This is a genomic window from Paraburkholderia polaris, from assembly GCF_012927345.1.
Taxonomy (GTDB): Bacteria; Pseudomonadota; Gammaproteobacteria; order Burkholderiales; family Burkholderiaceae; genus Paraburkholderia; species Paraburkholderia polaris.
Genome location: NZ_JABBGJ010000036.1, coordinates 1 through 57,671, shown reverse-complemented (window position 1 = coordinate 57,671; position 57,671 = coordinate 1). Strand labels below are relative to the sequence as shown.

Genomic DNA, 57,671 nt, shown 5'->3' with positions numbered 1-57,671 from the left:
CAAGATCGCGAGCAGCGCGCCGAACAGCGCGAAAGGCACGGCCATCAACACGCCGAACGGCAGACTCCACTTCTCGTATTGCGCGGCGAGAATCAGGAACACCATGATCAGGCCGAAGACGAACACCAACCCCGAGGTGCCGCTGGCCTGCGTGGCCTCGTAGGCCTCACCGCTCCACCCGAGGTTGTAGCCGGAAGGCAGCACTTGCGTGCCGATCTCCCGAAGCGTGCTGATTACCTGCCCCGAGCTGTAGCCCGGTGCGGCGTTGACCGTGACCTTGACCGCCGGGAAATTATTGAAGCGCGTCATCAGATCCGGGCCGGTGACGTACTTCGAGGTCATCACCGCCTTGATCGGCACCATGTTGTTGGTCTTGCTGCGCACATAGATCTGATCGAGGTCCAGCGGCGTGAGCCGGTACGACGGTTCAGCCTGCAAGATCACCTGCCACAAACGGCTCGACCGGTTGAACTGCGACACGTACAGCGAGCCGAACATTGTCTGCATCGCGCTGTAAACCTCCTCGATCGGCACGCCGAGCGTCTCCGCATGGTCCCGGTCTACGTCGACCAGCAATTGCTGCGCGGCGGCGTTAAAGGTCGACGTCACGCGCGACAGTTCAGGTCGCGCCTTGGCTTTGGCGACAAAGTCATCCACCACGGCGGCCAGCTGCGGGGTCGTGGCATCGCCCTGCGCTTCGATCCATACCTCGGTGCCGCCAGTCGTGCCGAGGCCCGGAATGGACGGCGGATTGACCGGCAGGATGATCCCTTCTTTGACTTTGGACAGGGTTTCGTACGCGTCGATCAACACCGCGCGCGCGTTTTGGGTCCTGATGTTGGCGAATTTGTAGCGCTCATCGAAGCTCTTGAAACCGATAAAAAAGGTCCCTGCGTTGTTCTTGTTCTGGCTGTCGAGCAGGCTGTACCCGTCGATGGTCGTCACACTGCTTACGGCCGGCTGCTTGATGAAATAGTCAGTGACGTGCTGCGAGACGTCGCCGGTGCGATCGAGGCTTGCTGCGTCCGGCATGACCACCGCGCCGAGCAGGTAGCCCTGATCCTCAGGTGGCAAAAACGAACTCGGAATCGATTTCAACATGACGACGGCAAGCACGATGATGCCGGCAAACAGGAATAGCGCGACGCCGAAGCGCTTGATGACGAGCTTGACCACGTTGGTATAGCCGGTCGTCATCCGCGCGAATTTATTGTCGAACCACTTGAAAAAACCGCGCTTTTCATGGTGACCCGGTTTGAGCAGCACGCCCGCCAGTGCCGGCGACAGCGTCAGCGCAACCAGCCCTGAGAACACCACTGAGATGGCGATCGTGATGGCGAACTGCTTATACAATTGTCCGGTAATGCCGCCAAGGAAGGCCACCGGCACGAACACGGCACACAGAACCAGCACGATCGCGACGACCGGACCGGCCACCTCGTCCATCGCCCGTTTGGCCGCGTCCTTTGGACTCAGCTTATGGACGCTCATGTTGCGCTCGACGTTCTCGACCACCACGATCGCATCGTCCACCACAATGCCGATCGCCAACACCATCCCGAACAGCGTCAGCATGTTGATCGAAAAGCCGAGTGCCTGCATGCCCATGAACGTGCCGACGATCGATACCGGTACCGCCAACACCGGAATCAGTGTCGCGCGCAGGCTCTGCAGGAACACGAACACGACGATCACCACCAGCACCAGGGCTTCGAAGAAGGTGTGGATGACGTCCGAGATGGATGCACGGGTGAAGTCCGTCGTATCCATCGCAATGTCGTAGGTGATGCCTTCCGGAAACTGCTTCTTCATCTCGGCCAGCGTCGCGCGCACCTGCTTTGACACGTCGAGCGCGTTGGCGCCCGGTTGCTGGTAGACCGCGATGACGGTAGCGGGCTTGCCCTGGAATTTGCTGCGGATCGAGTAATCCTTCTGGCCGAGCTCGGCGCGGCCGATGTCCCTGAGGCGCACGATTGCGGAGTCGGCGGCTGACGTGCTGCCGCTTGCCGCGCGAATAATGATGTTGTCGAATTCGGCCGGATCAGTCAGGCGGCCGGTGGTCGTGACGGCAAACGACTGCTCGACCGGCGCCCCCGTCGGTGACTGACCCACGCGCCCCACCGCGAACTGCTGGTTCTGGGCCTTGACCGCGTTCTGCACGTCCCCGGCGGTGATGCCCAGTTGCGCCATGCGATCCGGCTTCAGCCAGATACGCATCGCGTAGTCGGGCGTGCCGAAGATAGACGATTGATTCGCACCCGGGATACGCTTGAGTGCATCGAGCACATAGATATTCGCGTAGTTGGCGATATAGGTGGCGTCGTAGCGCTCGCTCGGCGAATAGATGGCAATCACCATCATGAACGCAGATGATTTCTTCTGGACGTTGATGCCCTGCGACTGCACTGAAGACGGCAACTGGGGCAAAGCCAGGTTCACGCGGTTCTGCACATCGACCTGCGCCAGTTCAGGATTGGTGCCGATCTGGAAAAAGGCATTGAGGGTGTACGAGCCGGTCGAGGAACTGGACGAATACATGTAGATCATGTTGTCCGCGCCGTTGACCTGCTGCTCGATCGGCGCGGCCACATTGTTCGCCACCACGTCCGCCGTCGCGCCTGGGTAAGTGGCGGAAATGGTGATCTGCGGCGGCGTGATGTCCGGGTACTGCGCGATCGGCAGATTGAACATCGCCAGCGCGCCCCCGAGCGTGATGACGATCGAGATGACTGACGCGAAAATCGGCCGGTCGATGCAGTAGTGGGAGATGTTCATGTCGGTGGCCCGTCACTTCGACACGGTCTGGTCGGACTGCTGCGCGGCGAGGTGCACCGGCTCGTTTTGCGGCGCACTTTGCGGCACATTGGCGGCTGCGGGCTGGCTGGCTGGACTGGGCGCCCCGGTAATCTTGAGAGGCGTGTCCGCCACCACGCGAATCGCGCCATCCACGACGACCCGCTCGCCGGGTTTCAAGCCTTCGGTGATGAACCAGTCGTCACCATGCCATTCACCGGTTTCGACCACACGTTCATGCGCCTTGGAATCGCTATCCACCACCCAGACAAAATGACTTTTCGCGCCCTGCAGCACCGCGCGCTGCGGCACGAGGATCGCATTCGGACGGATGGCGCCGGAGACGCGCGCCTTCACAAATTGCCCTGGGCGCAGGCTGCCCGTCGGGTTGGCTAACGACGCGCGCACAAGGAAAGTGCCGGTCTGGGTGTTGAATGCCGGATTGGTAAAGTTGATGTGACCGGTCGAAGGAAACAGCGAGCCATCGGCCAGCACGACCGACACCTCGAAGTCGTTGTTCGCCGGAAACACCAGTTGCTTCTTGTCCACCTGCGCACGATAGCGGAGCAGCTCGTTCTCGGAGATGCTGAAGTTGACCCACATCGGATCGAGCTGGTAGACGTAGGTCAGCAGACCTGATGCCGAGGCAGTCACATAGCTGCCGTCCTGCTGGTGGGCGAAGCTCGACAGACCGTTGAGCGGCGATTTGATCGTCGTATAGCTGAGGTTCAGCTCGGCGGTCCGGACCTGCCCTTGCGCGGCGATCACTGCCGACTCCGCTTCCTTCTCATTGCCCGTCGCGTCGTCGAGATCCTTCTGACTCAACGCGTTCTGTTTCGCGAGCGGTATCACACGGGCAAGGTTGGCTTTGGTGATGTAAAGCCGCGCCTGCTGCTGCGCAAGCTGTCCTTTAGCCGTCTGCAGCGTCGCCTCGAACGGCTTGGGATCCATCAGGAAGAGCGTCTGGCCGGTATGAACCATTTGCCCTTCGGTATAGACCCGTTTGTCGAGAAAGCCGTCCACGCGCGCGCGGATTTCGACTTCACGTGAACTCTGGGTTTGCGCGGTGAATTCGAAATCGACGGGCGTGTCGCGCTGCGTGACCTGCATGACGGTCACTTCGGTCTCTCCGGCCGCTGGCAGCGTCGGCGCCTTGTGGCAGCCGGCGGTGCACAACACGAGTACGGCGAGCATCATGAGACCTCGTACGCTTGCCGTTGCGTCAACATATCCCGGCCCTGACCGTTGCGTGAACATTGCATGGCTTACAGGTTTCATCGATTCACCCGTTGCGGCTACGTAAGCGTGCAGGCGCCGAACAGCACCAGCGTGTCTTGATGGTTGACGAGCGTCACGGTCATCGAGCCCACCTGCTTGTCGAGCGCGATCGTCCACGCATAACCCAGTTCCACGCCTTGCATCAGGATCTGGTCGGGGCCGTTGTCCATGAAACGGATTGCGGTGGTGCGTTGTGGTCCGACGACGGTTTTCTTCGCGAAGTCGATGCGCAGGAACTGCGGTGCACCCAACTCGGACGGCAATGCGCGCAAGCAAAGTTCGCCGGCGTCGCAATCGTGCGCATCGATCGTGGCGCAGAGCAGCGGCACGCTGCCGTCGAACTGTGCCGCCGCTGCCGTCTCCGATAAGGCAACCGAAAAGAGCCCGCTCGTCAGCGCCAGGGTCCCAAGCGCGGCACGTATGCATTTCCTGTTCATGGATGCCTCTCTCCTGCTGCGCGTGAGTCCTACTGGACCGTGTAGCCTCGACCGGTCATGCATGCAGCCACCGCGCGGTTGTAGGTAGTCAACGCTTGCGAGATCTGCTGTTGGTTAGCCTGCGTTTGCGCGGCCGCGTTCTCTTGCGCGCGGCGCGCCCGCAAACCGCCGGCGGCCGTACCGGTGATTGCCCCGATCGCTGCGCCCTTGCCGGCGTCGCCCGCCACCGCGCCGACGGCGGCACCCAATGCGGCTCCGCCGGCTGCGCCCTTCAGGCGTTGCCCTTGCGGTTGGGGTGCACCGGATTGCGTCGCGCCTTGTTGGGCGAGCACGACCGGATCGACTCCGGTCGTCTGCTTCGCCCATAGTTGGCACTCCGCGGTATCGGTTTGCTGCCGGCTGACGCTTTGGCCTTTCGCCGGATAAATGATGGGCTGCTGCGCAGCCGCTGCACACGCCAGCGTCAGCACAAGCACACCCATCAGCCCTCGCACGATCGGTAGCATGGTCAGATTCCGTTCGATTTCTCTGGAGACGGGCCGTCGGCGCGCGCCTTGCTCGCGACTATCCGTGCGCCCAATCCCGAACTCAGGCGCCATCTTCGACCCTGATCAGTCGAGTCAATTATTGGATTTCGCGGCGTTCGATAGCAATTGGCCTTTGGTCCCATAGCGCGCGAATTCGCGGTACGGGCCTATGCAATTGCTCATCAGACAGGCGGTACACCGTCGAGCGCGGCACGCACCGTCTTCACGAACAGTTCGTCGTTGAAAGGCTTGCGCAGCCAGGCAACCGCACCGGCCGCGAGCGCATGCTCGCGTACGCCGATCTCGTCGTGCGCGGTAATGAAGATCACGGGCATGCCTTTGCCGGACAGGCGTCGCTGGACTTCGATTCCATTGAGCCCGGGCATCTGCACGTCGAGAATGACGCAGTCGGGTTGATACGACGGCATCGACGCGAGAATATCGAGGAACGCGTCGCCGCTGGCAAACGCTTCGGAGGCGATTCCGATGGAGCGCAGCAATCGTCGGATTGCCCGGCTCACCGATTCATCGTCATCGACGACGACAACGAATGGTTTGAGTTTTCCCATGGAGAGTAGTCCGGTGTCCGGGAATGCGCGAATCAACACACTCCCCCAGACGAAAGCCTACGAGGCAGAAAGGCTTACCGATATTGGACCTTGGTCTCGTGTGGACCGGGCACGGACAACCCTGCGGCCGCTCCTGAGACAGGTATGCCGGGACAGGCCCGGCGAATCGGGAACGCTGCCGCCGACCGGTCGCAATGACTTCAACGCGAAACGTGAGCTTCGCCCGAAACGCCGAGACCGACTTTGTCCGCGACGCGCACGAGCTGGGCCAGCGAACTGACCTCCATCTTCGCCATCACGCGCGCGCGATGCGCCTTGATGGTTTTTTCAACGGTGCCGAGCTCGCCTGCCACCTGCTTGTTCAGGCGGCCCGTAACCACGAGCGCCATGACTTCCTTTTCGCGCGGGGTGAGCGTGTCGAGCCGGCCACGGATCGCATCCAGTTCGCAGCGCACCGCGCGGGTCTGGGCAACCCGTTCGAACGCTGTTTCGATCGCACGAAGCAGATCGGTATCGTTCACAGGTTTTGCCAGAAAATCGGTGGCCCCCGCTTTCATCGCGTCCACCGTCATGGCGATATCGCCGTGCCCGGTGATGAAGATGATCGGCAGCACCGCTTTGAGTTCGCGCTGCAAAGCCAGCCCGTCCAGGTCAGGCAACTGCACGTCGAGAACCAGACAGGCCGGAGAATCGACCTCTCGCAGCCGTTCCAGAAATGCGCGGGCATTGCCGAATGCTTCGACACGGTAGCCCGCGGAGTGGATCAGACGCGCCAACGCACGGCGCACGGAATCGTCGTCGTCGACGACGAAGACAAGCGAATCGGATTCAGTCATGGCCTTTATCGCGACTTATCCTCCGGCGTCGCATCGCCGGACGGCAATGCCACGTAGAATGTCGCGCCTCGATCGTTGTTGTTTTCGGCCCATAGTCGCCCGCGGTGCATGTCGATGATGGAACGGCTGATCGACAATCCCAAACCGAGCCCTTGGGGTTTTGATGTAAAAAACGGCTTGAATATCTTGTCCAGCTTATCGGCGGTCAATCCATGGCCCCGATCGCGAACAGCGATCAATACCATGCCTCGGTCCGCCGGTTTCAACGTAACACACACCATACGGTCGACGGGTGGTACTTCGTTCATTGCGTCGAACGCATTCAGCAACAAATTCAGCATGACCTGCTGCAATTGAACCCGGTCGCCGCGCACGGGCGGCAATGCCGCGTCGATATCGAGTGTCACGCGCGTGCCGCGCACGATCGCATCGCTGTGCACCAGCGCCACCACATCGCGCACCACGCTGGCGAGGTCGAGAGGAATCACATCGAGATCGCCCTTCTTGACGACTGCGCGAATGCGACGGATCACCTCGCTGGCCCGGTAATCGTCCTGGACGATGTCGTTCAGAATGTCGCGCAATTCGGCCAGGTCGATCGGATCGGCAGTCATGAAACGCTGCGCAGCCTGCACGTTGCTGAGTATCGCGGTAAGCGGCTGATTCAACTCATGCGCCAGCGAGGAAGCCAGTTGCCCCATTGTCGATACGCGCGTCAGATGCGCAAGATCCTGACGCTGGCGCAGCAACTCATACCGCTCCGTTTTGTCGATGACGAATGCGAGCGTGACGTGTTCACCGTCGAAGCGAAATGCACTCAGGTCGACTTCAGCACGAAACTCCGTGCCGTCCTTACGGCGTGCGCGCAGATCATCCAGCGGCAAGAAGCCGCGCGCTTGCTGCATGGCTACGGGGTCGTCCCAACGCGGCGTGTGACTGTCGAAATGCAGCGCATGAACCAGCAGTTCCACCGGCTTGCCGATCAACTCCTCGTGCTCGTAGCCGAAGAGCCGTTGCGCTTGCGGATTGACCATTGCCATCACGCCGCGCTCGTCGAGTATTAGAATCGCCAGCGGCAATAATGCCAGTGCTTCACGAAAATAGCGCTCACCGCTCACCTGTTCGTGTTCGTCGGCATCCGTGGGTGAATCGTGTGCGAGCACCGCTCGCCCGGCGCCGTCGTACGTTTTCCTACGCGCGATTCTCGCGGACGCCATCGTGCGGAGCCGATCCGTAAAACGCCGTCTCACGCGCGCCGCCGGTAGACCGCTGTCTGGCGCGCCGGCAACCTTGGGAGGGGTGGAAAGATGCGCGGGACGCAGACGCTCCGCTTGACAAGGTTGATTTAAGGATTCTTGCAGACCCGCTTTATCCGCCAATTCGAGCAGTGCCGCATTCGCCGCGCGTCCACCAGACATCCCCCACTCGCGATAATTCGCTCGGCCAATTGGCGGATTAACACTGCTGAACAGCGCGGATACGCGGTGGCGCAATCGGAACACCAGCAATCCTAGAATGATCGCTGCTTGAAAAACGACAATAACAGGCATGACGATGCTCATGACCGAATGGCCTCTCAAGATTCGGCACCGCGAGATTGGCTGCCAAAAGTCGTACTGAACATCGGCGCGAGACTATGCCTCTTGAACAGCAGGCTCATCGTCTCATTAGAAAGTTAACGAACTAACGAAGACACGCTCTGCATGTGGATGCATCGAAACGAGCGCACCGGTAACGGTTACAGCCTGGAAGCGTTCCCAACCGGCAAAATGAATCGTAGTACGGACAGTTGAACATGTAAACTGGAATTCAGGCATTTCCTTTACACGTATTTCGGTTCACCAGCGAATGGGACCAAAGTCCAATTGTCCACGTGCTTCACTGACGATAAATTTGATTACCTGACGGTTTGCGTTTCTTGAGCATGCGTGACAGACGCGAGGCCCCGTGCGCAAACGCGCCGGACAGCATTCGGCAACAGCGCAATACCTCACACAACATTGCCGCGGCAACCGTCGGTTCTGGACGTTCTGCTGAGGTCGCCAGCACAATCGTTTATCCGATTGCGAGATGCTCATGCGCAAGGAACGCGAAGCGAACCATCCTGACACTCACTCGAGTTGGGGAAAATTCGACCACACCGTCATGGTCTTACAGGGCGGCGGCGCACTCGGCGCTTACCAGGCCGGTGTTTACGCCGGTCTCGCGGAAGCGGAAATTGCGCCCGACTGGATTGCCGGCGTGTCGATTGGCGCGATCAACGCCGCGCTGATCGCCGGGAATCCAGCGCAGCGACGTGTGGAGCGCCTGCGCGAGTTCTGGCAGCGCATATCGGCCCACGCCCCTTTCATGCCACCGCTATCGCTCGATCCCATGCGCCCGCTCCTGAACTTCATGAGCGCGGCATCCAGTGTTGCCTTTGGCGTGCCCGGTTTTTTTACACCACGCGCGACGGGGCCGTTTGCAGCGCCGCAGGCAAGTATCGAAACGCTCAGCCTGTATGACACGTATCCGCTCAGGCAGACGCTTAAAGAACTGGTCGACTTCGAATTGATCAACCAGCATGCAGTGCGCCTATCTCTCGGCGCGGTCAACGTGCAGAGCGGTAACTCAGTCTATTTCGACAATACTAAAACCGAGATTGGTCCCGAGCATGTCATGGCAAGCGGCGCGCTGCCCCCGGGTTTTCCCGCAGTGCAGATAGCCGGCCAATGGTATTGGGACGGCGGTATCGCGTGTAACTCCCCGCTTTGGTACGTGCTCGACGAAGACTTCAGAATGAGTGCATTGATTCTGCAGGTGGACGTATTTAGCGGCGCCGGGGCATTGCCTACCAACGTCAGCGACGTGCAGGAGCGTTGCAAGGACATTCAATATGCCAGCAAGACACGTTTCAATACCACGCGAATCAGTGAGATCGAGGCACTTCGCAATTCGCTGCGCCGCGTGCTTGACAAATTGCCCGATTCTTTCCAGACCGACCCTGACGTACAGAAGCTCGACGCGATCAGCACGCGGGGCGCGGTTGCTCTTGTCCATTTCATCAACCGGCATAACACACGTTCGTCGAACTTCAAGGACTACGAGTTCTCACGCGCCACTGTCATGGAACTGTGGGACTTCGGATACCGGGATGCACACAAGTCGCTCTCAGATCCACGCTGGCGGGAAGCGACGGATCTGGGCAATGGCGTTAACGTCTACGACCTGACCGGCTAGCGGGCGATCAGAAACAGGCTCAAACCTCTTCAATTGCAACCCTGACCATTGGCCGTGCGATAGCAGGTCTTTCCGCTCGGACTCTTATATACACCCTTACCGTTTTTGGTCTTGGCCTCTCCGCCTTTGCTCGTCGTTGTGGTCGTGACACCGTTCTGATTCTTTTGCGCCTTCCATGCGTTGCCGGTGTTCGGGTTGTAGCCGCCGGCCGCTTGCCCATTGTTGCATTCAGTCATACCTCGCGCGTTAGTGGTGCACTCTGCAAATACGCTGGAAGACAGCGCAAAGGCTATCAACACGAGCAACACTTTCATGGTCGTCTCCTGAGGCAGCAGGCACGGGCACGGCTGTGCGGGCCACATCTTCCAGATTAGCCGCATCCGCTCGCATGCCTATTGGACTTTAGTCCTATTGCGAGCAGTGGCATTTCAGCCGCCTCATGGAGACGGTTCCGCAGCGGGGGCGTTGGCTCAACGCTTGCGCGCCAGGCTCGCGACGTATCGCCGGGCACATCAGGTAACGAGTGAAGTGGACTTGACCGCAATGCCGCATGCATCGACCGATTCGAGCCGCACCGTCCCGCAGCCACGGCGCCGTCGACTCGCGTGGCTCGGCGCCGCGCTGCTGTATTCGATGTGCGCACCTCCGACTCAGGCGCAGGAGATGGAGCCACGCGCCTATTCTGCCGTGCCGGTGGGCACCAATTTCGTGGTGTTCGACTACGCGCGATCGAGCGGCGACGTGTCGTTCGATCCGTCGTTGCCGATCACCAACGTGCAGGCGCATATCAACGTCTTTACGCTCGGGTATTCGCACAGTTTCGGCGTCGCGGGACATACCGTGAGTGTCGCGGTATCGGCGCCCTATGCGAACGCGGATGTGAATGGCGACGTGAAGGGTATTTATCAGCAGCAATACCGCTCAGGTCTCGGCGATATGCACTTCAGGGTCGCGGCGAACCTGCTCGGCGATCCGGCGCTCTCCCCGGAAGAATTCGTGCGACGCACACCCAGCACGATCCTCGGCGTCAGCCTGAGCATGGTGGCGCCGACGGGCCAGTACGTGCCCGCCCGTCTCATCAATATCGGCGCCAACCGCTGGTCGTTCAAACCTGAGGTCGGGCTCTCCCAACCATTCGGCAACTGGTTCATGGACGCAGCGGCAGGCGTGTGGCTCTTTACCGACAACGACGATTTTTTCGGCGGTCATCGGCGCAGCCAGGATCCGATGCCGACCTTCCAATGGCACGGGGGCTACACCTGGCGCCCCGGACTATGGCTCGCCGCGGATGTGACGTACTTTACGGGCGGACGCACCCGCGTCAACGGTGTCGAGGATCAGGACTATCAACTCAGTGCGCGATACGGTGTCACGCTGTCCGTTCCACTGGCTGCGAAATGGTCCGCCAAGCTCGCATGGTCGCGTGGCCTGGTGACGCGTGTAGGCGGTAATTTCCAGACGATCTCGATCGCACTTCAATACCGCTGGTTCAATCGTTGAACCCTATCGGGCCATGCAGCCTGTGCAGCAGATTCGCGCGAAGCGCCGTGCTTAATGCCTAAAGCCTAATGACTAATTCCTAGGGCTTAGTACCTAATGCCTAATGCCTAATGCCCGAGAATATCGAGCGCCGCGCGCATCGGTGCGAAGGATATTTTGACTATTCCGCCGAGTGGCGTATTCATTTCCATGATCAGGAAGATCGCACCGGAAGTCGATAGCGCACACATCACGAGCGCTGTCATCGTCGTGCCGTTGCGGGGCGCGAACAGGCCGAACGTGCCGAAGAGGATCGCCAGCCACGACACCAGGACCACCAGCAACGGCACGGGAATCGAGCCGCTTTGCTGAAGAAGCGCGAGCCACCGCGTGGCGAGTACATCGTCGACGATTTGCAGGGCCCGCGCCTGCAATTGACGCTGGAGGTCGGTGTGCGGCGAGAGTTCCTCCACTTGACGCTGGAGTGCTTCGCCGCGGGCAACCGCTTCGGGGCTGCTCAGTTTGGCCAATTGAGCAGGATCGCCGGAAGACATCGCCGCGACCGAGGCCTCGGTTGTGCGTTTAAGCGTGCTGCGAATCTCCTGCGTCTCCGGACCATAGTGAGCCAACACGCGATCAAGGCGAACGATAGCGGCAGCACTATGCAAAAGCTCCGTATTCATGGTGTCGAAAGAGCCTTTTGCCGACGAAATCAGCAGGCCCAGCACCAGGGCGGCCATGGTTGCGACGAGACCGGTCGCCAGTTTGACGACACCGGTGGATTCATCGCTGAGATGGTGCTGTGGCAGCACACGGCGCAGATACGAACCGAGCAGCGCACTGCCGAAAACGCATGCGAATACGATTGCCGCGTCGAAGAGATGGTTCACCCTGCAGTCCTCCGTCTCTGGTCACGCACGTAGCGATTCGACATCTTGCTCGCCGCACTGCAGTGTGCAATTGGACCAAGGTCCAATTGCACACGCATCGCTGCGCACTTATGGTTTTAGCTGCCTTCGGTGGGCAAAAACAACCCAACAGGCAGAAGCCTGATCCGTGACTGCGATTTCGTTCTCCGTCCCCGGCTGCGATCGCACGGCGCAAGCGCCTTTGTCCGGCGAGGAGCAAAGCATGTCGACCTTCAAACCACACCTGCGAACGTTGACACTGGCGCTAGCGCTCACGTTAGCGGCGGCGCAAACAAACCACGCCGCCACACTCGACCCCGGCTGGCCACGTGAGCTTGTCCGCGACGATGCAACGCTCACCTATTACCAGCCTCAGATCGACGACTGGAAGGACTTCAGAGAGTTGACCGGTCGCATGGCGGTGAGCGTGACGCTGCGCGGCGGCAGGCCACAAGTGGGCGTGATCACAATGCAAGCGCACACCGATGTCGATATCGACAGCCGCAACGCCCGAATAAGCAATCCGCAAATCACGGGTACATCGTTCCCCGGTGCGGACGAGGCTACGGCCCAGAAGCTCGATCAGGTAGTCCGAAAATTTCTCAATCCTCAGGCGTCGCTGACGTTGTCGATGGATCGGCTGGTGGCCAGCATCGACAAGAAACAGGCGGCGCCGGCTGTCGCGATCAAAAGCGACCCGCCCGCCATTTTCGTCAGCTTTGGCCCGGGGCTGCTGCTGTTTGTAGATGGCGATCCCGTGCTGGCGCCAATCAAGGATTCGGACATCGCCTTCGTCGTCAATGCGAGCTGGCCGCTCTTCGTCGACAACGCCACCCATCAGTATTATCTGTTCACCGGCGGTTCGTGGATGACGTCGACGGACATGAAAACGGGCTGGGCAGAAATCAAAACGCTCCCCGCGAAGATGACGAAAGTGTCCGCCGATCCCACCTGGGCGGACCTGAAACCTTTTATCCCGGCGCCGGCAAAGCGAGCCGGGAAAGCCCCGGCGGTGTTCTATAGCAGCACGCCCGCCGAGCTGATCAGCTTCGACGGCCAACCGGTCTACAGCACGATTCCCGGAACCGCGCTGGTATTCGCGAAAAACACGGACAGCGATGTATTCGTCTATACGCCGACGAAGACTTATTACTATCTGACGGCCGGCCGCTGGTTTTCATCGCCCGCGCCCAGCGGTCCATGGACTTACGCGACCGACCAGCTGCCCGCCGATTTCGCCAGAATTCCCCGCGATAGCCCAGCCTCGCGTGTACTCGCTTCGGTACCAGGCACGCCCGAGGCGAACGACGCCGTGCTACTCGCGCAGATTCCGACGACCGTCGAGGTAAACCCTGTCGCAGCGGCGGCAGAAATCAAGGTGGCATACACCGGCGAGCCGCAGTTCGCACCGATCGAAGGCACGCCGCTCGCTTATGCGACCAATACCCCGGACAAGATCATCAAGGTCCAGAACCACTACTACCTCTGCTCACGCGGTGTATGGTTCGACTCGCCATCGCCCAGCGGACCGTGGGCCGCCAGCACTTCCGTGCCGCAAGTGATTTATACGATCCCGCCGGCCTCGCCTGTTTACAACGTGACTTACGTGACCCAACAGGTAGTGCCGGGCGGCACCGTTCAGGCGAGCTATACCGCCGGATATCTCGGCATGTTCATTGCGGGCGCCGCGATCGGTGCGATCGTCGCGCAAGGCAACGGCTATTACTATCCGCCGTACGTACGCATCGGCTACGGGCCGTATCCGGTTTACTATCCGCGTCCCGCGCCCTATGGTTATCCGGTCTATAACCCCTATACGGGTGCGAGCGGCGTACGCGGCGGCGTCTATGGTCCGGCTGGCAGCGCAAGATGGGGCGCTTCGTACAACCCTTATACGGGCACCTACGCACGCGGCGCGACGGCCTCAGGACGGTACGGCAGCGCGAGCGTCGCACAGGCCTACAACCCATATACCGGCGCCTATGCGGCAAGCCATCAGGGATCGAACGCGTACGGCCAATGGGGCAGTTCGGTCGTAACGAAGGGCAATCAGTGGGCTGCGACGCAACACACCACCACTGCGAATGGCACGGTTGGTAGCTATCAAAATTCCGCGGGCGGCAAAGCCGTCGCGGGCAGCACGGCCAACGGCCGCGCGGTTGCGGGCAAAACCGCCAACGGCGATCTGTATGCAGGGCGAGACGGGAACGTCTACAAGAACACCGGCGGCAGTTGGCAGAAATACGACAACGGCTCGTGGTCCACGGTGAACAAACCGACGTCTCAATCGGTGTCGCAGTCGGCTGCGCAAAAACCGGCCAGCACGCAAACGCGGCAAACGACCGGCACGGCGAACGCGGCTGCGGCTCAGCAGAGCGCCCGGAACACCCAGCCGACACGCGCCACAAACACTCAATCCACCAACACGGCGACCGCGGCGAAAAATAACCCGAACTATCAGCAGCCGCGCCCCGCTGCGCCCCAGCCCAATAACGTGCGGGCGCCACAGCAAACCACCCAGGCCACCCAGCAGGCACGTCCAACGGCGACGCCCAGCGCCCAACCTCAACGGGCCACCGGTGGAATCAACCGGGCCAGCGCGCAGCCCTCCTCCGCCGATCTTAATCAGGAAATGCAGAACCGGCAGCGAGGCGCAGCACAGAGCCAACGTTACGCCCAACCCGCAGGCGCCGGGCGCACCGCAGGCAACGGCATGGCCGCGCGGGGCGGCGGTGGAGGTGGAGGGTTCCGCCGCTAGCGGCGGCGCTCGCTATAAGCGCGCACGGCCTGCGGCAAACCAGGAGCAGTGATGAGATTGCGGCGGCGACATGATCGCACCGGAGCCTTGCGCATCGGCAGCATGGCGCTGCTCCTATGCCTGCTCGTGCTCGACGTGTTCGTCGTACCGTTCGCGGTTGCTCCGGACGACCTCTACGTGCGGACCGCGCGAGACGTACTGCTGTCGTTGATCCTGCTAAGCGGCATCGCGGCGGTATCGGACCATCGCAGGGCCTACATTGTCGTCGCGCTGGCCGCCGGCGTAGCCATCTCGATTCGCTGCACGTCATGGCTGTTCCCGCTGGACACGATACCCGGCCTGCTCGACGTCACGGCGCTTCTGTCGCTGGCCATTCTTGGCGTGGTTGTCGGCATCAAGGTATTCGGCACCGGCCGTGCGACCTTCGACCGGATCCTCGGAGCGGTCGCACTCTACATATTGATCGGCGTCGTGTGGGCCGAGGCCTACCAGCTCGTCAACAGCCACCTACCCGCCGCTTATGCAGGCATTGCGCGCGGGAACGCTCAAGGCGACCGCGCGACCTGGATCTACTTCAGCTTTGTGACACTCACGACGGTAGGCTATGGCGACATCACGCCAGTCGCTCACATTGCAAGATCTTTCGCGATTCTCGAGGCACTGATCGGACAGCTTTATCCCGCCATCGTGCTCGCGCGCCTCGTGTCGCTGCACGTCGCCGACGATGACTCCAGAACGTCATCGTCGTAAGTCTTCGCCGTTGCGTACGGGGACACCGCGAAACGATATTGGACCAAGGTCCAATTGTCTTTACGTGGCCGCACCACCACTATTTATTCCAATCAAAGCGTCCTGCAACCGGCAGGGTCAGCACGATCACAGTCTTTTCAAGCCGCGAACGATCCGACGCGCAAACCGCGTTCACACCGTGACGTCATTTCCCTGAATGGAGCACGAACATGTTCAAGTACCTTCGGCTTATCCTCGCTATTCCCATGCTGCTTGTGGCGGTTTCCTGTTCGACGCAACAGCAGGCTGGTGCAACGCCCGGAACCGACCCGGACCTCGAAGCGAAAGCACGCGCGTCGCTACAACAACTGGCCGGCAGCGCACCGCGGACCCAGCAGCTTATGCAAGCGGCTAAAGCCGTTCTGGTGTTCCCCGATATTCTGAAAGTCGGATTCATTGCCGGAGCGCAAGGTGGCAAGGGCGTGATGTTCGCGCCTGACGGATCGGTCATGGGGTACTACACCGCGCGCGCGGTCTCTTACGGGCTGCAGGCCGGCGGCCAGACGTTCTCGGAAGCGATGTTCCTGATGAGCGACTCAGCGATCGAATACCTCAATAGCAGCGACGGATGGTCGGTCGGCATGGGCCCGAGCGTAGTGGTCGTGGACGCGGGAATGGGCAAGTCGATGACCACCACGACCCTGAAATCCGACGTATATGCGTTCATCTACGGCCAGCAAGGATTGATGGCTGGTCTTGGCGTGCAAGGGCAAAAGATCTCCAAATACACGCCGTGATCCAGCGTGCGGCTCCCATCGCGCAAGTTGAACGTTGCGCGTGAGGAGCCTGGTTTCGTATTGCGGTCCTCGTTGAAAGGCCGCAACGTCAATGTAACGGAGCGAGGGCATTACCATGGCCAGGCGTCTTGGATGGTTGGCGATTGTTCTGGTAGCTTTGACCGCCACTGCGGCCATTGCACAATATCCGGTTCTCGACATGGTCGCAGGCAAAGTCGTTCAGAAGTACCAGGGATCGAGCTGTGAGCAGTTATGGCAGGAACGCGCGCATAAAAATGCTCAGCCCAAGTCCGAGCGGGAACAGCAAGCCGTGCAGTTGCTGCATGACGATCCCCAGATGCGTGCGGCGTTCATCGATAAAGTTGCCGCGCCGATCGCCAACAAGCTGTTCGAATGCGGCATGATCCCGTGATTGCCGCTGGACGCATTCTGTCACTAGTCAGACTCGGCGAGGCTCCGATGACCCACGCGAAACTGTTCAGGCGCATTGCGGTCATCGTGCTCGGCCTGGCGCTGACTGCGGGCGGCTATGCCCAACAAGCGCACCCTACATCGAAAGCAGCAGCGAAGCCGGTCGCGAAGAACGTTGCGCCCGCATTCAAGCCGGGCCTCGAGCCACACGCCGTCGATATTCTCAAGCAAGCGTGTGCCCGTCTCGCTGCCGCCCACTCGATGTCGTTCACCGCCGTCGTCTCGTATGAAAGCCCCAGTCGTCTCGGTCTCCCGCTCGTCTACTCCACCCGATCGGAGGTCACGATGCAGCGGCCCGACAAGCTCAAGGTCGTCACGCTCGGCGACGGGCCGCCTTCCGACTTCTACTACGACGGCAAGACCATGACGGCCTACGCGCCCGTGGAGAAACTCGTCGCCGTCGCCGATGCGCCGCCCACCATCGACGCTGCGCTGCAGGCCGCCTTCGTTTCCGGTGCGATCTATTTTCCGTTCAGCGATGTGATCGTCGCGGATCCGTACAAAGACATCGCCGACGGTTTGACGACCGCTTTCTACATCGGTCAATCGAATGTGGTTGCCGGCACGACCACGGACATGGTGGCGTACGTCACCAACGGTGTGTTCATCCAGATATGGATCGGCGCAGAAGACAAGCTGCCGCGCCGCATTTACGCCATCTACCTCAACGATCGGGCGCAACTGCGTCATGTGCTGGAATTGTCGAACTGGCAGTTGGATATCGCTGTGCCGGCTGACGCTTTTACCGCCGCGGATGCGAGCGGCGCGGCGCGCATCGCTTTTGCGCGTCCGGACGCCACGGATGCACCGGGCATGAAGCCGCCTCCGAAGGTCCTGCATCAAAAAACCCAGTGAGGAGACGCACATGAAAAACGACGTCATCCGTCTGGTGGCTCTGCTCATCCCGGCGCTCGTCCCGGCGCATGTCGGCGCGTGGTCGCATGCGAATGCCTACGGGGGCGGCACCTATCACGCTCCCGGCTCGGGGTCGACGACGCGCACCGACTATGCCGGCGGCAGCGAAACGCACACCTATGGACAGGGCACGACCGCGACGGGCCGCTATGGCGACACAGCCACCCATCAGGAAGGCTCGGGCCAGACAACCGCGACCAATCCGTACGGCGGGAGTGCGACCCACACGTACGGCCAGGGCACGTCTGCAAGTAATGGCTATGGCGGGAGCGCATACCATGCCACGGGATCCGGATACACGACCTACACCAGCGCCTCGGGGGCGACGGCTTACCACAGCGCCTACTATGGCGCGCAATACCCCGCCTACCATCCCCCGGTCACTGTGAACAATTACGGGTCCGGATGCTACAACTGCGGAGGTTGGTCCACTGCAGGCGCCGCCGCGGCGGGCGCAGTAGTCGGCGTCGCGGCCGGCGCTGCGATCGCCTCCGCCAACACAGCGGCGGCGACCTCGAATGCGTACAACGCCGGCGTGGCCGCCGGAGCGGCAGGCAGCGCGGGCAATGCAGGTTTCGCGATGGGGGCGATCTACGCAGTGCTGCCCGCAGGCTGTATCTCGCCGAGCGTTCACGGCGCGACCTACTATCTGTGCGGTAATACGTGGTTCCAACCCGCGTACGGCGCCAACGGGGTTTATTACCGCGTCGTGCCAGCGCCGTGACACTGCAGGGCGCTCAGCAGCCGCAAAGCGCCTCCCCCGTGTTCATGCTGAGTCGGCAAGCATCGAGTGACGACAGTCCGCCGCGGCGCACCGACACGCGTACTGCGCCCGAACGTTTTCATCCAGAGGATCGTCAGTAGCCAGCAAATATTCAATAAACAGTTCTTCACCGGCCTCGATAGGCCGGAGCGCGTGGATGAAAATGCGATCGCCGTCTTCAATGGTTTCGCAGTTTGGCGCGCATGCGTGGTTGAGCCACCGAGCGCTATTGCCGCCGCGGCTGCCGTCGATCACGCGCCCATCCGACAGGCCAAACAGGAACGTGTGTCCTGCCACGCCTTCACGCCGGTGTCGGCGAACGGCATCGCGCCACTCGGTGATTTCACCCTTGTATTCAAGCACGCGCTCGCCCGCTGCAAGCGGTCGCATCGCAAACACGCCCTTACCGTGAACTGAAGACCGCCGGACGATCACACGCCGCATGTTGTTCCCTCGACTGATATTCGCATCAGTATAGAAGCGTCAAATTTCCGCATCCACTGTTTCGTGCGTGAGCACCGTAGCCAGTTCGGCGCCGGGTCGCCGGGTTGCGGCCGATCCGCGCAGCGCGTGCGCCCGTCGAAAACGACCCGAAACCGATGAGCTGGACGGTGTCCCGCGCACGATTGTAATGTTTGCGTTAGAGGACAAGGTCCGGCACCTGCCGCTTCGCTTTGAGCGTCTGAGCCCGGTCTCTTACGCATTCAAGACCCTCGCCTACACGATGATCGACCTGCAACACCACTGCCGATGACCCGCGCTGGTTCGAACACCATCACGATGGCGCACCGCGCCATTAAGTATCACGGCCATTTAATCTGCAATCCGTACGATACATCGACAAAAACAGCGCTAGTGATCGCGCTTTTCAAAATTCCAGAACCGCTCCTGCGCGCCCGCGCTAACTCGCCTCTTCACATCCCGCTTGCGCCTGAGTGAAACCCGCAACCAGTTGCAGGTGCGGCTCGAATTGCCGACTTGTAAGTCGAGCCGGCATGGACATCGACGGCCTTACAAAGCTGCCATTTACATGACGTGTAACTTAAGTTGTGCTTTCCATATGCTTCACGTCGAAAACGTTTTGTTTTCTCATCATCCATTTCAACTTTCCCAGCGAAGAATCGGTAAACATCACGTAACGGAAAACCGATCCTACTCCCCTACAATCCGCACTCAACGTAGTCCGGGAGCGCCACATGTCATCGCCAGTCGCATTAGAGATTCATTCTCTGAACTCGTTTGAACTGACCGCGGACGGCCAATACCTGATGTTCAAAGGCAACCAGCCCGAAGTGATTGCCTTGCATTACTCGGTCATGCACGAACTCCTGGCAGCGCTTTCCAATGCTATCGGCTGGTCACAACGTGTTCGCCGGAAAAAGGACGACATGAAATTCGCCATGCCGTGCGAGGCATGGGCGATCGGCGGAGACAAAGACGAATCCACTCATCTGGTCCTGACATTTCGTCTGCCAGGTGGTGCCGAACTGTCGTTTCGAATGCATCGCTCTGAAGCGCGCCACATGACTGAAGTGCTTTCGCTCGTGACGGGGCTTACCAGAGTAAAGGACGCATCTTGCAGCAAACTTCAATAGTGCGTCTCGCACTTACACCCCGTTGACCCTCGCTGCGCAAGGCAGGCGTAAGCCCAAGATGCGTCTGCGCCCTCCCTTTTGTGCATCCCTCCTGTCTGTATGAACTTTGAAACGCTATTGACCCGCAGCGCCCGGGCGCTAACATTTACTGGCCTGAGCGTGACAGCAGCGTCGGGTTTCGCCGCAGACTCGTTCGTGGTGCGCGATATCCGGCTCGAAGGCTTGCAACGCATCGAGCCCAATACGGTTTTCTCGTATCTGCCCATCAAGCAGGGCGATACGTTCACCGCTCAGAAGGCGTCGGACGCAATCCGCGCGCTCTATGCCACGGGCTTCTTCAACGACGTCGAGATTTCGACCGAAGGCGACGTCGTCGTCGTGCAGTTGCAGGAGCGTCCGGCGGTCGGCACGATCGACTTCGCCGGCATCCACGAATTCGACAAGGACAACCTGACCAAGGCTTTGAACGCAGTGGGGCTGTCGCTGGGCCGCTACTATGACAAGGCGCTCGTCGATCGCGCGCAGCAGGAGCTCAAGCGGCAATACCTGACGCGCGGTTACTACGCGGCTGAAGTGACGACCACCGTCACGCCGATCGATCGCAATCGCGTGGGTCTTCTGTTCTCGGTCATCGAGGGTCCGAGCGCGAAGATCCGCCAGGTCAACTTTATCGGCAACAAGGTCTTTAGCGACCGCGAACTGCACGATGAAATGGAGTTGTCCACGCCAAACTGGTTCTCGTGGTACACGAAGAACGACCTGTATTCGAAAGACAAGCTCGCCGACGACCTCGAGAAGATCCGCTCGTACTACCTGGACCGCGGCTACCTCGAGTTCAACATCGAATCGACCCAGGTGTCGCTGTCGCCCGACAAGAAGGACATGTATCTGACGCTCGTGATTCACGAGGGCGAGCCTTACACGATCTCCGGCATCCGTCTGGCAGGTAACCTGCTGAATCGCGAGGCTGAGCTTTCGAAGCTCGTCAAGATCAAAGCAGGTGATCGTTTCTCGGCTCAAAAGCTGAAGGACGCCACCAAGGCCGTCGTCGACAAGCTCGGCGAGTACGGCTATGCGTTCGCCACCGTCAACGCGCAACCGCAGATCGATCAGGAACACCACACGGTCGACCTGACGCTGCAAGTGGACCCGAGCCGCCGCGTCTATGTGCGCTCGATCAACGTCACTGGCAACACACGCACGCGTGACGAAGTGATCCGCCGCGAAATGCGTCAGATGGAAAGCTCGTGGTTCGACTCGAACCGCCTTGCGCTGTCGAAGGACCGTATCAACCGGCTTGGCTACTTCACCGATGTCGACGTGACGACCGTGCCAGTTGAAGGCACACCAGACCAGGTCGACATCGACGTGAAGGTCACGGAAAAGCCGACTGGCACGATCTCGCTGGGTCTCGGTTACGGTTCCGGCGAAGGCCCGATCATTTCGGCGGGTGTGTCGCAAGACAACGTGTTCGGCTCGGGCACGAGCCTCGCGCTGAACGTGAATACCGCCACGACATTCCGTACGCTGACGGTCACGCAGGTCGACCCCTACTTCACGGTAGACGGCATCAAGCGCATTACCGACGTCTACTACCGGACAAGCGAGCCGCTGTATTACTCGAGCGCGACCGACACGAGCTTCCGTGTCATCACGATGGGCGCCGACCTGAAGTTCGGCATTCCGTTTTCCGAATCGGATATGGTGTACTTCGGCATGGGCATTGAACAGAACCGCCTGGACGTCGACGCGACCACGCCGAAAAGCTATATCGACTACGTCAACTCGTTCGGCCGTGTGTCGAATAACGTGCCGGTCACCGTGGGCTGGTCGCGCGATAACCGCGACAGCGCGCTGGTTCCGAGCCGCGGTTACTTCACGCAATTCAACGCCGAATACGGCACACCGCTCGCCCGGACCAACTACTACAAGACCGATGTGCAGGCCCAGTACTACTACTCCTTCGCGCGCGGTTTCGTGCTCGGCCTGAACTTCCAGGGCGGCTACGGTAATGGTCTCGGCGGCGATCCTTACCCGATCTTCAAGAACTACTATGCGGGCGGTATCGGGTCCGTGCGGGGCTATGAGCCGAGCTCGCTGGGTCCGCGCGATGCAACGACGGGCGACCCGATCGGCGGTTCGAAGATGATCGTCGGCAATCTGGAACTCACCTTCCCGCTGCCGGGCACGGGCTACGACCGCACGCTGCGCGTCTTCACTTTTGTCGATGGCGGTAACGTCTGGGGCACGGAAGGCAATAGCGTCGGCGCCAACGGCTTGCGCTACAGCTATGGTGCGGGTCTCGAATGGATTTCCCCGATTGGTCCGCTGAAGCTTGACCTGGGTCTGCCGATCGTGAAGCACGCCGGCGACCAGTACCAGAAATTCCAGTTCCAGATTGGGACTTCGTTCTAACGCCTGCAATCGCGCTGCCGATCATCGGGTGCAGCGGGAGTAAGCCCCGGTAGCAGACGTTGTAACTCAAGTAACGTGCGCTGAATCTAGACTGCATTCAATTCAGCGAGCGGTACTCGTTCATGACCTGGCAAGCGCTTCGCCAACCGTTGGAAGTGCGCCAATCGGATGCATCTATGTGGCAGGCAACCCAGCCAGTATCTCGTGTGGCCCTGATCCTTTCACCGGCAGTGGGTGACTCGCTGTTGATGATGACGGTTGCGCGAAATCTCCAGAAAAACGGTATCGCAACTACCGTGTTTGGCCAACATGCGCATGCTTTGCGCGGTTGGTTTCCAGGTATCGAAATACGGGCAGCGTTGCGCGAAGATCATCTTGCAGAGAAACTGCACTGCTTTGATACGGTCATCCAGATGCACGGCAATAGGCCGTTTGCCGGACTGGACCGTTTGCATCCTGGTGTGATCCTGCTCGATCACATCTGTCGCGCCCGTTCTTCAGAATCGATGGCAGACAGACTTGCACTATTCTGTCGCAATGAGCTCGGTCTGCTGAATGCCGGAAAAAGTAACGGCCTTACGCCGCCGCCAGGACTTCTGCATCGTAAATACCCGCTTCGCGTCGCCATTCACCCGACGGCAAGCACTGTGGACAAACGCTGGCTAGCGTCACGCTTCATTCAACTGGGCGTGGAGCTGCGCGACCAGGGTTTCAGCCCGCAATTTGTGGTTGCATCTCACGAGCGTGCGGACTGGAAGCACGTCGAGCGTTCAGGTATCTCACTGCCCGATCTGTCTTCGCTTGATCACGTCGCCGCGTGGCTTTTCGAGTGCGGGTGGTTCATCGGTAACGATTCAGGAATCGGCCATCTTGCGTCAAACCTGCAGATTCCGACCGTCTCATTGTTCATGCGCCGCGGCATCGCGCGTACGTGGCGCCCCGACTGGGGAACCGGACGGGTGTTGATTGGTGGCGCTTACCTGCCCACGGGACGTCTGAAGGAGCGCTACTGGAAATACCTGTTGTCCGTCGGCAAAGTGACCCAGGCATTCGAGCAACTACGCGCCAATCTCGCATGAATTCGCTACCCTTCCCCAGCATGACCGGAGACGGACCCAGACGTATTGCAGTGGTCATGTCGAACGCAATTGGCGACACCCTGGTGTTGATGGTGATCGTGCACAATCTTTTAAGAAACGGCATTGATGTCACGGTATTCGGGCGCCCAGCTCATGCATTGCGACACTGGTTCCCCGACGTCACGATTCAACCGTTGCCGGACGAGGCGGATACCCGGGCAAGGCTAGTGCCGTATCACACTGTTTTGCAGATGCATCGGAATCAGCCGATGCCACGCCTGACGGAAGCCCACCCTTGTGTCCTTGATCTGGATAAGGTCGTATTCGGGGACCGCTCGGGATGTATGGCCGAACGCTTCGCTGACTTTTGCCGTGACGAACTCGGGCTTTCGAATGTCGGTCTGTATAACGGAATGACGCCTCCGCCCACGCTACGACACCGCCAATACATTCGCCGGATCGCGATTCATCCCGAGGCCAGCACCGAAGACAAACGCTGGCTATCGCGACGCTTCGTGAAATTAGCCCACAATTTGCGTCGGCGCGGCTACGACGTGCACTTCGTGATTGCACCCCACGAACGCGAGCGCTGGCTCGAACTGGAAAGATGGGGCATCCCCGCGCCTGAATTTAACAACCCTCACGACCTGGCATGTTGGCTATACGAATCCGGCTGGTTTATCGGAAACGACTCCGGCGTCGGGCATCTCGCGTCAAGTCTCAGCATTCCGACGATCAGTCTGTTCCGGCGCCGCCGCGTATCTGAACGCTGGCGCCCGGCGTGGGGAACGGTCAACGTGGTTTTGCCCTGGCAATGGGTTCCCACCGCGCGGCTCAAGGAGAAATTCTGGCGTCAGACACTCACGTGCGCGCGAGTATTGTCGGCGTTTCAGCGCATGGTACGAGATGACGGCAACACAACGGAAAAACCCGGGTCAGGTCAGCTATAAAGCGATTCCCCGGCGCGAGGATTTGCAACCACTTACCGAAATTCAACTTACGTTACGCTCGATGACGCCAGAAACCAAAGCGGTGTTCTTGCATGCCGGATACAGAACGGCGGGCACGTGGCTATGGTCGTGCTTTCGCCACCTCAACGAAGTCACCGCCTACTATGAACCCTTGCACGAGATGTTGTCGACGATCGACTCGGTAAATCTGGCGACGAGTACGGCCGACAGTTGGCATTCGGGCCATCCGAAACTGGAGAAACCGTATTTCGCCGAATTCGCTCATCTGCTTGGACCTGGTGGACGGGGTATCCCCGGCTACGAGGAGCGCTTTTCAATCGATCGCTTCACGGGACAAACTCCGGACGGGGCTGACCGGCTTGAGGCCTATCTACGCGACCTGATCGGCGCGGCTCATGAGCAAGGCGGGGTGCCTGTCTTCAAGTTCTGTCGATCGCTAGGTCGACTGCAATGGTTCCGCAGCACCTTCCCGGACGCCGTACACATCGTGGTCGAGAAAAACCCGATTTCTCAGTGGCGCTCATGTTGGGATTTGCTCGCCAGGCACGGAAACCCGCATTTTGTGGCTGTGCCGTTTGCCGTTCTGGCATTGAACAAACATACGCCGATGGTTAGCAGGATGCTCGACGCACTACAGGTCGATCTGCCGGAGGTATCGCCGGGGCCTGGAGAAGAAACATTTGGACCAACCCTCGATTTTTTCAAGCAACATGCTGTGAATGTTGCGCCCGCCGCTGCGTATCGCGCTTTTCTTGGGCATTGGCTCCTTACGTTGCAGCATGCCGCAACCCACGCACATGCGATCTTTGATTGCGACCTCGCCGCCAGGTCGCCCGCTTATACGCAGGCCGCCGAACGCTGGGTAGCCGATCTAACGGGACTTGCGCCATCGTTCGCAAGCGCGCGTCAAGCGAGCGGGGACGATCGTCATTGTGGGTTCGACGCGTCGGAAGGATTGAAAATCCATCTTGAAGCCATGCATTTCGGCAAGGAGATGGTGCGCAGCGGCGCTGTCCATCCTGATACATTTTCGCTCTGGACTAGCAAACTCGCGCAGGCCACACAGGTATTGGCCTTCGGTGCACAGGCGAACTGGCCGCAGACGCAGGTTCCTCTTCATCGGGCTACACGTATCGTGGATGTCGCGCTGATCGACGGCGCGGGGTTTGACACAGTGCTGGCAGGCGAACTTGCGGCAACGCGGGCGGCTTTAGGAGAAGTGAGGCAACAACTTGCCCGGCTGCAGCGTTCGCCGTTCTGGCGCCTGACGGAGTCGGTACGTCGGTTGTGCTCGCCGAAACGTTCCGCGAATTCTGCCCACGACGGATGACGGGAGCGAGCACACCATGACCGGATCGCTCACCTACGACGGCTTCTGATCGGCGCGGCCAGACTGGCCGGGATGATCTGATCGCCCGGCAGTGTCCATTGCAACGCGGCACGCCAGAAAACTTGCAAAAGTCGACGATTGGCTCGACAACTATTGTTGGCGCACAAAAAAGTCCGTACCCGGAACTCAAGCGGGTGTGGACTTCTGAAGGTATTGTCAAGTTGTAGAACGCAACGCGCTCGAACGCACCGTATGTAAATATGCCTAATTTAAGCGGCGAGTCGCTCCAGCAACGGAGCGCCCGTCACGCTTTCCCACGCCTCGAAGGCCTGGGTGCGTAGCGTCCGCTTTTGCCCTGCGTCAGTGTGGTAACGGCAATGCATGAAGAGATTGGCAATCTGGTCGTGGACCGAAGCGAACGTTGCACGTGACGCGCTGATTTGCAGCGGCGCATCACCTTCTCGCGCACCCGTGTCGGCTGGTGCGAGTTTTCCGCCCGGTTGTTCAGCCCCTTGTGTTGGCGATGTTCGACATTGAGCCCCAGATCCCGGTTCGCCGCCGCGTAGCTCCTGAGCTTGTCGGTGACAAGTACACGCGGCGCGCACCCACGTTTCCTGAGCAGCTTGCGCATCAGGCGCCGGGCCGCGTGCCGGTCGCGCCGGCTTTGCACCAGCACGTCGAGCGCCGCGCCATGCTGGTCCATCGCACGCCACAGCCAGTGCTTCCTGCCATTGATCGAGACGACCATTTCATCGAGGTGCCACTTGTCGCCTCGCGCCAGAGCGGTGGACCGGATACGCCGGGCAATGCCCAGCCCGAACTTTACCGACCAGCGTCGCACTGTCTCGTAGGTCAGATCGATGCCACGGGCGCCCAGTAGTTCCTCGACCATGCGCAGGCTTAGCGGAAAACGGTAGTACAGCCAAACCGCGTAGCTGATCACATCGGGCGGAAACCGGTAGCCGGCGTAGGAAATGGTGTCGGTGGCCGGCGCTCGCTGCGGCAAAGTGGTTCGTTTCATGCCCGCAATTGTCGCCGCGTCTGCCTCAACCCGCCATCAACGTGACAATACCGAAATCGAAGCTGTGCGCGACATAGACCGAACCGTTGCGCAAGGCAACGCGCAGCGCGAAAAGTGTCGCCCATTCGTGATCTGCACTCAAATCACGGGGATGCCCAATCGCGCGACGAACGTTGCTCGCTATCCGCCGGTCAGCCCTCACTCGGGCTGCGGCGCACCGCCGCGGGGGCGCCGCAAAACCGGTTCAGGCAGTTTTCCAGGATTCGGGATATATCGTTGTCATAGCGGTTATGGGACAGACTGCCCAGAAAGCTGATGGACCCCACCGCGAACAGGCCTCCGCCATTGGGTGAGACACCGTAAATCATGTGCGCCCGCATACCTTCGTATTCGCGTGCCGGGTCGGCTGGCAGAAGCCACGTCAGAATTTCTTCGGGCGCTATCTTGAACGTTGGGCCGTGCGCCTCGGAGACGGCTATGATCGATACGTAGTCAGGCGTACCCAACTGAATCGATGCCTGATCCAGCTCAAATCCAGCCGCACCGCCGCCAGACAGTCCGAAATCGCCGAGCCGCTCACCTGGGCCGGCCGCCACGCCCTCGAATAGCCAGGCAAGGTCGTGGCGGAACGATGCCGGCGTGCGAGTGTAGTAGCTCCCTTCAAACGCGCCCTGCACGGTGAACCCTACGCCAGCGACGCTCTGTGGCGGGATGCCGTTACGCCGCCAGAGTCCGCCATATTCGCCATCGAGCTGGTTATAGTACTCGCCAGGTTCGCTGGCCCATGGGCGAAGGCCGCCTTCAGCGCGCCGGATTTCAATCGCGTGAGGTAGCTCAGGAGTGCGTGCAATCTTCCAGTAGAAACCGTTACCGCCCAAATACATTAAATTACCGCCCGCGGCCCGGTAGCTCAGTACCGCCTCAAGCATGCGGCGGGTGTAATACTCCGGATGCGAACCAGTCAGAACGACGTCATAACCGGCGAGCGCCGCCACACCTTGATCATCGAGATCCTCGTCGGTGATGACGTCGAAAGCGTATCCTTTTTCATGCAGCCAGTCAGTCAGGTGCGAATCGGCCGGAAAATGGCGCATGCCCGACCCGCGCTCGTCGCAGAAGGTCATGAATCCAGGGCGCATGGTCAGAATTGGACGCAGGCGCGAGGAGATGCTGATGCCGGAGCCATCGGGGTGACGGTTATAGGTGGATGCGCCATAGGCGGTGAAGACGTCGGGGTGGTTGGGGTAAGCGTTCCACTGTTCGACGCGGTCCGCCAACGCCCCGGCGAAGTTGCCGCGGACATAATTGGCGTAGGCCACGTATGTCAGCGTCGGGGCCAGAAACAGAATCCGTGCGCGCGGCCCGGCAGGGCCAGGTGTTACATAAAAGGGGATGGTATCGGCGCCGATACCGTTACGCACCGTCAGCCCGTATACGCCGGATGGCGTCCCTTCCGGAATACGTAGCTCGACGCTGGTTTTCCATTCGCAGTCGAGCAGGTCATCGGCGTGAAAATAGATGGCGGCGTATTCGTCGGGAGCTGTTTTCCAGTCCATATGAAGGCCCGTCCACTTTGACGAGCGCACCCCACGCCCTGGCAAATTGACCAACGCCAGCCGTCGTGAATTGTCCACGCTGTCAGGTACCCATTGCTGATCGATGAACTGGGAGAAATCCCAGCGCGCGATTGCGCGCAGCGCAGCAGTGCAGCCGCCGGAAGATTCGTCATCCGCCACGAACAAAGCCGGTGCTTCGAGCAGGCCATTGAAGGCGTGTTCTGGATGACCCCGCCAAATCGCGGCCAGGCATATACGGTCGACGGAGGCATCCGTTGCGCAGTTGTGCATGGCAACCCGCAGTTGTGCAGTGCGCGGAGCTTCACGAAGGCCGGCCTGACTGGCCTCTATCGACGCGTTCTGCTGTTCGTCCAGTACGATGCGCAACCGAGTCCAGCGCCGCAAAGGTATGTCGAGGCCGGTTGCGATGTCCACGCCTATTGACTGGCTAGCGAGACCCTGGAAGATGAGTTGTCCACCGCGCAGCCCGATGGCCAATCCCCGCGACCCGCTTTCGTTCTGCAAAGACAGCAGGGTTTGCATCTGATCACTTATCAGGGTCGGCTGCACAATCAACTCGACTACGAGTTGTTGCACCCCATCGAGCGACGGCAATGGACCCACAGCGCAGGAGCCCGAAAATACCGGCTGTTCGGAGCCCGCATAGTGGGCTTGCAGTGCGAAATCCACTGGCACGAGCTTCATTCGGGGCCCTTCCGGATTCGGATCGCAACAGTCGATACGCGCGACGGCGGCACTGAAGTCGCGGTCGCCCTGCGAGCTGATCTTGAAGGACAAAGTGTCCCCAGGCCTCCCGCTAAAAGGCGTGACGTAGCCGATAATAGCGGGCAAATTATTCAGATTCGAGTCCATGCCTTACTCATTGACCATGTTTGCAGGGACGGTGTAAGGCTCGGTAGATGGCATGCGCTCGCGCCTTAGCACGTGGCCCGGCCGTGCTCCGCTTGGGCCGCCGTCACGCCACACAACGACGCCGTTGACAAGCACTATATGAATGCCTTTGGCCGGCGCAATCGGTTTGGCAAATGACGCTGCATCATCAACCGTTTCTGGATTAAAAATGGTCAGGTCAGCGAAGGCGCCCTCCTGCACCACACCACGGCCTGCGAGCCCAAAATTCCTGGCTGTCAGTCCGGTCATCTTATGGATGGCGGTCTCAAGGGAAAACAGGCCCAATGACCGTCCGTAGTGTCCGAGAACACGCGGAAAACTTCCCCAAAGACGCGGGTGCGGAGACTCGTCGTGCGGCAAACCATCGGAGCCGATCATGGTCTGGTCGAACGCCAGAATGCGCTGCACATCCCGCTCGTCCATCATGTGGTAAACCGCGCCGGCTGGCAGCAGACGGTCGATCACTTCCTCCTGCGTACCACCGAGCTCCGCAACGATGTCCGTCAGATCCGTGCCGGCGTATTGGGGCAGACTTTTAGACCATGTGACGGTCACTCGGGTCGCGTTGCGTGCGCGATGTGCGGACAAAATGGTCGAAGACGCCGGATATGGATAGCAATCCAGACAAATTTCCTGCTTTTCCATGTTCTCGGCAATTAGCTTCAGTGTTTCAGCGGAGCGCCCGTAATTTTTGATACCGACCACCTTATGATGCGAGATAACGACTGGTACCCCAACTTCGCGGCCGATGCGAAAAGTTTCAAGCAGTGACTCCATGACCTGATCCCCCTCGTTCCGCATGTGCGTGCAATACACCCCGCCGTACTCGCGCAGCGGCTGGCATATTTCAATCACCTCTTCCGTGGGTGACGCTATCGAAGGTTCGTAGAACAATCCTGTTGACACGCCAATCGCGCCGGCGCGCATGGCTTCGTCGACCAGCGCGCGCATGGAAGCAATTTCATCTGGATTTGCCGGTATGGAGAGATCGTCCATGGTAGCGACACGCAAGGTCGAGTGACCGACCAGCATGGCGCAATTCGTCGCAGCGGGCTGAGCACGCAACGCATCCAGATATTCAGCAAAGCTGGCGAACCGAAACCACGATCCGCTTTCATCAAGCAGGTTAAGCGGCGGCGTGACCGGATCGGGAATCGGCCGCGGCATCGGTGCCAGCGAAACGCCGCAATTGCCGCCCACCACGGTAGTGATGCCCTGGCTGACTTTTGGCACCATATCGCCCCCGGATAGCATCAGGCGGTCATCGTGCGTATGCGCATCGATAAAGCCTGGTGCAACCGCAAGGCCCGACGCGTCGATCTCTGTTGTTGCGCTGGCCCCATGCAAATTGCCGATGCGCACAATACGATCGCCTCTGATACCCACATCACCGTCATAGCGGGCGGCGCCCGTCCCGTCGACAATGACCCCATTGCGGATCACGACATCGTAACAATCACTCATCAGGATTCCTTTGTATTGAATTTATCAATCGGTCTATACAGTGGGCATGCCGCAATGCCTGTCTTCATGAACGCGTGACGACGATCGGTCAAGCCGCCGCCGGGCAGAAGTTCTGGAAATCCCACTTGCGTCCCGGTGCGGCGTCGATGAGCGCGCGAGTGTATTCGTGTTGCGGATCGCTCAGAACCGAGACCGCATCGCCGGCTTCGACCACTTCGCCGCGCCGCATGACGACGATGGTGTTGCAGATCTGGGCCGCCACGCGCAAGTCATGGGTGATGAACAGGATCGCCACCCCGGTGCGCTGCCGGATATCCTCGAGCAATGTCAATACCTGGGCCTGCACCGAAACGTCCAGTGCAGAAACCGCTTCGTCGGCAACCAGCACATCGGGCTCCATCACCACGGCCCGCGCAATGCACAGGCGCTGGCGCTGCCCGCCCGAGAATTGGTGCGGGTAGCGCTGCATCACGTCCGCAGTGAGCCCCACCAGGCTCAGGGCATGGGCCGCGGTCTCCAACGCCTTGGCGCGCGGCGTACCGAAATTGACCAGTCCTTCAATCAGCGAATCACCCACGCTACGGCGAGGGTTGAGCGAGCGGTAGGGGTCCTGAAACACGAACTGCACGCGTTGGCGCAGCGGCCGCATCCGGCTGGCGGGTACGCGGGTCAGGTCGATCCCATTGAGCAGCACGGCGCCATCGCTGGGTTCGATTAGCTTAACCACGCACCGCGCCACCGTGGACTTGCCGGAACCGGATTCACCGACCACCCCCAGCACTTCGCCGCGCCGCAGCGCGAAAGTAACGCCTTTGACGGCAGTCACTTTACGAGACGCGCCCAGCAGGCGCTTTTCCTCATAGACCTTTCCCAGACTAACCACTTCTAGCATGTTCTCGGCATTCGGTAGTGCGCGGTGTCGGGGGATCAGGCTGGGGACCGAGGACACCAGCATGCGCGTGTACTCGTGACCTGGATTGACTAATATGCGCTCGCGGCTGCCGGTTTCCACCAGCGCGCCACGATTCAACACCACGATGCGGTCGGCGATGTCCGAAACCACCCCGAAGTCATGGGTGATGAACACCACGGCCGTTTTCTGGTATTGCTGCAGCTCGCGAATCAGGGCGAGAATCTGCTTTTGCGTGGTGACGTCCAGCGCGGTGGTCGGTTCGTCGCAGATCAAGAGGCGCGGTTTGAGGATAAGCGCCATGGCGATTACGATGCGCTGGCGCTGTCCGCCGGACAACTGGTGAGGGAAGCAATCGTAGATGCGCTCGATGTCGGGCAGGTGCACGGACTTCAGCATGGCCAGCACCTGAACCCGGCGCTCGCTGGGCGAGGCGCGCGTGTGCAGGCGCAGCACGTCATCGATCTGGTGTCCCACGCGCTGAACCGGGTTGAGCGCGGTCATTGGCTCCTGGAATACCATGGCCACACGCGAGGCACGTAGCTCGCGCATGCGCGCCTCACCGGCGCTCAGTACGTCCTCGCCATCAATCAGAATGTGGCCGGCCGTCGGTGTCAGGACCCCCTTGGGCAAAAGGCCCATGATTGCAAAGGAGGTGACCGATTTGCCGGAACCGGATTCGCCAACGACGCACACGGTCTCGCCCTCCTCCACGTCAAACGAGATATCGCGAACCACGGGCAACCGCGCGGCACCCTGGCCAGCGTGGATAGTCAGTTTCTGTACTGAGAGCACCGGACGGACACCTTTCGCATGTGCTGCGCTGGATGACCCAAGTGGCAATGGAGCAGGAGACGTCGTCATTGATTTATGAGTGGTCGGTGGTGATCAGATGCGGCGCGCCATGCGCGGGTCCAGCGCGTCGCGCAGTGCATCGCCCAACACGTTGATGCTCAGGACTGTGAGGGAAACCAGGATCCCGGGATACAGGATCAGGCCCGGCAGCATCATGAAGTAGCCCCGGTTCTCGGCCATCACATTGCCCCAGGATGGAATTTCAGGCGGAATGCCGGCACCCAGGAAACTCAGGACGGCTTCGGTCAGAATCGCGGACGCAAAGATATAAGTGCCCTGGACGATGAGCGGCGCCAGTGTCGATGGCATCATGTGACGCCACATCAGTGCCGGCACGCGGGTGCCGAGGATTAGGGCGGCCTCGACGTAGGGCTCATGGCGCACGCCCAGGATGACGCTGCGGACCATGCGCGCCACGCGTGGGATCTCGGGAATACTGATCGCGACCAGCACAGTGAACAGGCTGGCACCCGAGAGCGTAACCAGCGCGATGGCGAGCAAAATGCCTGGAATGGCCATCATGCCGTCCATCACGCGCATGACGATGGCATCGGCTGGGCGGAAGTAGCCTGCCATAACGCCGATGAGTAACCCGATGCCCACGCTAATGGCCACCGTGCCGAGACCGACCGCTAGTGAAACGCGCGTCCCATAGATGACGCGAGAGTAAACATCGCGGCCAAAGCCATCGGTGCCCAACAAGTGCGCCGCTGAGATTGGCTTGAGGCGCTGCGCCGAGTCCAGCAACGATGGGTCGGTCGTGCCCAGCCAGGGGGCGAATACAGCAAGGGCCACCAGGAAAAGCAGCACGACTAGGGCGACCATGACGGGCCCGCTGCTCAAGGTGCATTTTATCTGCGCTAGCCAGGGTGAGGCAGCGCCCGTGTCAGGTACGGCGGCGGGCTGGGCGGTGGAGGTGCGCACGGGACGGTGTCAGGTAAGGTTAGTAGCGGATGCGGGGATCGAGCAGCGAATACAGCACATCGATGACGAGATTGATGAGCACGTAGAGCATCGAGAAGAGCAGGATCAGCGCCTGGATGATCGGATAATCGCGCGCCAGCACGGCCTCCAGCACCAGGCGTCCCAGGCCGGGGACGTTGAACACCGATTCCGTTACCACCACACCGCCGATCAGCATGGCGATGCTCACGCCAATGATGGTGACGATGGGCACCGCCGCATTGCCCAGCGCTTGACGGATCAGCACGGCAGCTTCCGTCATGCCTTTGGCGCGGGCCGTGCGGATGAAGTCTTCACCCATCACCTCGATCACGCTGGTGCGCACAATACGCGCGATCAACGCGATGTAGGCGGTGCTCAATGTCAGCGTCGGCAGAATCAGCCGCTCGATGAATGGCCACAGGGCCGCCGATATCGGTTGGTAGCCCTGAACGGGCAGCCATCCGAGCCAACGGGCAAACAGCAAGATCAACACATAGCCGATGATGAAGCCCGGCACCGAAAAGCCCACCACAGAGGCAGCCATCACTAGACGGTCCAGCAATTTTCCTTGCTGCCAGGCGGCCAGAATTCCAACTGGAATGGCAAGCGCGACGGCAATCACGATGGTGCCGATACACAGCGCCAGCGTCGGACCGAAGCGATCGGCGATCATGCCTGCTACTGGCAGGCCAGAAATCAGCGACGTACCCAGATCACCTCGCAGCAAATGACCTATCCAAACGATGAACTGCACCATGACCGGCTTGTCCAGTCCCATGCTTGCGCGTATGGCATTGAGCTGTTCCGGTGTGGCGCCATCCCCGGCGAGAATGATGGCCGGGTCACCGGGAGACAGCCGCAACAGCGCAAAGACAATGACCGCCACCATGGCCAGCACGGGGATGGCGGCCAGCAGACGCCGTAACAGAAAAATAGGCATGGTTGAGGACGCAGTGAAAGATTGGAACGTAACGACCGGTGCCTGTCGACCCGTACCAGGCACCCCGGCCAACAATTACTCGCCGGTCTTGGTCATGTTCCAGAACACCGGGACCGAAGCCGCCACCTGATTACTCACGTTCTTGCGCTTGGCGGTCACGACCGAGCGCTCGCCCAGGGGTATGACGACCACGTCGTCAATGACCAAATGCTGGATTTGCGTTGCAATCTTCTTTTGTTCGGCTAAGTCGCTGGTACGAGCCAGCTTGAGGCGCAGGGTTTCAATAGCTGGCACGTCAGGCCACCCGAACCAGGCCGCCGGACCGTTGGCCGCCACGGATTGGGAGCCCACCGGGTCGGCCACCGAGGACAGCGGTGTGAAGGTGCTGAAGATTCCCCAACCACCCTTGGAGGCGGGCTCCCTGGACGCGCGGCGCACCGTGACGGTCTGCCAGTCCATCGCCTGCAACTGCACTTTGAAGCCGGCCTTGCGCAGCGCCTGGGCAATCACGGGGGGCATGGCCGCCAGCGCCGGTACATCTGTCGGGTCCAGGAGCACAACCGGCGTGCCGTCATACCTGGCTTGTTTGAGCAGTTCGGCGGCCTTGGCGGAATTGCCCTTGCCTGGTGTGTCGTCATCCACGTCGGTGGCTAGCAGGCTACCGCAGCCGAACACTGACGGACAGGTCCGATAGTACTTCGGGTTACCACCCTGTGCCTGCAGGACGTCCTTCTGGTCAATGGCGAGCAAGGCAGCTTGGCGGATGAGCTTGTTGCTGAATGGCGGCTGCGTGAAGTTGAGCCTGGCGAGGTTCTGTTCGCCCTGCTCCTTGTATTCGGTCAGCGTGACGTCCGGGCTGTGTTCGAGCATCGGCATCAAGTCCGCTGGCACGTCCTCGATGAAGTCAACCTCGTTGCTCATGATCGCGTTCATGGCCGTCATCGGGTCAGGCATCGTGACCCATTTCACACGATCGACCTTGACGACCTTGCCTCCGGCCAGCCCGCTGGCCGGTTCGCGCCGCGGAACATAGTCCTTGAACTTCTCGAACACCGCCTGCACACCCGGACGGTATTCGCTTGCAACGAAGCGGAACGGGCCTGAGCCGATGGTCTCCGTGATGGGCTCGCCTGGCGGCGTTTGCGCGACGCGCTTGGGCATCATGAAAGGCGCGAGATTGCTCGGCCTGGACAGGGCGCGCAGCGCGATGTCCGTTGGTTCCTTGAAGGTCATGCTGAAACTCTTCGCGTCAACCACCTTCATGCTGGCCATAAGGCTGTTCATCACCTGGCCAAGCTTGTCCTGACTGGCCCAGCGCTGGATCGAGGCCACGCAATCGTCCGCGGTGACAGGCGTCCCGTCATGCCACTTAAGACCGTCACGTAGCGTGAACGTGTAGGTCTTGCCGTCAGGCGAGACAGTCCATTTCTCCGCCATTTGAGGCTGCACCTTGTGGTTCGCATCGAGCGCCAGCAAGGTGTCGTAAACCATGTAACCGTAGTCACGGACGATATCAGCAGTGCTAATGACCGGGTCCAGTGAGCGCAGGCTCGCCTGCATGACAGCCGTAATCGTCTGGGCCTTCGCTGTGGCGCTGCCCAAGGTCAAGGCCATGACCGTGATGACGGCGCAGGCGGTACGGCGGATGTTTGATGTTGGCTGAAGCACGGTCTCGCTCCTTATTGGTTCGACCCCGGAGAAATATATGTGCAAATTGCAACAGTTGAAATCTCCGCTAGAATCCATTTGCACGAAACGTGCCATCGTGGTGAAAACCCCATAAACAAGGGCGAATCGGGTACTTTCAAGTGGAAGTGAACACGCTGCCATGTACATAAAGTGGGCAGATTCGCACAAGGAATGTGCATCACGTACAGAAAAATCGGCGGTGCACCGCCTCTGGGCGAAACACTGACGTTAGGCGGGCGAAAGGTCATTGCTGGATATTTTTCGATCCCGTTCACGTCCTGTTGCCAGCGTGAGACATAACAAAATTTTCTTCACCTAACCGTTTCAGCTTGCGCTATTTTTCTGAACTTCGATTTGGCCGCGACAGCGTATCCGGTCGAAAGCGTCAGCGTCTTGAGGCGCACAGGAATGGCGAGAACAGCGTTTGGTCCGTTCTTGCTCGTAGCCGGTTGGCCGGGGTAAGTATTTTACATAGCATTACTTACGATACTTGCATCGAACAATCGAAATCAACGGGGTCACGCTCACCACGGGAGCGATAGATCCTTACTCAAATAAAGTGAAAAACAGATGAAACTGAAAAAAACCTCGGTGGCCTTCCTCGCGCTTAGCGCGCTCGGTAGTGCCGCGCACGCGCAAAGCAGCGTGACCCTGTATGGCATCGTCGACGCAGGTATCCTTATCAACAATAACGTCAAAGGTTCTCACGAGTACGCGCTCTCTCAAGCGTCGTCGTCGCGCTGGGGCATTAAGGGCACGGAAGACCTGGGCGGTGGTCTGTCGGCGATCTTCGACCTCGAGAACGGATACACCACCGGCACCGGCGCGCTTAGCCAGGGTGGCCTCCTGTTCGGCCGCAAGGCTTTCGTCGGATTGAGCAGCCAGGAATGGGGCACGGTAACGGCCGGTCGCCAATACTCGGTGAGCAATGATTTGACCTCCACGTTCGCGTCTGGTGCTGACTGGGCGGCTTCCGGCCTCGGCTACGGCACGCGCGCGAGCGATGTCGACAACGTAGATACCTCGAACCGCATCCAGAACTCGATCAAGTACGTGAGCCCGAACTACAGGGGCTTGCAAGCGGGCGTGCTGTACAGCCTGGGCGGCCAGGCAGGCAATTTCTCGCAGAACTCGGTAGTGGACGCAGCGGTCTCTTATTCGAACGGCCCGCTCAACCTCGGCGCCGGCTATACGTTCGTCAAGGATCCGTATTACGCGACTTTCGGCAATCAGGGAAATTCGTCGACGCCGTCGTCTTCCGCCGCGGGCGCGAACGACAATATCAACAATAAAATCTTCGGCGGCTACGCGTCAGCTGGTTCGCAACAGATCATCGTGGCGGGCGGTTCGTATGCACTCGGTCCGGCGACCATCGGCCTGGTGTACTCAAACACGCAATTCCAGAACCTGGGTTCGGTCAACGCCGTCGGCGCGATCGCCGGCCCGAAGTACACGGGCGGCACCGCGACCTTCAACTCGGGCGAAGTCAACCTCAAGTACCAGGTGAACCCGGCCCTGCAACTGGCGGGAGCGTACATCTACACGCACAACAGCGGCGCGGACGGCTTGGGCAGCGCGAAGTACAACCAGTTCAACCTGGGCGCGACCTACACGCTGTCAAAGCGCACTTCGCTCTACGCGATCGGCTTCTACGAGACGGCTTCGGGTATTGATTCAACCGGCAAGCAGGCCGTTGCCGATCTCTACAGCAGCGCCTACTCGGCCAACAACCACCAACTCGCCGGTATCTTCGGGATCACCCACCGGTTCTAATCAGGAGACCGGTCGCTCTTGAGCGACCGGTGTCTCGGGCAGGCCTGCCGCCGACTACGCGCGCTGGGTATCGGCCGCGAGATTGCGAATACGCATACCCTCGATCATCCGCTGACGTAGAAGAGTCATGGCAGGACTCCTTCCGGGATGAACAGGTGCGGTGAATTGCACTGTCATCGTCGCACCCGGAAAGGAATGCCTGCGGCGCCGGCCACGACGGGGTTTGTATCGCCGGCATTCTATCTTCCATCTATTACTGCGACACAATCGATAAAAAATTCTATCTTTTGACTATACCAATGGATAGTGTTTCCGATCGTCAATGTCTAGCACACTCAGTTGCAAGCGGCGATGCTCTGAAACGCGGCCCGCCGTCCACGAGAAGTGCTGAAATGTGCGAGGAATCGCTGCGTCGGGGCCGCGCCGGCAAGGTCATGCGCGCGATTAGCATCCTCGACACCGTCCTCCGGGATCTCAATACGCGCACGCATCGCTTGTCTTGCCGCTTCACAAGTATCTGAGTGCGGTCGAACTCGATGCCGTGCCCGCGTACGCGAACGGCGGGTATTACCTGGAGGGCAAGACGCCGCAGATGCTCGGCGACGAATAGCGAGCTATGTCGAAATGGGGTTCAAGGCGGTCAAGATGAAGGCTGGACGCTTGTCGCCATCCGAACACGAGGCCTGCGTGCGCGCCGCGCGCGAGGTGATCGGCCCGGACTCCGCTGATGATCGACATCGATAACGGCTAACGCGACGTGACCGAGGCGCTTCAATACGAGCGCCGCTTCGAGCAGTACACCCGTACTTCATCGAGGAGCCGCTTTCGCCCGACGACATGGATAACCACGCGCGTCTCGCGAAGCTCTCGCCCGTGTCCATCGCAACGGGCGCAGCGATTCGTATGGTCTGCAAAGCGACCTCAGCGGCGCTACGCGGATTGATGCCGAAGGTTTGGCCGCGGCACAGCAAAACAAATTCATGGAGACAAATATGCAGCCTGGAAAATATCGCTATGTAGTGGCCGGCCTTTTATTTACAGCCGGCGCGATCAACTACATGGACCGCGCAGCGCTAGGTATCGTCGCACCGATCGTCGGCAAGTCGCTTCATCTGTCGCCCTCGCAGCTCGGCATCGTCTTCAGCACTTTCTTCGTCGGCTACTCTGTTTTTTCGTTTCTCGGTGGCTACTTTTCGGACAAGTGGGGCACCTTGCGCGTCTTCACGTGGGCGATGACTGTCTGGTCGCTGTTCTGCGGGCTGACCGCAGCGGCTACCGGTTTTGTATCGCTGTTGATCTACCGGATATTCTTCGGCATTGGCGAAGGGCCGATGAGTTCAAATACGAACCGCACGATATCGAACTGGTTTCCGCGGCACGAAGCGGCGACGATGATCGGTTTTACCTTTTCCGGGCAGACGCTCGGCAATGCGATCGCCGGGCCGGTCGTCGGCCTGATCGCGCTGGCCTTCGGGTGGCGCGCGTCGTTTGCGGTAATCGGGATCCTCGGGCTGGTGTGGATCGTGTGCTGGCGCCTGTTCGTTACCGAAACGCCCGCTCAAAGCCGTCGCGTCGGCAATGAGGAACGGAAACTGATCGACGAGAGCCGTGCGGTCGCTGAAGCGCGCAACGTCGAAGAAGACGGCATGACGCTTGGTGCGTATCTGCGCCGTCCAAGTACGCTTGCGCTCGGCGCGGGCCTTTTCGCCGTGAACTACACGCAATACGTGTTCATCTCCTGGCTGCCGAGCTATCTGACCAACGTGATGCATCTCGACCTGCGGTCGATGAGCATCATCACATCGATCCCATGGATCTGCGGTGCGCTCGGCTATTTCGGCGGTGGTGTTATCGGCGACTTCATCTACCGCCGGATGAACGACCCGATCATGGCACGCAAGCTCGTGGCAACCATTCCGCTTGCTCTATCGGGCGTTGCAGTGCTTGGCATCACGTCGGCCGGTTCGCTAACCGCGGCGGTCGCACTGATTGCGGCGGCGCTGTTCTTTCTCACGGGCTCTTGCCAGTCGATCTGGGCAATCCAGCACGAAATACTCCCGCTGCACCGGCAGGGCGGTGTCGGCGGCTTCATTCATTTCCTGAGCAATCTGTCCGGCATTATCGGTCCGGCACTGACGGGGTTCCTGATCCAGTATTTCGGCGGCTACAGCAGCGCATTTCTGTTTGGCGCGGCGATCGATTTCGCTGGCGTCTTAGCGATGGTCCTGTGCATACGTGGTCAACTATCGCTGCCTGTTGCTGCAACGTCCGTCGAGTGACCTTGATCAGCTGCATCAATCCGACCGGCGTGACGCGCCGCAGTTCGATAGACGATGTCTACATACGCGCAACGATCTCGACCCAGTTCGCGCCGCGACCGCCGCAACTACGTGAGCACAGCGCCAGTGCGCCCGAATCCGTGTCGATGCTGAACAGCGAGACGTGGGTCGACTTCTCGCCGCAGACGACGAGAAAGCGGCCGGACGGATCGATGCAAAAGCCGCGCGGTTGCGCTTCGGTTTCGACGTGGCTCACATGTTCGAGCATGCCGTCCGGTCTCACGCGTAACACGAGGAGGCGGTTTGTCGTACGCTCGGAAATATAGATGAAGAGGCCGTCGGGACGCACATGGATATCCGCAGCCCAGATCAGCGATGTGAGCGTTGCGGGGTCGGGCTGGGGTTCGGTCGAGGGAGGTCGTGCGAAACCATCGTTCAAACCGGCAAGTACGCTTGCACGTGGGGATACGCCGTGCAGTGCCAGCGTGCCGTTAGCGGTGTCGCGCCGGAACACGGCAACGGCCGCGCGAAATTCGCTTAACACGTAGAGCCATTCTCCGCCTGGCGACAGCCGCATGTGACGCGGGCCGAACCCGGTGTCAAACGATACGGTGTCGACCACCGTAAGCGGCTGCGCCTGGTTCTCATCGATCGCGCAGCACAGTAGCTCGTCGTTGCCGAGAGAGGTCGCATAGACGAAACGGCTGTCGTCCGATACAACCACCGCATGCGCGTTTCGAACGCCGGAGAGCGTTTGGAGCGGTGTGCCGTCACCGGCTTCCAGCCGCGCGAGACTGTACACGATCACTTCGTGGCCGCCGTACGACGCGCCGAACAGAAAGCGGCCAGAGCGGTCCGTCGCGATCGACACCAGGCTCGCATTGATCGCGATGCGGTATTCGTCGGCGAGGTGACCGGTGCGCGTATCCAGCGTGCATTTCACGAGCGACGGCGAGGCACCTCGCGTTGCTGCGTAGATCGCTTTTTGGTCAGCGGACAGCGCGAGCGGCATCACCTGGGAGCCGATCTCATGCCGTTCGCCGGCACGCAACGTTGGCGTCGATGTGTCGAACTCGTAGGTCGACAGGTCGCCGTCGGCTGAGTTCGAGACGAGTACCGTGCAGCTTTTCAAAATATCCACGATGTTTAATCCGATGGAAATTGCGAATGGTGGTCGGATTCAGCTCCGCTGGGACGCAGCGCTATTACGTACCAGTTCGCGCATGCGCATGACGGCGGCATGCGGCGCCGTCAGCACCGGCACGGAGATTTTTTCGCGCACCTGTGCGGCTGCGCGCGAGGTCGAGAAGTGCGCCAGCATGACGACATCGCAGTCGGCCAGCTCGGGGGCCCGTGCCGCCACGAGAGTGTTGTGGCGCTCTACATTGCCTCGGCGCAGTTCATCGATGGCTTCGTCGACCAATACCGTCTTCAGTTCGGCCTTGCTGCCAATCTGGGCAACGTAATCGTCGAACTCCTCGGTCATGGTGACAACCGCGGGTCCGAACGTCGCCAGCATGCCAATGCGCAGACCATAGGAGACAGCCGCCTGAAACATGGCCTCATTCGGCTTTAGCACCGGCACCGGCAGCTCCGCCGCCAGGCGATCGATAGCGGGACCGAATGCAGAACAGGTGATGAGGATGGCATCTGCGCCCATGTCGTAGCCGTACCGGCCAAAGCGCACAAAGCGCTCTATCAGCGACTCCGAGAGCTCGTTCTCGCGGGCACGATCGATGGTCAAGCCATCGTCGAGCAGGTTGATGGTCTGTGCCTCGGGCCACACTTCGGCGAAGGCACTATGAATCGGTTGCATGGCGACGGGGGTGGCATGCAGCAAAACAATTCTTGATGTCATTTGTACTCCATTCACAAGCGGGTTCACCAGCGGGCTGTCAGGCCATTGCGTTCGTAGATCGTTTTCGCGTAACCGCTGGTCAGCACTTTGAGCAGGTCATGTGCCACTGGCCGGTCCACGGAAGCGCTGCAAATGCCGACGCTCAGCGAGACAATCTGCTGTATCTCCGCGGGAAACGGACCGACAATGTCGATGCCGTCAACCGCACTCAATTCGCTGATTTGCTGGATCGCGATATCCGCTTCGCCACTTACCAGTCTTTCCGCAACAAGGCCTTTGTCGATAGGCGTGGCCCGACGGTTGATCTCTTCAAGATGCCCATGCTCGCGCAGCAGTTGCTGCAAATAAATGCCGCTCGCGCCGCTCAATGAATACGCTACGGAACGACTCTTCAACAGGGCGTCGAAGAAATTCTGCACGGAAGAAATATCCGGGCGCGGCGCCCCGCGCTTCACTGCCACGCCAATGGAAGATTCGACCAGAGGCAGGCAATGTCGCGCAGCGACCCATCCTGCGTCGACCATGTTTTTCATCGCGCTGTCAGTCACGATGATCGCATCGGCCGTGTCGCCCTTTCTCAGGCGCGCTTCGATGACCGTAGTAGGATCCCAGCCTATCGTCGCATCGATTCCGTGTTCGCGAAGGGCAGCGATCATGCCGTTGTCAAATGCCGCGCGGACGGCCAGCGCGCTGAACAAGCCGGCCTTGTAAGCATCAGTTTGCATGGGTATTCCCTGTACCGTTAAAAAGTTCGCGTTGCCGGCCTATTTGCTCGGCGAACGCATATCCACTTTGGAAGTCGCCGGTCGCCCGAACAGGACCGCAATGACAGCAGAAATCACGAGCGTCGCGCTGACGAAGTAAAGCCCCGAAGAATAATTGCCTGACAGGTCGCGCAATTTGCCGATGACCATCTGCCCTACCGTGCCGCCTATCGAGCTTCCTACCGAATTGATCAAGCCGATGCCTGCCGCGGCAGCCGAGCTCGAAAGAAATAGCGTCGGCATGCTCCAGAACGGCGGCTTCGCTGCATTGATACCGAAATTGGCGACCGACAGGGCTATCACCAGCACCAGCGCGGAAGCCGCCTGGCCGGCGACGACCATGCCGAGCGCGCCCGCGAGGCAGGCGATGGCGACATGCAGACGCCTTTCGCGCTGACGATCGGAGCGCCGGCCCCAATAGACCATGCCGACGACCGCAACCAGATTCGGGATCGCGTTGATGACGCCCAGCTCAACGAAGCTGAAGCCGAACTGTTTGAGCAGCATGGGTGCCCAAAAGCCTATCGCGTAAAGCCCCATCGACGTCCCCGAATAGACCAGCGCAAGAAGCCAGACGCGGATATCCTTGAACGCAACCCAGACGTTGGAGGCGCTCCGCGCCGCTTTTTCCGAGTGCTCTTTTTCCAGCTCCTGAGTCAACCAGCGCCGCTCATCCTGTTCGAGCCACTGTGCGTCTTCCGGCTTGTCGGTCAGATAGACGAGCGCAATACATCCCAGCACAACGGTGGGAAGGGCTTCGACGATAAACAGCCATTGCCAGCCATGCAGGTGAGCAACACCATTCGTGTACTGCAGCAGCGCGCCGGAAATCGGAGACCCGATCATGTTGGACAATGGCGCCGCCGCCATGAAGATCGCCGTCACGAACGCGCGATGACGCGTCGGATACCAGAAGCTGAGGTACAGAATGACCCCAGGAAAGAAGCCTGCCTCCGCGACGCCAATAAAGAAGCGCAGCAAGTAAAAGCTCGTGGGATTCGTCGCCAGGGCATTCGCTGCGGAAAGCGAACCCCAGGCGAGCATCATCAAGGCAATCCAGCGACGGGCTCCAATGCGATGCAGGGCGATATTCGACGGCGTGCCGAAGAGAAAGGTGCCGATAAAGAACACCCCGGCGCCAGTTCCGAATACTGCGTTGGTGAAGCCGAGATCGTGATTCATCGTCAGCCCCGCGAACGCGACATTCACGCGATTCAGGAAGCTGAGGAAGTACAGAATGATGAGGAACGGAATGATCCGCCGCGACACCTTGCGGATCGTTCTGTGCTCCAGTGTGGAGTGGGCGGCTATTGAATTCGTCGTTGCCACAGTCGTTGTCTCCTTGTTATTTGTTCACGCAGGGTGCTCGTGACAGATGCCCGCCCGTTGCATCGGAGCGCTACCAGCGCGCGCCGAACACCGTGCGCAGTTCCTCGAGCGCAGCGGCGTCGAGCGGCGCCGGACGCGGGTTCGACATCAGCCACAAACGCGCGGTCTCTTCCAGCTCTTCGATCGCATACGAGGCTTGTGACACCGAACGCTCCCACACGACCGGCCCGAGCCGCTCCAGCATCACGCCGCGCACGCTTTCGGCCAGTGCCGCAATCTGTTGCGCGACCTGCGGGTCGCCGGGGCGCCGGTAACGGATCAATGGCACGTGTCCGACCTTCATCACGAAGTAAGGCGTGATCGGCGGCAGCACGTCGGCTTCGCTCCACACGCCCGCGAGCGTCAACGCGACGAGGTGGGTCGAATGCGTGTGGACGATGCCGCGCACGTCGCGATTGCGTGCATAGACACCACGGTGCAGCGCGAGCGTCTTCGACGGCCGGTCGCCGGACACCAGGTTCCCGGCCAGATCAACCTTGGCGATCTGGGCCGGGTCGAGCCGGCCCAGACAGGCGTCGGTTGGCGTAATCAGCCAGCCGTCCTCGAGGCGCGCGCTGATATTACCTGCACTGCCCACCGTATAGCCGCGCGTGTACAAGCTCGCGCCTGTCACGCAGATTTCTTCGCGGATCTTCGCTTCTTCGCTGGCGTGAACGGCGCATGGCACGGGACGGGTCATCGCATGCCTCCGTCGAGCTGGTGCAGCGCCTTCGCGAAGAAGTCGACGGTGCCGAAGTTGCCGGACTTGAGCGCGAGCGCGAGCGGAGATTCGCCGATTGTCGCCGTCGCGGGCACGCCCGGATCGATCTGTCTGCCGATGCGCAGCATCTTGACGCCAAGCGCCTGAACCACCGCGCCCGATGTCTCTCCGCCTGCGACCACGAACTTGCGCACGCCCAGTTCGCGCAGGCCGCGCGCGATCGCGGCAAGCGTGCGTTCCACCAGGTGCCCCGCCTCGGCTGTACCCAACTCGCGTTGCACGGCCTTGACGTCCTGCGGGGTGGCCGTGGCGTAGATCAGCACCGGCTGCGGGACGCGCGCAGCCATATGCTCGCGCGCGAACGCCAGCGCGCTCTCGACGACAGGTTCGCCGCGTGCGGCAGCGAGCGGATCAATGCGGAACGCCGGCCGGCTCTCGCACCAGGCAGCCACTTGCGCGTTCGTGGCCATCGAGGCACTGCCCGCCAGAACAGCAGACCCGCCTTCGATGGATGGCAGATCGCCAGCACCCGCCGCATCGGCGAGCAAGCCCGCACGCCGGTAATTTTCTGGCAGACCCAACGCAATGCCGGAACCCCCGGTGATCAACGGAACGTCCGCGCAGGCTTCGCCGAGCGTGCGAATGGCCGCATCCGAAACCGCATCGGCGATCGCGATACGAACGCCCTCGCGCCGCAACACGTCGATCGACGCGCGTACAGCGTCCGCGCCTTGCGCAACGGCGTCGTAGCGCACCAGGCCGACCTTCGAGCGCGTTTGGCGCTGCAACACGCGGACGAGGTTGGCGTCGGTCATTGGCGTTAGCGGGTGATGCTCCATGCCCGATTCGTTCAACGGCGCATCTCCGACAAATAGATGCCCGCGATAGACCGTGCGGCCATTTTCCGGGAATGCCGGGCAGGCGATCGTGAACGGCGCGTCGTCGCCTACCGACAGGGCGTCGAGCAACGCGTCGGCGACCGGGCCGATGTTGCCCGCGTCGGTCGAGTCGAAGGTCGAGCAGTACTTGAAGAAGAACTGGCGGCAGCCCTGCGCACGCAGCCAGTCAAGCGCGGCGAGCGCTTGCGCCACGGCCGTGGCCGCATCGACCGTGCGCGACTTGAGCGCGACTACGAGTGCATCCGCATCGATCGGATCGCTGCTCGCAGGCACGCCGATGGTCTGCAAGGTGCGCATGCCGCCCTGCACCAGCGTGCAGGCGAGGTCAGTGCCGCCGGTGAAGTCGTCGGCGATGCATCCCAGCAATGGACGTGGGGAGTGAGTAAGCATGGAAAAGCCTCCGTGAACGGCCATTTTAGCGGCACCTGATCGACATGTGTTAATATTTGATAACTTATTTTAACATCGTGATACATTGCGTTAACGCGCGCTGCCGACCTGCTGCCGGATTGATTTCTCCGGGCGCGCCGCCGGAAGCGCTCGCGCTGCCGCCCTGTCGACGACATCGGGCTCCGTGGATTGAAAAGTCGGGCTCCGCGTCCCCTGCCCTGAGGATGCTGATCGGCGCTCTCATCGGATAAGATAGCGACCGCCCACGATTTCAATAGATGTCCGTCCCGCGCTTCAGAGACCGATCCATGTCGAGCCACGCCCCCCCCGATTCGAGCGAAGCCCCTCTGATACCCGATCAGCGGCGGGAAGCCATGCTTCGTCAATTGCGGCGGGACAAGGTCCTGTCGGTCCAACAGTTGATGGCGGCGTTCACCTGCTCGCACATGACGGTCCGACGCGACATCGCGGCGCTCGAACAGGCGGGCCTCGTTTTTACCGTCCCGGGCGGCGTGCGCATCGCGAGCCACCTGGGCAGCGAGCCGAGTCACCAGTCGAAGTTCACTGTCGAGCAGCCGCAGAAAAAGGCGATTGCGCGCGATGCTGCGCAAAGCCTGCGGGCCGGCATGACGATCTACCTCGACGCGGGCACGACGATGCTGGCGATCGTGCCGCATATCGTTGCGCTCAGCGACATGACGGTCATCACCAACGACTTCGAGATTGTCCGCGAGCTATCTGGCGCAACGCATGTCAGCGTGATCCATACTGGCGGCCAACTTGATCATGCGAACCTGTCGAGCGTCGGCCCGCTCGCCGCCTCGACGCTGCGTCAGGTCGTACTCGACGTGGCCTTCATTTCGGCGAGTTCGTGGGATCTGCGGCGTGGCGTGACGACGCCGTCTGCGGCAAAGGTGGAAGTCAAGCTGGCGGCTATGGAAGCCGCGTCGCGCACGGTGCTGGCAGTATCGAGCTCGAAGTACGGCACCTTTGGCCTGTACAAGGTGGCGGCGCTCGAACGCTTCGATCTCGTCATCACTGACGACGGTCTCGCGCCAGCCGCGGCGCTCGGCATGCGGCAGTCCGGCGTCGAGCTCGAGCTGGCGTCGGTCGGTTGAGCCGAGGCGAGGCGATGCGGGCGCGAGGCGAACGTTCGCCGTCAATCTACGGCGCTGCGGCGTTGACCTCGACACGATTCGTCGACTTTTAGGCTTGATCATCCTCTCCGCAGTGAAGCGCATCGTAGACAGCGATCCGGTGCGGCTCGAGGCAATCGTTGCGCGGGCGCAGGCGCTACGCGGCGGCAAACCGGGATCTGGGGTTCAAGGTACTTCGATGCCGGGGCAACTCACCGCTTAAATTAGGTATCCTGATATATGGGGTGTTCTCGCGCGCGTGCCGTTCGACAACTTGTCGATACCACCAAGCGTACTATTCAAGAAATAATCGGGTGTCTATTTCTCAAAACTGCCACTTCATAGGGCCTCGCTGCCATGTCACGCTTTACCATCGAAGCCGTCGCGGTCGATCACGCTGCCGGCGTCGAGATCACACATCACGAGCACGATAGCGGTCAGCTTTCGATCGTATTGCGCGGCACGATGATGATTATGGCCGAGGAAGGATGGTGGCTCGCACCACCGGGGCTTGCGGTGTGGGTGCCATCGCAGGTCGTCCACGGCGCGCGCTACAGCGAGTCGTCGTCGCTCATTCATATCCGCTTTTCGCCGGTGCTCGCGGCGCCGCTGCCGGCTCGCTGCAAGCCGATCGTGGTCTCGGACCTACTGCGGGAACTGGCGCGTGAAGCAGTGCGCTTAACTTCGACGGATGGCAAGGCATCGACGCTCGATCTCGTCGCCCGGTTAATGGTAGTGCAAGCGCGGCAGCCCGCGCGTGGTCCCGGACTTTTCGTTCCGAACGGTCACGATCGCCGGTTGCAGCACGCCATCGACATTCTGTGCAAAGATCCCGGCAGCAACATCAATCTTGACGAGCTGGCGTTGCTCGCGCATACGAGCTCACGCACGCTCGCGCGTCTGTTCCACACCGAGACCGGCATGACCTTTGGGCGCTGGCGAGAACATTTGCGGATCGTGTGCGCAGTGGACCGGCTCTCGCGCGGGTATTCAATTACACAAACAGCTCTCGAACTCGGCTATCAGAGCGCGAGCAGCTTTACCACCCTTTTCACGCGGCTGCTGGGCGCGCCGCCGCGCCGCTACATGCAGCTGATGCGCGAGCGAGATGGCGCAGCCGTCGAGCCGCAATCGCCAGCAAAGGGCTGTTCGCCCGCAGCGTGAGCAATCGCGACGGCTTTGACCGCTAAACACAACATGGCAGCCTTGCATCAGAAAGTGGCAGGATAAAGAAAGAAAGTTCTGGTCGTTCGTTCAATAATGCGCCCATCGCTTCGGCCATGGTGGCCAGTCCATTTCCAGAGTTAGCCTTGACATCATCCCTCAAGATAGTCGGCATCGCGGGTAGCCTCCGCGCCGCGTCCTATTCGCAAATCGTCCTCAAAGCCATTGCACGACTGCTCCCCGAGGGCACCGAAGTCGACACGCTCGATATCGGATCGCTGCCTCACTACAACGAGGACGTCGAGCGGGAAGCGCTTCCGCATAGCGCGGCTTCCGCGCGAGCACGGGTCCAGGCGTGCGATGCGGTGATCATCGTGACACCAGAGTTCAACCATGGGTTGCCCGGAGTGCTGAAGAACACGCTCGACTGGCTATCACGCCCGGCATTTGGCAGCTGCATGCAAGGCAAGCCGGTTTTCTTTGCGACCCTGTCGCCGGGAGCGCTCGGAGGTGTACGCGCCCAGTACCAGGTGCGCGAAACGCTCGCGTCCATGCTTTGTCGCCTGGTGTCGCTGCCCGAGATTGCGATTACGCAGGTCGGCGCGAAGGTCGCCAACGGCGAGTTGAACGATCAGGCGACGCTCGACTTCATCGCGGGACCGCTGCAACAGTTTTTGAATGCGACTATGCCCGTGACCGCACCCTAGAGGGTAAGCGTTCCGCGCCCGCGAGATCCCCTCATGAGGACCGGCGCAACCCGGCCGGATGACGATCCCGCGGCGATCCTCCCCCGGATCGTGCGAACGGCTTTCACCGCACTAGTGGCTTCATACCGAGCCGTTGCCAGCTCCGCATGCACCAATAGGAGGTGGTCGCGTAAAATCGGGAGATAAAAAAGACGAAATCTCTCTATCACGGCCATCGCTTCCCGGCGGCGGTGATCAGTTGTGCCGTTCGCTGGTATTTCCGGTTTCAGTTGAGCTTGCGCGACATTGAAGCTCTGCTGTTCGAGCGCGGCATCGTGGTGAGCTACGAAAGCGTGCGCCGCTGGTGCGATAAATTTGGCGCGGGGTTCGCGTATCGCGCCAAGGCTGTGCGACGCAAACCGGGCAGTACCTGGCATCTCGATGAATTGTTCGTGAGGCTGCGCGGTGAACCTTATGTCCTGTGGCGAGCGGTCGACGAGCACGGCGCCGAACTCGATATCCTGCTGCAGAAGCGGCGCGACACGGCCGCAGCCGAACGATTTTTCAGGCGCGTGCTTCGTTCATGCACGGTGCCGCGCAGGATCGTCACCGACCAGTTGCGCAGTTATCCGGCCGCGAATTCCAGGATCCCCGAGCTGGCAAACGTCCGACACGCGTTCGTCAAGGCTGCAGCCCGCGGGAACAATCGGGCCGAGAATAGCCATCAACCTACGCGTGAACGTGAGCGGCGCTTGCGCGGCGCGACCCAAAGCGCACCCAGGTGTTTCTCTCGAGCTTCGGACCGATCCGGCAGCACTTCGCGCTCAAGCGACATTTGCTGCGCGCTTCTCTCTACCACAAACAGCTCGCTCAGCGTTTTGACGCATGGCATCGTTTCACCGAACTCACCCAGAATCCGTCAGCCGTCTGAGCAAATGCGCGTCCTCTGTAGATTTGCGCCGTCGATCAGCCAACGTGACAATGCCTGTCGGAGGCCTGTTTGGCTGAAGTGCAGACGTTTCTCCGGCGTCCTTAATTTCCTTTGTAGATCGTCTGATTCAGGTGTGCGAGTTCGCCGTCCCGTTCGACCTGATACAGCTGGCGCTCTACGTCAAGGCGCGTCAGACCGCTCGGGGCTCCGGATTCAGATTGTCCGTTGGTGTCCATACCCACACCGTTGTCGGTGACGCTGTTTAAATTGTCGTTTGCAACAGCGGGTGGCTCTTGTGTGCCGGAAGAGACATCCTGTGCAAAGGCGGGCGCCGCGCAACTCATGATGGCCACGGTTGCTGCAATATAAGCGATTCGGATCATGATCGACTCGTGCTAAAGAACTGTAGGGTGTCGGCGGGGATTGAAGATTTGGTGCCGAATTTCGGTCGCACAACAGGATCCGAGTCTACTCGGGCAATCGTGTCGCAAAGCTGACGCGCAGATGGCACTATCGCCAGGCAAGGGCGTTGTCACATTAAAGTGTTCGCGTCGCAGTAGTGCGATGGACAGAGCTTTCCTTAAAAGCCGGACGGATTTTGGGTAAGCTCGGTGAAACGATGCCACGCGGCAAAGCGTTCGCTGAGTTGTTTGCGGTGGAGCGACGCACGTATTAGATGCCGCTTCAGTGCGAAGTGCCGCCGGATCGGTCCGAAACTCGACAGGAACGCTTGCGTGCGTACTGTCAACTTAAGCAAATCGGCCTTATGCAGGTCCCACCCCGATGGCATTTTTTTCGGGCTCGCCGACGCCCATCCATAGCCGCGATAACGGCTCGAATTGGAAGTCGACTCCCACTTTTGGCTGAAAAATTCTCGCCAATTCCGTTAAGTTGACAGTACCTAACAGACAGATCACCTGCGTGCTTGTTGACATTATTATTGTTGCGACGTTGACGGTTTTAATGCGGGCGGCGCCGACGAAATCCAAAAGTTTCGGCCATACTGACGCTCACGTCACTGCCTGGAGGCAAATTCATGGGTTTCGATTTCAACGATAAACGCGTCGTCGTCGCGGGGGGCTCGCGCGGCATCGGCCGCAGCATCGCGCTCGGGTTCGCGCAGGCAGGCGCCGCCGTGTCCGTCTGTGCACGTAACCTCGAAGGATTGAAAGCGGTCGAGGCCGAGCTGGCCGTCTATGACCACCCGGTCCATACCGCACCTTGCGATCTCGCTGACGGCGAGGCGATCAGCGCTTACATTGCGGCCGCCGGCGAGGCGCTTGGCGGCATCGACATTTTGATCAACAACGCGTCCGGTTTCGGAGGCGGGGATACCGAAGCCGGCTGGGAGGCCGGTATTCAAGTCGATCTAATGGCAACGGTGCGCGCGGGTCATGCCGCATTGCCGTTCCTGCGGCAGTCGGCCAACGCCGCCATCGTCAATGTGACGTCCATCTCAGCGCTGCGTCCGTCGTCACGTACCCAGTCTTACGCGGCGATCAAGGCGGCGGTCATGCACTATACGGCTTCCCATGCGCTGACGCTCGCGCCCGATCGGATCCGTGTCAACGCGGTCGCACCCGGCTCGATCGAATTTCCCGGCGGATCGTGGGAACAGCGCAGGACTTCCGATCCCAAGCTGTATGAACGGATACTGAGTTCGGTTCCGTTCGGCAGGCTCGGGACGCCAAGCGAGGTCGCCAGCGCGGTGCTGTTTCTCGCCAGCTCGCACGCGGGCTGGATCACAGGCCAGACATTGGTGGTCGATGGCGGCCAGGTGTTGACGTAGGCACCAATACGCACACGGGGACAGGCACGGGTTCGCCGCGGAACGTAGGATTCCTGCTGCGAGAGAACAAGCAGCGAACCCCGTGGTTGCAGTTCCACCGTGCAACTCGATTGTAGAGCGGACGGGCGCCGTCTCGGAAAACTTGCGCCCTACCGCTGCACCTGCTGCATGCAGCGGGCCGCGCCCGCCCCCTTTCCGGCCGTTGGAGCTAGCGCGACTTGAACGGCGGCTTCCGCGGTCTGGGGGTCACTTATGTCCTGCACTTTCAAATTCTGATGCAACGCATTCGACCCATCGCGGCTTCCCTCGTCTCTCAGAACCGCATCACGTAGTGTTGACGCTCGGCCCGGTCATTGCACAAGAAGTATTGGCGAGTGAGTCCCTCGCCAAGATGAACGTCGATATTACAGTTATCAAATCAACTCGACCGCGTCGTTGACTCGCACCGTCCCGATCTGTACAGGTTCCGCGTAAACGCCGATGTTGCCACCGTTATTCTGGTAGATCGCCTTGAGGACAGCGATGTCCCTGGGCAAGTCTCCCTGTGCCAAGGTAGTCATCACACATCGTTGAGTCGGCTGTTTTATCTTTAGCACAACCTGGCCTATGCGCACGGTTCGACCCACCCATGCGTTTTCGACAAAACCTTCCTCGCCATCGGTACGGATGACAAGATTTGGGCGAAAGCGACGGCTTTCGATGCGACTATCAGGCACCGTTTTCCGTAGCGCGTCGATGGTCGACGTCGTCAGGATATGGATTAGACCGATGTCGAAAAACGTCCCCGGTGGAGAGATCTTGTCGAAAACGAAGTCGTGGTCGGACACGCCCTCGACGGTAGGCACAAAGCCCTCGAACCCTTTGTCCGATTCGTCGGGCCGCACCAGACGCACGGCTTTGCGCAGCGCCGCAGATAGCGTTTGCTCTGCATCGCCGGATGTGGAGTCGATCACATCGCCGTTGGGCAAAGTGATATAGACCGGTGGCACGTCCTGGGACGAAGCCGGGGGCGCCGTGTAACGGGCACGATAGGAAAACATCTCCGGCCACTTTTGGGGATGCTTCGCATTGACGAGCTTATTGGTCTCGACATCGATAAGCGAGTAGGCGCGATCGCCCGCTACTCCGCGCTTCGTAACCTCGACTGAGTTGAGTTCCTCACCCATCATTGACTTGACGGGATATCGGTGAATCGATGCAACAGCGGCTTGGGACAGTGACATCGCACAGGCTTCCTATTCTTGCGAGGCCGGAGCGCCGCGCTGAAATGCATCGTACTGGCTTAACACCTTCGAGACGTGGGAAATCTTGCAGCGGATTCTGCCAAGCCGGCGTTAAATTCTGCCATGTGTGGTCGTGAGCACCGCATTTGACGTTGACCGCTCAGGACCGCAGAACGACCAACTCGCTCGCACAGACAAAGTTCGACGAATCAATCACAGTGTCAAAGATCGGGGTTCAAAAAATGGGGATGGTCATAGATCTTCGGCAACATCTCGGTAAAGCCGACGTTCGAAATTTTGTATGAGCTCGCATTCGAACGGTCTTCGATGGCCGGGCCCGGAAGTCGCTGGTCAGTCCGCACTTCACGGGCTTCGACCGATACCAAGCTTCCGAACCCAACCCAACGCGGACGCTGGACCAGGCGCCATGTAATCGGCAGCTTTCTGAGTGCAGAAGCGGTCATTCATTCCTTCGAATCGCTAAACGTGCAAGCGCAAAAGACCATTCTACGACTGGCAGGCGCTGCTCCTGCTTAGGAATGGATGTCTCCCACCTGCGTATGACCGGCTTCCGGTAACGGATCCCGCAACATCGTCGCCAAGACTCGAACACTTGCTTCCTGGATGCCTCGAGGTATCCAAACGTATAAGCGCACTATGTTCACGTAGAACTGCAGCGACCGCTCGTAGAATAGTTTTCTTAGAGCCGTCCGTCTATCTTGATTCCATAGACTTAGCGATTTCATTTGAAGATCGGCCATGTCAAACGTTCTGCATAACTGCGTTTATATCGGTAGCAACGCGTACGACGAGTACACGTTCGTCCCCTGGCTGAATAAGAACGTGTATCGCCGGACTGTTGAATTTAGCAGCATCTGTATCCAGTGAGGGCCACGATGAGGACGAACGCAAGAGATTTGCTCGAGCCGCGCCGAGATGATCCAACTCCCGCAGAACTGCGGAGCATGGGCGCGAACATCTTCGCCGTCGACGTCGCAGATCAACACGAGGGCTGCTGACATGAACGCGCTCGAAAAGTGGCACAGCCGACCGCTGCAGGTCCGTGTGTTGGATCGTTGCGATGAATGCGGCGAGTTGAAGGAAGACGTTCGGAAACACGTGAGCCTTTGGCCGAACATTACCGCCGTCTGCTGTGCGAAGTGTTTCACCGAAATGACCGAGGAATGGAGCGGATTTGCAGTTTGCCAGCAGCCAACGATGACCGGAACGAGATGAACCCTTCAGCATCGGCGACGAAGGGCGCCACGGCCCCGTTGATGGCGAATGCACCCGCTAGTCACAGATAGGGAGATTGCCATGCTCACATATTCGATCCGTTATCGCGATGTCTGCGGCCGTTGGTCGGTTGCGTTCGTACAGGCTGTTTCACAGTTCGACGCTGAAGCGATTGCAACCTGCCGATACGGGGCTTTCCATTGTGTCAGCCGTTTCGGCTGACAGGCACAAGTCCCGCGCATTGGTCAGCCAGCGCGCATCACTCCACGCACTGGTTCGGTCGCGTCGGCTTACTGGCCGAAGTAAATCGGCTTCATTCCGTCATGGTACGACGTCGGCTGAGCCGCGCCCGATGCCGATGAGCCACCTGCTACGCCACCCACACCGCTGGTGTCGGCAACCGGAGCCTGCGCAACGGCGCTCTGTGCCGAAACGCGAGCCTCAGCCGCCTGAATTTCGGCAGGATACGTCGTGTTATCGCGGGCGGCCGGGTTGTAGCCGGCCTTTTCAAGCTGAACCAGTTCTGCGCGCACTTCCGCGCGGGTCTTCGGCGCGTTCGACTGAGCAAAGGAAGCAACCGGAGCGACAAGTGCTACAGCAACAACAACGGCTTGTATGAGCGATTTCATGATGTTTACCTCGACATTTGGTGATGCGGTTACGAGCACCTATGTTCGTTACCAATGACCACAGTTTAGGTAAGCGCACGCTTAAGATTAAGAGGCATCGGAGGAAAACAATATTGTCAAATTAGGGGATAACCCTAATTTGGCATGAGGCGACGCCATGAAAAAAAGCCCGTCATGCCTAAGCATGGCGGGCTTCATGACAAACCGCGATGAAGCCGGGAAGACGGGACCCACACGCAGTACCCGTCTTCTTCCTTCCTTCAATAGCCTGCCAGCAACATCAGAACTTGTGGCGCAGACCGAGGCTGACCAGTTCCTGCGAGTTGGTGCCCGGGTAGCCGTACGAGCCCACCGAAGCCTGCGCGCCGACCACCGCCGTGCCGTCCGCATTGAGCGTCTCGCCGCTCGCGTGCTGCCATGCGCTGACCAGATAGACGTCGGTCCGCTTGGACAGGCTGTAGTCCGCGCCCAGCGAAACCTGATGGTACGTCGCGCCCGTATCGCCGCTCGACTTCGTGTAGCTGTAGCCCACACCGACCAGCAGGGCAGGCGTTGCCTGGTAGTTCAGGAAGCCTTGCCCGGTGTTGAACTTCTCGGTCGAGCCGAACACCGATTGCGAGTCCGCCTTGTATTGTGAATTGCTATAAGCTGCGCCGAACGTGAAACGGCCGGCGTCGTATTGCGCCGCGATGCGGGCAATGTTGATCGACTTCGCGGTCTGGTAGCCCAGGTTGATCAGCGAGCCGTCGAACGTGCCGTCCGACGTACCGCCCCATCCCGTGCGCTGTGCGGTTGCAACCGTCGGATTGTCCGCAACGAAGTAGCCACCGGCCACCGAGATCGGACCGTTGTTGTACGCAGCAGCGAGCGACCACGTCTGGCCCGAACCGGTTTGACCTGCTACGCCGCCCAGTGCGTACATGCCTTCGACCTGCAGGCCTGCGTACACTGGCGACACGTACTTGATTGCGTTGTTGGTGCGCGAGCTGTTGTCGTAATTGTCGACGTCGCCGGCCGTTGCGAAGATACTGCCGAAATAGTTATCTTCAGTAATGCCTTGAACCATATCGACCAGCGGGTCGTATTGACGGCCGAGCGTCAGCGTACCGAACTGATCGCTAGCAAGACCCACGAATGCCTGACGGCCGAATTCGCGGTTGCCTTGTCCCAATGCGCCGGTAGTCGGATTAAAACCGTTTTCCAACTGGAAAATCGCCTTCAATCCACTGCCGAGATCTTCCTGACCCTTGATGCCCCAACGCGAGCCTGACAGATCGCCGTTGCTGTTGTTGCCTACCGACCACACGTTTTGACCCGTTGCGGTCGCGTTGTGAACATACGTGAGCGCCGTGTCGATCGTTCCGTACAGCGTGACGCTGCTTTGAGCGTGGGCGGTTCCAGCGGCAGCGAAGGCGGCCAGTGAAATCAGGCAAGTCTTGCTGAATTCCAATTTACTCTCCAGGTAGATAAAGACAGATGCGAATAAGGCACAAACAGAAAGCGCGCAAACGGACTGCGAGAGGCGTTGCGTTTCGGTCTTTCAGAAGCGTTGCCTGATAAAGAGAACAGGCAGCGCATGAGCGACGCAGAGGGCAATTCTTCGTTTGGCATTTGACTGGACTGACGCGCATAGAATGGCGCTCAGTCCGACGCCATTGGACGCGGACAAAATGCGTTGAAATACCGCAAAGGCAACAATACTGTTTGTTGGCTTCCGAAACAATGCACGGAGATTGAAAGTGCGTGCGGTGGCCTTGGCGTGCCGCGATATTGCAATAAGCTCATTGCGAACGGCCTTTGCACCGATTAGCTTTAGCGTTTTACGTCAGCGGTCAGTAATGTAGCGATTTCTATTTTTACGTTATGACTATGCTCACAACCGGTTACGAACGAAACAATGCGCATCGGTTGTTGTGGAGGCGCTACAGCGGGTCGTCCATAAGTGCCAGCGGTTGCGCAGCGGGTCGCGCGATCAGTGGCTTCATGCCGTCATGTCGGGGCGCCTGATGTGGCGCTTGATGTGGCGCTTGATGTGCGACATGATTGTCCGCCGCCCTGCGCCTCTTCTTTAGTGTTTTCGACGAGTACGAGACCCGCCAATGGCCTTCCCAATCATTAACAGCGATGGACGCGGCTTTTTGCGTTGAGCCTGACGATGATGCTGACTCGCTCGCTCAGATGTTTGTCGGTGAAGCCAACGGTGTCGCCAACATGCCGAACAAACGCACCCTGCGACGGATGGCGCGACGATACGCTGCTGCTATTCCTCTACAAGCCTGCAGCATAGGGCGACCGTGGCGGCCGGTCCGCAGCGCCCGGCATCACCGTTGAGATTGCATGCTTGAATGAATTGATTCAACGAACTTCTAGTGTTCCGTCCCAGAAATAACTTTGCATAGCCGGGCCACTTTCTGGAGAATGGAATCGGCTGTCGCGGTCCATACGAACGGACGCTTGTGCTGGTTGTACTGCTCGGTATAACGCTCGATGCTGGCGATGAGCTGGCGCACGTTTCTGAATGACCCGCGACGGATCGCCTGTTGCGTAATCAGGCCAAACCAGCGTTCAACCTGATTCAGCCAGCTCGAGTAGGTCGGCGTGAAATGCATGTGGTAACGCGTATGCCTGGCGAGCCACGCCCTGACCCTCGGATGCTTGTGTGTC

General features: G+C 60.1%; 48 protein-coding genes and 5 pseudogenes (1 of these 53 running past the window's edge). 22 read left to right on the top strand and 31 right to left on the bottom strand.

The window, feature by feature from the left end; genetic code table 11:
• The 7 genes from HHL24_RS29690 to HHL24_RS29660 form a co-directional block, all read right to left on the bottom strand.
• Positions 1-2,775 carry the 5' portion of an efflux RND transporter permease subunit gene (locus HHL24_RS29690; RefSeq protein WP_169488897.1) on the bottom strand. It extends 489 nt beyond the left edge of the window, so only the first 2,775 of its 3,264 coding nucleotides appear in the window; the start codon lies at positions 2,773-2,775; its stop codon lies off the left edge, out of view.
• A gap of 12 nt (positions 2,776-2,787) precedes the next feature.
• The gene (locus HHL24_RS29685; protein WP_329606765.1) at positions 2,788-3,990 is read right to left on the bottom strand and encodes an efflux RND transporter periplasmic adaptor subunit; all 1,203 of its coding nucleotides are present in this window, start codon (positions 3,988-3,990) and stop codon (positions 2,788-2,790) included.
• 98 nt (positions 3,991-4,088) lie between these two features.
• On the bottom strand, positions 4,089-4,508 hold the full coding sequence (locus tag HHL24_RS29680; RefSeq protein WP_206003075.1) for a hypothetical protein: 420 nt from the start codon (positions 4,506-4,508) through the stop codon (positions 4,089-4,091).
• Between the two features lie 29 nt (positions 4,509-4,537).
• The gene (locus HHL24_RS29675) at positions 4,538-5,014 is read right to left on the bottom strand and encodes a YMGG-like glycine zipper-containing protein (RefSeq protein ID WP_169488896.1); all 477 of its coding nucleotides are present in this window, start codon (positions 5,012-5,014) and stop codon (positions 4,538-4,540) included.
• 203 nt (positions 5,015-5,217) lie between these two features.
• The gene (locus HHL24_RS29670) at positions 5,218-5,604 is read right to left on the bottom strand and encodes a response regulator transcription factor (RefSeq protein ID WP_169488895.1); all 387 of its coding nucleotides are present in this window, start codon (positions 5,602-5,604) and stop codon (positions 5,218-5,220) included.
• A 200-nt stretch (positions 5,605-5,804) separates the two neighbouring features.
• Entirely contained in the window at positions 5,805-6,440 is a 636-nt protein-coding gene (locus HHL24_RS29665; RefSeq protein WP_169488894.1) for a response regulator transcription factor, read from the bottom strand.
• A gap of 5 nt (positions 6,441-6,445) precedes the next feature.
• Positions 6,446-7,657, bottom strand: a complete 1,212-nt coding sequence (locus tag HHL24_RS29660) for a sensor histidine kinase (RefSeq protein ID WP_169488893.1) — start codon at positions 7,655-7,657, stop codon at positions 6,446-6,448.
• A gap of 859 nt (positions 7,658-8,516) precedes the next feature.
• Between HHL24_RS29660 and HHL24_RS29655 the strand changes: the two genes are divergently transcribed.
• On the top strand, positions 8,517-9,659 hold the full coding sequence (locus HHL24_RS29655; protein WP_230417620.1) for a patatin-like phospholipase family protein: 1,143 nt from the start codon (positions 8,517-8,519) through the stop codon (positions 9,657-9,659).
• 29 nt (positions 9,660-9,688) lie between these two features.
• Here HHL24_RS29655 and HHL24_RS29650 read toward each other — a convergent pair whose 3' ends face one another.
• Positions 9,689-9,973, bottom strand: coding sequence for a hypothetical protein (locus tag HHL24_RS29650; protein WP_169488892.1), 285 nt, complete (start codon positions 9,971-9,973; stop codon positions 9,689-9,691).
• A gap of 214 nt (positions 9,974-10,187) precedes the next feature.
• Here HHL24_RS29650 and HHL24_RS29645 point away from each other — a divergent pair, with 214 nt between their 5' ends.
• Positions 10,188-11,159, top strand: coding sequence for a transporter (locus HHL24_RS29645; RefSeq protein WP_329606764.1), 972 nt, complete (start codon positions 10,188-10,190; stop codon positions 11,157-11,159).
• A 107-nt stretch (positions 11,160-11,266) separates the two neighbouring features.
• On the opposite strand, the gene HHL24_RS29640 is transcribed toward HHL24_RS29645, so the two are convergent.
• Entirely contained in the window at positions 11,267-12,028 is a 762-nt protein-coding gene (locus HHL24_RS29640; RefSeq protein WP_169488891.1) for a bestrophin-like domain, read from the bottom strand.
• A 241-nt stretch (positions 12,029-12,269) separates the two neighbouring features.
• On the opposite strand from HHL24_RS29640, the gene HHL24_RS29635 reads away from it, so the two are divergent.
• The 6 genes from HHL24_RS29635 (at position 12,270) to HHL24_RS29610 (ending at position 18,440) form a co-directional block, all read left to right on the top strand.
• The gene (locus HHL24_RS29635; RefSeq protein ID WP_169488890.1) at positions 12,270-14,804 is read left to right on the top strand and encodes a hypothetical protein; all 2,535 of its coding nucleotides are present in this window, start codon (positions 12,270-12,272) and stop codon (positions 14,802-14,804) included.
• Positions 14,805-14,855: 51 nt separating this feature from the next.
• Complete coding sequence (locus HHL24_RS29630; protein ID WP_169488889.1) at positions 14,856-15,554, top strand: potassium channel family protein; 699 nt, start codon at positions 14,856-14,858, stop codon at positions 15,552-15,554.
• Positions 15,555-15,763: 209 nt separating this feature from the next.
• Positions 15,764-16,330 carry a lipid-binding SYLF domain-containing protein gene (locus tag HHL24_RS29625; RefSeq protein ID WP_169488888.1) on the top strand — a complete coding sequence of 189 codons (567 nt, stop codon included), beginning with the start codon at positions 15,764-15,766 and terminating at the stop codon, positions 16,328-16,330.
• Positions 16,331-16,445: 115 nt separating this feature from the next.
• Entirely contained in the window at positions 16,446-16,742 is a 297-nt protein-coding gene (locus HHL24_RS29620) for a hypothetical protein (protein WP_169488887.1), read from the top strand.
• 47 nt (positions 16,743-16,789) lie between these two features.
• Positions 16,790-17,656: a DUF2092 domain-containing protein gene (locus HHL24_RS29615; protein ID WP_169488886.1), complete on the top strand. Its 867-nt coding sequence runs from the start codon at positions 16,790-16,792 to the stop codon at positions 17,654-17,656.
• A gap of 10 nt (positions 17,657-17,666) precedes the next feature.
• Positions 17,667-18,440 (top strand): hypothetical protein, encoded by a 774-nt coding sequence (locus HHL24_RS29610; RefSeq protein ID WP_169488885.1) that lies wholly within the window; start codon positions 17,667-17,669, stop codon positions 18,438-18,440.
• Positions 18,441-18,482: 42 nt separating this feature from the next.
• On the opposite strand, the gene HHL24_RS29605 is transcribed toward HHL24_RS29610, so the two are convergent.
• Entirely contained in the window at positions 18,483-18,923 is a 441-nt protein-coding gene (locus tag HHL24_RS29605; protein WP_169488884.1) for an SET domain-containing protein, read from the bottom strand.
• Between the two features lie 94 nt (positions 18,924-19,017).
• A pseudogene (locus HHL24_RS29600) lies at positions 19,018-19,095 on the bottom strand (HU family DNA-binding protein); the annotation flags it as partial.
• A 580-nt stretch (positions 19,096-19,675) separates the two neighbouring features.
• Here HHL24_RS29600 and HHL24_RS29595 point away from each other — a divergent pair.
• The 5 genes from HHL24_RS29595 to HHL24_RS29575 all read left to right on the top strand — a co-directional run bounded on the left by HHL24_RS29595 (position 19,676) and on the right by HHL24_RS29575 (position 25,869).
• On the top strand, positions 19,676-20,074 hold the full coding sequence (locus tag HHL24_RS29595) for a hypothetical protein (RefSeq protein WP_169488883.1): 399 nt from the start codon (positions 19,676-19,678) through the stop codon (positions 20,072-20,074).
• 99 nt (positions 20,075-20,173) lie between these two features.
• A complete protein-coding gene (gene bamA / locus HHL24_RS29590) occupies positions 20,174-22,489 on the top strand; it encodes an outer membrane protein assembly factor BamA (protein ID WP_169488882.1) in 2,316 nt (771 codons plus the stop codon).
• 122 nt (positions 22,490-22,611) lie between these two features.
• Entirely contained in the window at positions 22,612-23,568 is a 957-nt protein-coding gene (locus HHL24_RS29585) for a glycosyltransferase family 9 protein (protein ID WP_230417619.1), read from the top strand.
• A gap of 89 nt (positions 23,569-23,657) precedes the next feature.
• A complete protein-coding gene (locus tag HHL24_RS29580; protein WP_230417621.1) occupies positions 23,658-24,518 on the top strand; it encodes a glycosyltransferase family 9 protein in 861 nt (286 codons plus the stop codon).
• Complete coding sequence (locus HHL24_RS29575; protein WP_169488880.1) at positions 24,475-25,869, top strand: hypothetical protein; 1,395 nt, start codon at positions 24,475-24,477, stop codon at positions 25,867-25,869. Before HHL24_RS29580 ends, HHL24_RS29575 begins: the two co-directional genes overlap by 44 nt.
• A 269-nt stretch (positions 25,870-26,138) precedes the next feature.
• Here HHL24_RS29575 and HHL24_RS29570 read toward each other — a convergent pair.
• From HHL24_RS29570 to HHL24_RS29540, 7 genes and pseudogenes are all read right to left on the bottom strand, one after another.
• A pseudogene (locus tag HHL24_RS29570) lies at positions 26,139-26,890 on the bottom strand (IS6 family transposase).
• Between the two features lie 191 nt (positions 26,891-27,081).
• On the bottom strand, positions 27,082-29,319 hold the full coding sequence (locus HHL24_RS29565) for a N,N-dimethylformamidase beta subunit family domain-containing protein (RefSeq protein ID WP_169488879.1): 2,238 nt from the start codon (positions 29,317-29,319) through the stop codon (positions 27,082-27,084).
• A gap of 3 nt (positions 29,320-29,322) precedes the next feature.
• Complete coding sequence (locus HHL24_RS29560; protein WP_169488878.1) at positions 29,323-30,822, bottom strand: N-acyl-D-amino-acid deacylase family protein; 1,500 nt, start codon at positions 30,820-30,822, stop codon at positions 29,323-29,325.
• Between the two features lie 88 nt (positions 30,823-30,910).
• Complete coding sequence (locus tag HHL24_RS29555; protein WP_169488877.1) at positions 30,911-32,596, bottom strand: dipeptide ABC transporter ATP-binding protein; 1,686 nt, start codon at positions 32,594-32,596, stop codon at positions 30,911-30,913.
• A gap of 24 nt (positions 32,597-32,620) precedes the next feature.
• Entirely contained in the window at positions 32,621-33,511 is an 891-nt protein-coding gene (locus HHL24_RS29550; RefSeq protein ID WP_407947536.1) for an ABC transporter permease, read from the bottom strand.
• A gap of 19 nt (positions 33,512-33,530) precedes the next feature.
• The gene (locus HHL24_RS29545) at positions 33,531-34,472 is read right to left on the bottom strand and encodes an ABC transporter permease (protein WP_169488875.1); all 942 of its coding nucleotides are present in this window, start codon (positions 34,470-34,472) and stop codon (positions 33,531-33,533) included.
• 75 nt (positions 34,473-34,547) lie between these two features.
• Positions 34,548-36,086: an ABC transporter substrate-binding protein gene (locus HHL24_RS29540; RefSeq protein ID WP_169488951.1), complete on the bottom strand. Its 1,539-nt coding sequence runs from the start codon at positions 36,084-36,086 to the stop codon at positions 34,548-34,550.
• A gap of 645 nt (positions 36,087-36,731) precedes the next feature.
• Here HHL24_RS29540 and HHL24_RS29535 point away from each other — a divergent pair.
• The 3 genes and pseudogenes from HHL24_RS29535 to HHL24_RS29525 all read left to right on the top strand — a co-directional run bounded on the left by HHL24_RS29535 (position 36,732) and on the right by HHL24_RS29525 (position 40,213).
• A complete protein-coding gene (locus HHL24_RS29535; protein WP_329606762.1) occupies positions 36,732-37,934 on the top strand; it encodes a porin in 1,203 nt (400 codons plus the stop codon).
• 389 nt (positions 37,935-38,323) lie between these two features.
• A pseudogene (locus tag HHL24_RS29530) lies at positions 38,324-38,822 on the top strand (enolase C-terminal domain-like protein); the annotation flags it as partial.
• A 104-nt stretch (positions 38,823-38,926) separates the two neighbouring features.
• The gene (locus HHL24_RS29525) at positions 38,927-40,213 is read left to right on the top strand and encodes an MFS transporter (protein WP_169488874.1); all 1,287 of its coding nucleotides are present in this window, start codon (positions 38,927-38,929) and stop codon (positions 40,211-40,213) included.
• Positions 40,214-40,271: 58 nt separating this feature from the next.
• Here HHL24_RS29525 and HHL24_RS29520 read toward each other — a convergent pair whose 3' ends face one another.
• From HHL24_RS29520 to otnK, 6 genes are all read right to left on the bottom strand, one after another.
• Positions 40,272-41,354, bottom strand: coding sequence for a lactonase family protein (locus tag HHL24_RS29520; RefSeq protein WP_329606761.1), 1,083 nt, complete (start codon positions 41,352-41,354; stop codon positions 40,272-40,274).
• Between the two features lie 39 nt (positions 41,355-41,393).
• Positions 41,394-42,071, bottom strand: a complete 678-nt coding sequence (locus tag HHL24_RS29515; protein ID WP_169488873.1) for an aspartate/glutamate racemase family protein — start codon at positions 42,069-42,071, stop codon at positions 41,394-41,396.
• A 23-nt stretch (positions 42,072-42,094) separates the two neighbouring features.
• On the bottom strand, positions 42,095-42,796 hold the full coding sequence (locus tag HHL24_RS29510; RefSeq protein WP_169488872.1) for a substrate-binding domain-containing protein: 702 nt from the start codon (positions 42,794-42,796) through the stop codon (positions 42,095-42,097).
• A 39-nt stretch (positions 42,797-42,835) separates the two neighbouring features.
• Complete coding sequence (locus HHL24_RS29505) at positions 42,836-44,164, bottom strand: MFS transporter (RefSeq protein ID WP_329606760.1); 1,329 nt, start codon at positions 44,162-44,164, stop codon at positions 42,836-42,838.
• A 70-nt stretch (positions 44,165-44,234) separates the two neighbouring features.
• Positions 44,235-44,903: a 3-oxo-tetronate 4-phosphate decarboxylase gene (otnC, locus tag HHL24_RS29500; RefSeq protein ID WP_169488871.1), complete on the bottom strand. Its 669-nt coding sequence runs from the start codon at positions 44,901-44,903 to the stop codon at positions 44,235-44,237.
• Positions 44,900-46,213 carry a 3-oxo-tetronate kinase gene (gene otnK / locus HHL24_RS29495; RefSeq protein WP_169488870.1) on the bottom strand — a complete coding sequence of 438 codons (1,314 nt, stop codon included), beginning with the start codon at positions 46,211-46,213 and terminating at the stop codon, positions 44,900-44,902. Before otnK ends, otnC begins: the two co-directional genes overlap by 4 nt.
• 374 nt (positions 46,214-46,587) lie before the next feature.
• On the opposite strand from otnK, the gene HHL24_RS29490 reads away from it, so the two are divergent.
• From HHL24_RS29490 to HHL24_RS29475, 4 genes and pseudogenes are all read left to right on the top strand, one after another.
• Entirely contained in the window at positions 46,588-47,331 is a 744-nt protein-coding gene (locus tag HHL24_RS29490) for a DeoR/GlpR family DNA-binding transcription regulator (RefSeq protein WP_230417618.1), read from the top strand.
• 375 nt (positions 47,332-47,706) lie between these two features.
• Entirely contained in the window at positions 47,707-48,513 is an 807-nt protein-coding gene (locus HHL24_RS29485; RefSeq protein WP_169488868.1) for an AraC family transcriptional regulator, read from the top strand.
• Between the two features lie 146 nt (positions 48,514-48,659).
• Entirely contained in the window at positions 48,660-49,220 is a 561-nt protein-coding gene (locus HHL24_RS29480; RefSeq protein WP_169488867.1) for an NADPH-dependent FMN reductase, read from the top strand.
• A gap of 182 nt (positions 49,221-49,402) precedes the next feature.
• Positions 49,403-50,130, top strand: a pseudogene (locus HHL24_RS29475) (IS6 family transposase).
• A gap of 101 nt (positions 50,131-50,231) precedes the next feature.
• Here HHL24_RS29475 and HHL24_RS29470 read toward each other — a convergent pair.
• Together HHL24_RS29470 and HHL24_RS29465 are read right to left on the bottom strand one after the other, a co-directional pair.
• A complete protein-coding gene (locus HHL24_RS29470) occupies positions 50,232-50,513 on the bottom strand; it encodes a hypothetical protein (RefSeq protein WP_169488866.1) in 282 nt (93 codons plus the stop codon).
• A 197-nt stretch (positions 50,514-50,710) separates the two neighbouring features.
• Positions 50,711-50,869: pseudogene (locus HHL24_RS29465) on the bottom strand (IS6 family transposase); the annotation flags it as partial.
• 297 nt (positions 50,870-51,166) lie between these two features.
• Between HHL24_RS29465 and HHL24_RS29460 the strand changes: the two are divergent.
• Complete coding sequence (locus HHL24_RS29460; RefSeq protein WP_169488865.1) at positions 51,167-51,919, top strand: SDR family NAD(P)-dependent oxidoreductase; 753 nt, start codon at positions 51,167-51,169, stop codon at positions 51,917-51,919.
• Between the two features lie 413 nt (positions 51,920-52,332).
• On the opposite strand, the gene HHL24_RS29455 is transcribed toward HHL24_RS29460, so the two are convergent.
• Positions 52,333-53,142 carry an MOSC domain-containing protein gene (locus tag HHL24_RS29455; RefSeq protein ID WP_169488864.1) on the bottom strand — a complete coding sequence of 270 codons (810 nt, stop codon included), beginning with the start codon at positions 53,140-53,142 and terminating at the stop codon, positions 52,333-52,335.
• 221 nt (positions 53,143-53,363) lie between these two features.
• Positions 53,364-53,606 carry a hypothetical protein gene (locus HHL24_RS29450; protein WP_169488863.1) on the bottom strand — a complete coding sequence of 81 codons (243 nt, stop codon included), beginning with the start codon at positions 53,604-53,606 and terminating at the stop codon, positions 53,364-53,366.
• Between the two features lie 556 nt (positions 53,607-54,162).
• Here HHL24_RS29450 and HHL24_RS29445 point away from each other — a divergent pair.
• Entirely contained in the window at positions 54,163-54,378 is a 216-nt protein-coding gene (locus tag HHL24_RS29445; RefSeq protein WP_169488862.1) for a hypothetical protein, read from the top strand.
• Positions 54,379-54,668: 290 nt separating this feature from the next.
• On the opposite strand, the gene HHL24_RS29440 is transcribed toward HHL24_RS29445, so the two are convergent.
• From HHL24_RS29440 to HHL24_RS29430, 3 genes are all read right to left on the bottom strand, one after another.
• Positions 54,669-55,007, bottom strand: coding sequence for a DUF4148 domain-containing protein (locus HHL24_RS29440; RefSeq protein ID WP_169488947.1), 339 nt, complete (start codon positions 55,005-55,007; stop codon positions 54,669-54,671).
• Between the two features lie 280 nt (positions 55,008-55,287).
• Positions 55,288-56,457 (bottom strand): porin, encoded by a 1,170-nt coding sequence (locus tag HHL24_RS29435; protein ID WP_230417617.1) that lies wholly within the window; start codon positions 56,455-56,457, stop codon positions 55,288-55,290.
• A 916-nt stretch (positions 56,458-57,373) separates the two neighbouring features.
• The coding region (locus HHL24_RS29430) for a transposase (protein WP_206002839.1) at positions 57,374-57,671 on the bottom strand (298 nt) is incomplete at its 5' end.

Excerpts from the sequence above, each read along its gene's own strand:
- HHL24_RS29685 (WP_329606765.1), bottom strand. The coding sequence starts at position 3,990 with ATGATGCTCGCCGTACTCGTGTTGTGCACCGCCGGCTGCCACAAGGCG.
- HHL24_RS29680 (WP_206003075.1), bottom strand. The coding sequence starts at position 4,508 with ATGAACAGGAAATGCATACGTGCCGCGCTTGGGACCCTGGCGCTGACG.
- HHL24_RS29675 (WP_169488896.1), bottom strand. The coding sequence starts at position 5,014 with ATGCTACCGATCGTGCGAGGGCTGATGGGTGTGCTTGTGCTGACGCTG.
- HHL24_RS29670 (WP_169488895.1), bottom strand. The coding sequence starts at position 5,604 with ATGGGAAAACTCAAACCATTCGTTGTCGTCGTCGATGACGATGAATCG.
- HHL24_RS29665 (WP_169488894.1), bottom strand. The coding sequence starts at position 6,440 with ATGACTGAATCCGATTCGCTTGTCTTCGTCGTCGACGACGACGATTCC.
- HHL24_RS29660 (WP_169488893.1), bottom strand. The coding sequence starts at position 7,657 with ATGGCGTCCGCGAGAATCGCGCGTAGGAAAACGTACGACGGCGCCGGG.
- HHL24_RS29655 (WP_230417620.1), top strand. The coding sequence starts at position 8,517 with ATGCGCAAGGAACGCGAAGCGAACCATCCTGACACTCACTCGAGTTGG.
- HHL24_RS29650 (WP_169488892.1), bottom strand. The coding sequence starts at position 9,973 with ATGAAAGTGTTGCTCGTGTTGATAGCCTTTGCGCTGTCTTCCAGCGTA.
- HHL24_RS29635 (WP_169488890.1), top strand. The coding sequence starts at position 12,270 with ATGTCGACCTTCAAACCACACCTGCGAACGTTGACACTGGCGCTAGCG.
- HHL24_RS29630 (WP_169488889.1), top strand. The coding sequence starts at position 14,856 with ATGAGATTGCGGCGGCGACATGATCGCACCGGAGCCTTGCGCATCGGC.
- HHL24_RS29625 (WP_169488888.1), top strand. The coding sequence starts at position 15,764 with ATGTTCAAGTACCTTCGGCTTATCCTCGCTATTCCCATGCTGCTTGTG.
- HHL24_RS29620 (WP_169488887.1), top strand. The coding sequence starts at position 16,446 with ATGGCCAGGCGTCTTGGATGGTTGGCGATTGTTCTGGTAGCTTTGACC.
- HHL24_RS29615 (WP_169488886.1), top strand. The coding sequence starts at position 16,790 with ATGACCCACGCGAAACTGTTCAGGCGCATTGCGGTCATCGTGCTCGGC.
- HHL24_RS29610 (WP_169488885.1), top strand. The coding sequence starts at position 17,667 with ATGAAAAACGACGTCATCCGTCTGGTGGCTCTGCTCATCCCGGCGCTC.
- HHL24_RS29605 (WP_169488884.1), bottom strand. The coding sequence starts at position 18,923 with ATGCGGCGTGTGATCGTCCGGCGGTCTTCAGTTCACGGTAAGGGCGTG.
- HHL24_RS29595 (WP_169488883.1), top strand. The coding sequence starts at position 19,676 with ATGTCATCGCCAGTCGCATTAGAGATTCATTCTCTGAACTCGTTTGAA.
- bamA (WP_169488882.1), top strand. The coding sequence starts at position 20,174 with ATGAACTTTGAAACGCTATTGACCCGCAGCGCCCGGGCGCTAACATTT.
- HHL24_RS29585 (WP_230417619.1), top strand. The coding sequence starts at position 22,612 with ATGACCTGGCAAGCGCTTCGCCAACCGTTGGAAGTGCGCCAATCGGAT.
- HHL24_RS29580 (WP_230417621.1), top strand. The coding sequence starts at position 23,658 with ATGGTGATCGTGCACAATCTTTTAAGAAACGGCATTGATGTCACGGTA.
- HHL24_RS29575 (WP_169488880.1), top strand. The coding sequence starts at position 24,475 with ATGACGGCAACACAACGGAAAAACCCGGGTCAGGTCAGCTATAAAGCG.
- HHL24_RS29565 (WP_169488879.1), bottom strand. The coding sequence starts at position 29,319 with ATGGACTCGAATCTGAATAATTTGCCCGCTATTATCGGCTACGTCACG.
- HHL24_RS29560 (WP_169488878.1), bottom strand. The coding sequence starts at position 30,822 with ATGAGTGATTGTTACGATGTCGTGATCCGCAATGGGGTCATTGTCGAC.
- HHL24_RS29555 (WP_169488877.1), bottom strand. The coding sequence starts at position 32,596 with ATGACGACGTCTCCTGCTCCATTGCCACTTGGGTCATCCAGCGCAGCA.
- HHL24_RS29545 (WP_169488875.1), bottom strand. The coding sequence starts at position 34,472 with ATGCCTATTTTTCTGTTACGGCGTCTGCTGGCCGCCATCCCCGTGCTG.
- HHL24_RS29540 (WP_169488951.1), bottom strand. The coding sequence starts at position 36,086 with ATGGCCTTGACCTTGGGCAGCGCCACAGCGAAGGCCCAGACGATTACG.
- HHL24_RS29535 (WP_329606762.1), top strand. The coding sequence starts at position 36,732 with ATGAAACTGAAAAAAACCTCGGTGGCCTTCCTCGCGCTTAGCGCGCTC.
- HHL24_RS29525 (WP_169488874.1), top strand. The coding sequence starts at position 38,927 with ATGCAGCCTGGAAAATATCGCTATGTAGTGGCCGGCCTTTTATTTACA.
- HHL24_RS29515 (WP_169488873.1), bottom strand. The coding sequence starts at position 42,071 with ATGACATCAAGAATTGTTTTGCTGCATGCCACCCCCGTCGCCATGCAA.
- HHL24_RS29510 (WP_169488872.1), bottom strand. The coding sequence starts at position 42,796 with ATGCAAACTGATGCTTACAAGGCCGGCTTGTTCAGCGCGCTGGCCGTC.
- otnC (WP_169488871.1), bottom strand. The coding sequence starts at position 44,903 with ATGACCCGTCCCGTGCCATGCGCCGTTCACGCCAGCGAAGAAGCGAAG.
- otnK (WP_169488870.1), bottom strand. The coding sequence starts at position 46,213 with ATGCTTACTCACTCCCCACGTCCATTGCTGGGATGCATCGCCGACGAC.
- HHL24_RS29490 (WP_230417618.1), top strand. The coding sequence starts at position 46,588 with ATGCTTCGTCAATTGCGGCGGGACAAGGTCCTGTCGGTCCAACAGTTG.
- HHL24_RS29485 (WP_169488868.1), top strand. The coding sequence starts at position 47,707 with ATGTCACGCTTTACCATCGAAGCCGTCGCGGTCGATCACGCTGCCGGC.
- HHL24_RS29470 (WP_169488866.1), bottom strand. The coding sequence starts at position 50,513 with ATGATCCGAATCGCTTATATTGCAGCAACCGTGGCCATCATGAGTTGC.
- HHL24_RS29460 (WP_169488865.1), top strand. The coding sequence starts at position 51,167 with ATGGGTTTCGATTTCAACGATAAACGCGTCGTCGTCGCGGGGGGCTCG.
- HHL24_RS29455 (WP_169488864.1), bottom strand. The coding sequence starts at position 53,142 with ATGTCACTGTCCCAAGCCGCTGTTGCATCGATTCACCGATATCCCGTC.
- HHL24_RS29450 (WP_169488863.1), bottom strand. The coding sequence starts at position 53,606 with ATGACCGCTTCTGCACTCAGAAAGCTGCCGATTACATGGCGCCTGGTC.
- HHL24_RS29445 (WP_169488862.1), top strand. The coding sequence starts at position 54,163 with ATGAACGCGCTCGAAAAGTGGCACAGCCGACCGCTGCAGGTCCGTGTG.
- HHL24_RS29440 (WP_169488947.1), bottom strand. The coding sequence starts at position 55,007 with ATGAAATCGCTCATACAAGCCGTTGTTGTTGCTGTAGCACTTGTCGCT.